Here is a 57671-nt window from a genome sequence, read left to right as displayed (position 1 = left end):
TTTTTACTCAAAGTGGGATCTGGACAATTCCTGCATTTATAGGACTTTTATATCCCTATTTAAAAACAAGAGTATTAAATCTAAAAGCCTATCAGTTTACACTATTATGGACGCTTTCTGCAGTAGTTTTACTTTCAGTCATACCAGAGAAAAAATCGAGATATCTCTTGCCGGTTCTTATTCCGTTGGCACTAAATACAAGTTTTTATATTGATTATTTAGTACGCAAGTTTTCAGAACTTAAAGATGAACGGGAGGTACTGCCTGTGTATTTTAATTTTTCAGTTATAGCATTAGCAGCTTCACTAACTTGTCCCTTTTTAATCTACTTATTTGTAGATGATTTTACAGGCATTTTATGGGTTTACTATTCCCTATTGCAAGTGGGTTGTCTTTTTGTCGCAATTTTTATTATAAAAAATCTCAAAAGAAAGAATATCGAAAATGCATTTTACGCTGTGATATTTTTCACATGTTTAATAATTACTTGCGGATTTCCCTTTGTAAAAGCTACATATACAAATACAGATTATAAGGAATTAGCACCTAAAATTGTAGAGTTAGAACGTCTTAATAAGCCGGTTTTTCTCTATGAAAACAGCTCGCCAGAATTGATTTGGGATCTTGGTAAACGTCTACCTGTGTTAATGAGCCGTGAGGGCATTAATTATCCTAAAGAGAGCTCTTTCTATCTAATTGTTGAACATGAACAAGAGGAGCTTGCTAAAGAAAAAATGGTGGGGTATGACTTTATACTACAAGATTGCTATGATGGTAATATCACTTCAAAAAAAGATCGGAATTATAAAATACGACGCGTAGGTTGTCTTTATCTTGTAAATGCTACAGATTAACTTGTTTGCTTTTTTTGATGGTGAGTTCGTAAATGAAATAACCTATTAACACCACATATTCTACTGCTACCAGCCATAGGTTTTCATTCACAGAATCAATTTTATAAGCCGAATAACTCAGCATCACAACACCACTCCAGACTATAGCATATTTATATTTCGTAAAAACTGACAATAACAATGGTGTGGCGATATACCACGGATGAATGGTTGTTGAAAGCAGAAAATAGATACTTATACCAAATAGAAGAACTGGAAATAAGCGTAAAGTCGAGTTGTTTTTTCTTATGAAAGTTAGAAGAAGAAGAAATGCAATAACATATTTGGGGAGCTCTTGCCCTGCTGTGGCAATTATATTAAATCCTTTAGTCTGAAAGCCTATGTATCTAATGATATAATAAATGCTGGCGTTAAATTCAAACTTTTCAAACCAAAGCGCGATAGTACTTGAGAAATGATTTATTAACTCGGGTGTACTAAAGGGGATGAACGTTAACACAAATGTTGTCAATACAATTACATAAAATATAGACAGTCTTAGAAAGGAAGCTTTCGGTTTACGTATTAAATGACTTAGGCGAGAGTCTATTTTAGTTGAGCTTGGAGTCTTACTAATTAAAACCTGATAAAATAACGGTAGCAATAATAGAGGAACCAATTTCACAGAAATAGAGAGACCTATAAAAATTGATGACCAGAGATATCTTTCACGATGTAACAGATAAAGTGCAACTAGAAAGAAAAAAAGCATCACACCTTCAAAGTGTAAATTTCCGGTAAGTTCAATTAGTATAAATGGATTTAAAAAATACCAGAAAATTTGATGCTTTGGGAGATTCATTAAGACTAGAAGCTTACGTCCTATAAGTAATATCCCCACATCGGCGGCTATTATAAACAGTCTCAAAACGATAACTCCTCCAAGTATTGATTTACCACTTAACAAGCCTGAAAGCCAGAAAAACAGTTGGTTCACGGGAGGATAGTTAGAATAATGTCTTGCACTTAAAGCACCCATCCCATCGAGTAACTCTTTGCTTTGGGCTATAGGTAATGATCCTAACGCTACCCATTGATCTGGTGTATGGAGATAAGGGTTTAATCCTTGAGCGATTAACCGGCCATCCCATAAAAATCTATAGTAGTCTTGCGATAAATTAGGTAATACGATTATAAAAAGTAACCTTAGTACTATACCTATTACAACGAGTGTTTTAAAATTGACTTTTAGTTGTTGAATAAGCTTAAGGCTTAAAAAGAAAAGAGCAGCGTAAAGAAGAATAAGCTTTACAAAATCGTGACGTTGTAAATTATATGCAAATTCCCAGTACATTAATAAAATACCGAATGTCATTAAAACCGGAATCTTGTAATGTTTAAGAGTCTGAAGCATATCGGTTTTTAGTGATCAGTACATTCGGTTTTCAATGTCACAGTATAGAGAACGAAGAACTTTATTATTTAAATTCTTGAAAAAATAGATTTAAAAGCTACGAATCCAAATCCAAAAAACAACATAATGTGAAATGTTATAAGTCCGAAATCTCTCATATAGAATGCGCTTACAATTGCAAAGCCAAAGTATAAAAACAGAACGCTTTCTAAAATCGTATTTAATGAAATTGTTTTCTTTAGATAAATATTAGACTTCCAACTGTCGCTTAACTTATTGACATTAAATTTTGGAGTACGTATAAATTCTGATTTTTTACCAAAATGCCCTTCTAAAACTGCAAGTGAGTTATGTACACTAAAGCCCATTGCGATTGAGAAAAATGCGATAAACATACCTACATAGGAAATGAAGTTTTTGAATCCGCTACCGTGAATTCTTTTGTAGGTTACCCAGTAGCAGATAAAGAATATTACAGTGCTTATAGCAAAAAAAGCGGTCACCTTAAAAATAAAATCAAACTCAGGATTTGTATTTTTTATATACAATACGGGTACACTCAAAATAGCAATGAGTAATACGAGCAAGAACATACTACTATTAAGTAAATGAAAAAAACTATGAAATTTTGTTTTGAATGAGACGGTAGGATCTTTAAGCAATCTACCATAAAGCTTCTGAAAATTTTCGGCTGCGCCTTTGTTCCATCTAAATTGTTGAGAGCGGGCTGCACTTATAGCGATAGGCAATTCTGCAGGTGTCTCTACTTCTTCAAGATATTTAAAATCCCATTTATTAAGTTGGGCACGATAACTAAGATCAAGATCTTCAGTCAAGGTGTCTCCCTGCCAGTTTCCAGCATCTAAAATGCACGTTTTACGCCAAATCCCTGCCGTACCATTAAAATTTATAAAATGATGGCCAAAGTTGCGCCCCACTTGTTCCAGAACAAAATGAAAATCTAGCGCGAATGCCTGAATTTTAGTTAGAATAGAATAATCTCTGTTTAGATGTGCCCAGCGCGTTTGTACTACACCCACTTTAGGATCTTTGAAATACGGAACAGTTTTTTTTAGCCAATCTGATTTCGGAACAAAGTCAGAATCAAAAATTGCAATATAATCTCCTTTAGCAATCGCCAGTCCTTCTTTTAACGCACCGGCTTTAAATCCTACTCGATTTGTACGCGTGATGTGTTTTATAGGTAAGCCCTCTAGTCTTAAGTTATTTATCAGTTTTCGGGTTTCAGTAAGGCTTTCATCTGTAGAATCATCTAATACTTGAATCTCCATTTTATTTGTAGGATAATCCATTTTAGATATATTATCAAGAAGACGTTTTACTACATATAACTCATTATATAGAGGCAGCTGTATAGTGACAAACGGAATTTCATCTGGATTGTCTAAGTCATAAACCGGGGCGTTATCTGTCTTTTTCTTAGCTTTTAAATAATTAAAAAGCAGATTTAATTGAGCTAAACTGTAGAGGAAAATTACAGTAAGGGATAAAGTATAAAGAACTATTATTAATGTCTGCATTATTTAAAACTGTACTTAAAAATCCAACCGAGAATTTTAATTCCGGCAAATATAGCACCTTTGACTGTGCCTGAAACCTTAGAAACACCTATACGATTACGGTACTTCATAGGTACTTCTGTATAGGTGAGTTTATGTCGTAGTGCCTTTAATTGCATTTCAACCGTCCAACCATAGGTTTTATCCTGCATATTAAGAGATAGCAATTTATCATATTTAATAGCCCTAAAGGGACCAAGATCTGTAAATCTTGAGTTGAAAATTAAACGCATTAATGTTGTTGCTAATTTATTACCGAATCGTTGCGGAAAAGTCATACTTCCCGGTTGTCTCAGTGATTTCACTCGTGCACCTACAACAAAATCAATATCATCTTCAAGTATGGGCTTTATGAGTTGCGTTAACTGCTTAGGATAGTCACTATAATCTCCATCAAGAAAAACAACAATATCTGGTTTATCTTCTAATCCTGCGATGTACTGCAACCCTTTTAAGCAAGCATAACCATATCCTGGTGAAGTTTCGGTAAGTGATGTGGCACCTGCTTCTACAGATTTTGCAGCAGTAGCGTCTGTAGAGTTATTACTTACTACTATTATCTCATCTACAAAATGAGGAATATCTCTAACAACTAGTCCTATTGATTGCTCCTCATTATATGCAGGAATTATTACTTTAATAATTTGCTGCATTAGAATTGAGCGTTAGGGTTATCTTTTTTGAAATGAGCAATACTCGTCCATGCACCGGTAAGAATATTATCCTTGTAATGTTGTGCTTTAAATAAGTTTCCGTTTTTATATAACAAGCTGTAGCCTTGCCTAACATCATTTACAAATTGTACTTTTTCTACCACATTTTTTTCTCTTAGGAGTACCCACCAGTCTACTCGCTTACCATTCTGGTAATGACCTTGACTAATTACAGCGTTACTTTGATTATAGAAAAACCAATAACCATTCTTTTTATTAGTCTCATAAGATCCTTTTCCTTTCACATTTCCGTTTTCAAAATAATAAAACCAGTAGTCAGTTTTTTGATTGTTAACAGACCAGCCTTCAGATTTTAAGATACCATTTTCATAATATTCTTTTATATATGTTTTCTGTTCATTACTTCCCATAACCAGAACAAACATCAAAATATAGTTGAAAACAAACATGAGATTAAATTTAAGTAATACGTGCAATTCTTTAAGCCCGTACTCAAGTATACGAGAAAAACCGACTCAAGGTTTTTAACAGAATATTGTGAAAACCAGCCTCAAATCTTCTGCGTATCTCTTATTGTTAACTATAAACGATAAATTATGAATTTAAACTTACGCTTAATTACAGGTCTGCTTTTAATGCTACCTGTTCTAATGATAGCTCAGAGCCCGGTTAGTGGTTTTATGAAAGCTAAAGGAGAAGGAAGCTTTACGCTATCTTTTTCTTCTGAAGAATATGATGAAGTATTCTTAGTACCACAAAAAGTAAATGGGGTTCCTGTATTTAACGAAGTGCAAACCACTAGCTATTCACTTTATGGAGAATATGGTATAACCGATGACCTGGATATAGTGGTAAACTTACCTTATATAAAGGCAGAAGGTGAAGCAACTGCTGAGACACTTGCTAATAATGGACTTACCAATGAAGTTAAGGGCTTTCAGGATTTAAGTGTTTATGGAAAGTACCGAATTACAAATGTGAAAACTCCTAAAGGTTCTATTGATTTAATCGCAGCAGCAGGAGTAGAGCTGCCGGTTGGCGATTATAGTGAAGATCCGGGATTTCAATCTATTATTGCCATTGGTAACAGATCTACAGATATAACAGGGCTAGCAATAGCATCTTATAAAAATGACTCTGGCTTCTTTGCCACAGGTCAAATCGGATATAGTTTACGCAGTAATGATGTGCCTAATTCTTTGCTAAGCGAATTCAAATTAGGGTATGCTGCAGATATGTTTTACTTAGATGCATATGTGGCTAATCAATTATCAGATAAAGATGGGGTAGATATATTTGGTGAAGGTTTCACAGGATTTTTTCCGGCGACCCGAGTTAATTATACGCGTCTAGGTTTTACTGCTTATGTGCCACTTTATAGAGGTATAGGGGTGTCTGGCGGATATAGTACTTACGTAAATGGTCGTAATCTTGGAGATTCTGACGGGTATAACTGGGGACTTACTTACTCATTTTAATCACTAAATTTTTACACTTAAATATTATGAAAAACTTATATAAATATACTGGTATTGCTATTGCGCTTCTAAGTGTGGTACTTACTTCTTCTTGTGAGAGTGAATCTGCCTACGAAGACCAACTAACATCTATTGCAGGTGTAGCTGTGGCAAATCCCGCTTTTAGTACCTTAGAATCTGCTGCAATTAATGCCAATTTAGTAGGTGTTTTAAGTAATGCCAATCCTAATGATCCTTCGGGAGATTATACTGTTTTTGCTCCTACAAATGATGCTTTTGCACGTTTAGGACTTGAAGAAGCTACATTAGGAGTATTAACAACTCCTTTTTTAACCAATGCACTTTTATATCACGTTTCTAACGGAAACTTAGTATCTGGGGGTTTTGAAGCAGGAGGATCATCAAATTCTGCTTTAGGTATTTCCCGCAGATTTGTGATGCGCGGATCTGATGTATATATAAACGGATCAAAAATACTTGCTACAGATGTGCGTGCTCAAAATGGTACAGTTCACGTAATTGATAAAGTTATGATTGCTACTGGAGGCAATGTAGTTGAATCTGCTGTGGCTTTGCAAAGTGCTCAAGTTTTTAAAACACCAGAATTAAGCTATTTAGTTGAAGCCGTATTGTACGCAGAATTAGCTGAAGCTCTAAATAATCCAGATGCTAACTTTACTGTTTTTGCTCCTAATGATCAAGCATTCATAAATTTAGGTGCTGCATTAGGATTAACATTCACACAACCATCAGACGTTAGACAACTCGATAAAGCTCTTGTTACTGAAGTTTTATTGAATCACGTATTTGCTGATGTTTCTTCAGATAAGTTTACTTCAGAATTAAGTGCTGGTTCTTATGATGCGTTGGGTTCTGACTCAATTACTCTAGGAGCTTTTAATAACGGAACACTTACAGTAAGTGGTTCTGGTAATGCAACTCCTGCAAATATGGTTATTCCAGATGTACAAACTACAAATGGTATTGTACATGTGATCGATCAGGTTTTATTGCCTGTTCTATAAAAATAGATTGTTTGTTTGTTGATTTGTAGAAAAGGCGGAAATGTGTATTTCCGCCTTTTCTTTTTGCTTTATACTGAAAAGCTAAAGTTATTTTATTCAACTTAAAAACATACGATTATCTAAACTAGCTAGAACTCATTAGGATTCTGTCTTGTTACTTTTGGTTTAAGTAATCCATTAAGTTAACATCGTTTCCTAGTAATACCTCCCGGCTGTTAATGCGATTGTCTGTTGCGGCATTTTCTAGTTTTAAAACTCCACGTGGACAAACGGCAGAACAAATACCACAACCCACGCAACTTGCACGTACAATATTCTCACCTTTTTGAGCATACGCACGTACATCTATTCCCATCTCACAGTAAGAAGAGCAATTTCCACAAGAAATACATTGTCCACCATTTGTAGTAATTCTAAATTTTGAAAATAGACGTTGCTGTAATCCTAATATTGCAGCCATAGGACAACCAAAACGGCACCAAACACGATTTCCAAAAATCGGGTAGAAACCGGTTCCTATAACACCACTAAAAATAGAACCTATTAAAAAACCGTATGAGGTACGTAAGGTTTCCGCGGGTATTAAAAAGAGGGTGTTTCCGCTGGCGTAATGTATACCTATTAGAGCCAGAACAATTACTAGATAGCCAATAGCACCATATCTAGCATCTTGCTTTAATTCTTCTTTTTTAAATAACCAGATAGCACCAAAAAGAAGTGTAAGGAAAACCGCTACACCTATTAAAAATACATCTTTTGTAAGCCAGTATTTATCGGGATTGTCGCCTAGGTAAGTTGCTATTACAGCAGTGGTCATAATGACTACAAAAACAAGAACACTATGTACTACCCAGCGCTCTATCTTCCAGGCAGATTCACTCTTATCACTTAAATGTCTAAAAGGATCACCAGCAGTTTCTGCCAGACCACCACAACCACAAACCCAAGAGCAATACCACCGCTTACCATATTTATAGGTAAGAATAGGGGTGATGATAAATATGGAAGCAATACCGAAAATCAACAGCGCTAGCCCAATGTCTCCTGCAGATATAAAATCATCTACACGATATTGTTCAAAATTGTAATAGTTAAGTGGCCAGATGTTTTTTAAATCATAATAGGGCAAACTAAATTCATCAGAATTTAATCGAGCCATTAGTTCGGGTATAAGGAAAGCAAAGGCTGTTTGAAAAAACATTACGCTAATTGTACGTAGTCGTTCATAGCGATTGTGGCGGTATTTCCACATAAATTTTATCCCAAATGCAAGAATAGCGATAGTATAGAGAGTACCGTAAACAAACCATTGACTTGCCGGCCCACCACTTAGTACGTTACTCAACGGATCAAAAAGTGCTATTAATCCTGTATTAGCTCCGTCAGCATTTAATCCTAAAAGATCTGCTCTAAAATATAGAAGTATATAAAAGCCTGTTAGACCCAATCCTGCAACCCAGGCTAGAAACCCTCGACTGGAAATAGATTTAAACCAAACTCCATCATTTTTAATTCCTTCTTCCTTATCTGCATAAGCACCATAACTAAAAATGAGAATACCAGCAAAAAGACCACCTAGTGATAAACTTAGCCATAAAGTCTTGTTAGGAAAGTTAACATTAAAGACTGCTAAAAGCAGCACTAAAAGACTGGCTACGCCTAACGCTGTTCCCAGCTTTTGTGTGAGATTTATTGAAGCGGGTGGTTGTCCCGTAAGTGACATATCTCGTTGTATAGTACTCATATATTAGATGTTGAGGTGTAAGTGTTAAGCTCTGGCAGCGTATGCTTTTTTAATATCGCTCTCGTAGTGTCTATAAAATTCAGGATCAAAATTAGCATGACGTAAATTTTCTATAACATAATCTATATCGCGCTGCTCATTTAACCAGCGATCAAAGACTTCGTGTTTCATACGTATTCCAAATGTATTGATGCCTAAAAATGTGTGATCTTCTTTATTGTATGCTACTGTAATACAGGTTTTATCATTATCGTGTTTCCAATGAAAATGCTCTTCATACTCTTTCTTATTTTTATTGCTAAATACCCAACCGTAGGTTTGATATTCTATATCAAAAAATTTAGCGCTATTAAACCAGTTCCCAGGTTGGTATTCAAAAGGTGTTCCGCAGATTGTTTGCGCTACAGTTTCTCCCATCATTCTTCCGGTATACCATACAGCTTCAACCGGCTTGCGTAAACCTATTGCTTCGCGTTGCTGAGCACAATCGCCAATTGCGTATACATTTTTTACACTGGTCTCAAGCAATCTATTTACGAGAATCCCTTTGTCGGTTTCAATATTAGAATTTTCAAGAAAGTCGATTTTAGGTTTTACTCCTGTGGTAATTCCCACTAAATTGCATGGGATTTCTTCTCCTTTTTTAGTTAAGATAGCACGTACATTGCCTTTACCGTCATCTAGAATCTTATCAAGTTCTTCTTGATGTCTTAAATCTATACCGTGAGAAAGTATGTGTCTTGAGATCATTCCTGCTTCTCCATCTGGTAAAACGCCAGACCAGAACGCATGTTCACGCACTAAGACGGTTACTTCGATTTTACGAGTATGCAGCATTTCTGCCATCTCAACACCTATAAGTCCGCCACCTACAATTACAGCTTTAGGACAAATTTCATTATTAGGAGCAGTCTTTTCTAACTGTTCTAGATCTTGCTTAGAGACTAAGCCTTGGACGCCGTTAAGATCCTGACCTTCCCATCCATATTTAGCGGGCACAGACCCTGTTGCTAAAATGAGCTTGTCGTAGTTTATACTAGTACCATCGGCTAAAACGAGTGATTGATTAGCAGTCTCTACTTTTTCGACATATGCATTTATCAGTTCAATTCGATTTTTTGACCAAAACTTATCTTCATAGGGTTTGAGATCTTTCCAGCGCATATGCCCCATATAAACATACATTAGTGCTGTTCGGGAAAAGAAGTAATCACTCTCAGCAGAAATAATGGTTATTTTATGATCAGATTTTTTACGCAGATGTCTGGCAGCAGTTACGCCGGCAATGCCATTACCTACAATAACTATATGCTCCATAAAAGGCTTTATAACTTATGTGGTTGTATTTAAAGATAAGATTTAGAGATGGCAAAACAGTTTATATCACTGGTATTTTAATGATGCCGGTTGTAATTAGAACTTATCTAAATTTCAAGTACTTTTGATATCTATGAAAAAGTCGTTTGCCCTCGTATTTACTAACATTATTTTATTTTTTTTAATAGGTTGTTCTGCCACACCCGTTGCAAAACAAAAAATTAATGGTGTGAGTTTTGTGTCTTCAAAAGATACCTTATTACAAACTCATATAGATCCTGTTTTACGCATACAAGCCAGTCACGCTGCGGTTATGCCTTTTGCATTTGTGAGAGATAAGAACAATCCTGAATTACTATTTAACACAGAGCGGCAATGGTATGGGGAGCGTTACCAAGGTGCAAAGCAATACATAGAATCATTACACGCTAGTAAAATTAAAGTTATGTTGAAGCCGCATATCTGGATATGGAAAGGTGTCTTTACGGGTGATATGCATATGAATACTGAAGAAGAGTGGCTCGTATTTGAGAAAAGTTACGAGGAATATATTTTATTGTATGCACAACTTGCTCAAGATATGGGTGTCGAATTATTTTGTGTGGGTACCGAATTATATAATTTTACTAATGAGCGCCACCAATTCTGGGATCAACTTATAGATAAAGTTCGGAATGTATATACAGGTAAAATCACATATGCTGAAAACTGGGATAAGGTTGACAAAGTACACTTCTGGCAAGAACTTGATTATATAGGTGCAGATGCCTACTTTCCCATTTCAGAACAAAAAACGCCATCTGTAGCCGAAGCTAGAGAAGGATGGCAAGTGCATAAGAAGCTTCTTAAAGATCTTACTGAAAAATATAACCGACCGGTTCTTTTTACCGAATTTGGATATCGAAGTGCAGACTATTCAGGTAAAGAACCTTGGGCAAGTGATAGACACGATGGGGCAATGAACAGTGAGTCGCAGAAAAACTTATATGAAGCCACTTTTGAAGAATTCTGGGATGAGCCGTGGTTTGCCGGAGGCTTTGTATGGAAATGGTTTCACGATCATAAACGGTCTGCTTCCGAAGAAAATAACCGATTTACGCCACAAGGAAAGCCTGCCGAAGAGGTTCTTCTAAAATGGTACTCCAGAATGTAAAACTCTTGCCAATTAAGATTTGTTTAAGGTGCTGAAATTATGAAACTTAATATCTTCATCCTCTAATCAAAAAAAAATAACCATGTCAATATTAACAATCCTTATTACAATTATATTACCTCCACTTGCAGTTGCAATGAATAAAGGAGTAGGTAAAGATTTAATTATAAATATAATTCTAACTCTGTTAGGATGGGTGCCAGGAGTAATTCACGCTTTCTACGTTAATAGTAGAGGTTAATATTTCTCCCAGCTTAAAAAAAGGTCTTTATAAGTGCGCTTATAAAGACCTTTTTTTATACACTATATTTTATAGAAAGCTGAGTATTTATTTTTTTAGATTTTTCTTATAGTAGGCGTGAAGTTCTTCTGCAGAGGCTCCCATCCATTTCTTTACATAGATTGTCCAGAAGTGGTATTGCACAAACCAAACTCCGTATTTTTCATAAAGTCTAGCCGACGAGATTAAAGGATGTTGTATTACAACAAATTCATTGCGTGCATACAATTCGTTAATCAAGATATTATCTTCATAGATAATATAGTTTTCATCGTAACCTCCTATTTCATCAAAAAGTGTTGTAGTTATAAACTGACTTTGGTCACCACCTCGGCACGCTCTCCAGCTAAACCTTGTAAGGTAACTCGCTAATCTCAGCCACCAGTGCTCATTATCAAATTTCATTCTAAAACACCCGGCCAGATTTCCTTTAAGAACTTCATCTTGAATAAGCATATCATAATTTGCAGGAGGAAAAGAGTCTGCATGTAGAAAATAAAGTATATCTCCAGTTGCTACTCCTGCACCAGTATTCATTTGCTTTGCGCGACCTCTGCTAGAATTTACAATATGCACACTTACCAGATTATCTCTCTTAAATTTGTGCGCTAATTCTAGAGTATCATCTTCACTACCACCATCTACAATAACCAGTTCAAGATGCTCTTTTGCAGTTGCTTTTAAAACTAAGTGGTTGAGAAGTTGAGGTAAATTATAAGATTCATTAAGAACCGGAATAATAATGCTTAACATAAAAAATTAATCTATAGCTAATTAGGAGAAGATCGAGGTCAAAGCTAGTTTAATTGAAGGGCTATATGAAACGAAAAATCCCACAATTTGCAGGATTTTTCTATTTCGGGCATTTATTCTGTTATTGCTTATTTAAGCTCCAGTTATAGTCTTTATATGTAACTGGGGTTCCCGCTTTTATTTTAGTTGTACTGTATTTATTTATATAATCTATGATAGTAGGAGTTTCTGTAGTTATAAAATCTTTTTTATACCAATCAAAAATTGAAGATACTTTTGCATTTGTTGCAGAGATATCATTCTTATCAGAGTTTATAAATTCACGAGTAACTTTGTCTAATTGTTCATTAATTTTCCCAGCAGTGTAAGCTTCATTTAATAATTTTGGACACGAGATTGAAGCGCAGTTTATGGCAAAATGTATACGTGCATCATTCATTTTTCTAAGAATTCCATTCTCGATTCCACCTAATGAAAGATTACGACTTCCTACCGGTACACTAGCTTTTGTCCAAGCGCCATCTATGTCTTTAATACTTTTTGTAGGATAATTATTTAAAATTAAATCTACAGTATAAGCATTGTACAAGTTTATGTAATAAGCCAGTAGTTCTTGTACAGACCAGTCATTACCAGGATTGTACCCAGATAATTTTTGTAGATAGGCATCAAGCTTTGATCGATCTTTTTTGAACCCCTCGTAGTTGACTAGTCCGGAGTTGCTAACGTGCGTTTTTAATAAGGCATTCCATTCACTATGATCTACGTTTACTGCAGAATTTGCCGTAGTTGAGGTCAAGTCTGTAGGAACTTCTTTTGTGGGTTGTCCTGCATTGCTTAAGCCAGCTGCAGATAATAAGTTACAGCTTTGTAAACTCAATGCTACTGCAATACATATTAAAAATCTTTTCATAACTAGATACATAATGTTTTGTGTTGTTTGCCTTTATATACGCAAGCTAGCGGGATATAGATTTGAGAAGTCGCACATTAACATATTTCTTAACAGAATTTGGCTCAACTTTATAATACAGGTTCTTATTGAAGACTATTGTTTTGATTTTGTAGTTTTTAGGTTATTTGATAAGCTGTATTACATATGTATTTAATTGTCGTAATTTTGCAGCGCTAAAAGCACTAAGACACAATTATGAGTATCGTAGCTATTGTAGGGAGACCTAATGTGGGAAAATCCACTTTTTTTAATCGATTAATTCAACGTAGAGAAGCTATTGTTGACGCCGTGAGTGGTGTAACCCGTGATCGTCATTATGGGAAAACAGACTGGAATGGTAAAGAATTTTCAGTAATTGATACAGGAGGTTATGTATTAGGAAGTGACGATGTCTTTGAGGCAGAAATAGATAAACAAGTAGAATTAGCGATTGAAGAAGCAGATGTAATTTTATTTCTGGTAGATGTTGAGGCTGGGGTTACGGGTATGGATGAAGATGTTGCTTCACTTTTAAGACGAGTAAATAAACCGGTATTTCTAGTAGTGAATAAAGTAGATAATGCAATGCGTGAGGAAAACGCAGTAGAATTCTACAGCCTTGGATTAGGAAATTATTACACAATTGCCAGTATAAGTGGTAGTGGTACAGGTGATCTTTTAGATGCACTAGTTGAAGCTTTGCCAGAAGAAGAAGCTGCAGAAGAAAGTATTTTACCACGCTTTGCTGTTGTAGGAAGACCTAACGCAGGTAAATCGTCTTTTATAAATGCATTAATAGGAGAGAATAGATATATTGTTACTGACATTGCCGGTACCACTAGAGATTCTATAGATACTCGTTATAATCGTTTTGGATTTGAGTTTAACCTGGTTGATACTGCGGGAATTCGTCGTAAGGCAAAGGTTAAAGAAGATCTTGAATTTTACTCAGTAATGCGCTCGGTGCGCGCAATTGAGCATTGTGATGTATGTCTGGTTGTATTAGATGCAACACGAGGATTTGATGGGCAGGTTCAAAATATTTTCTGGCTTGCAGAGCGCAACAGAAAGGGTATTGTAATCCTTGTTAACAAATGGGATTTAGTAGAGAAAGATCATAAGTCTACTCGTGAGTTTGAAAAAGCAATTATGGAACAAATGGAACCTTTTACAGATGTGCCAATTGTTTTTATCTCGGCATTAACTAAGCAGCGAGTTTACAAGGCTATTGAAACCGCAGTTCAAGTTTATGAAAACCGTAGCAAGCGAATTAAAACAAGCGAACTTAACGATCTAATGCTTCCTTTAATTGAAGCTTATCCTCCACCGGCAAACAAAGGGAAATATATTAAGATTAAGTATTGTATGCAGTTGCCTACACCGCATCCGCAGTTTGCTTTCTTTTGTAACCTTCCGCAGTATGTAAAAGAACCTTATAAACGTTTTATCGAAAACAAACTTCGTGAGAATTTTGACTTCAAAGGGGTTCCTATAGCCGTTTACTTCCGTAAGAAATAATTTATAGTATTAGTTAAAACAAAAAGCCACTTTATTCAAAGTGGCTTTTTATTTTAAACCTTTGCGGGTTTTGTGAGTCTAACCCCCTAACGTAAAATTTACGCATATTACCTATGAAGCAAATTCTACTTCTCACTATAAGCCTTTTTGCATTACAACTTCAAGCCCAAGATTTTTCGATCACAGGTAAAACGATAGATGCCCAGGGAATTTCATTAGAATCTGCGACAGTATATTTAGAAAAATTAAGTGATAGTAGTTTAGTTACTTATGCTATTACCGATAAAGATGGAATATTTAATTTAGAGGGTAGTTCACAAGAAAAGGAAGTTAATTTGTTCATCTCTTATGCAGGATTTAAGCCTTATCGTAAAAAACTTTCTTTAGAACAATCATTAGACCTTGGACCGGTAAAATTAGAAGTTCAGGATAATGTGCTAGATGAGGTGCTGGTAGTTGCTAATCGCGCTCCTGTAACTATAAAAAAGGATACGTTAGAATTTAATGCAGCATCATTTGCAACACGACCAGATGCTAATTTAGAAGAACTACTCAAAAAGCTTCCGGGAGCAGAGGTCGATTCTGATGGAGCAATAACCATTAACGGTAAACCGGTAACACGCATACTTGTAAATGGAAAGGAATTTTTTGGAGATGATCCGAAAATTGCTACAAAAAACCTTCCGAAAGAAATTATTGAGAAGCTGCAAGTGGTTGATACCAAAACAAAATCTGAAGAATTTACCGGTAAAGCCGGAGATCCAGATAATAAGACGATAAACATCACCATTAAAAAAGATAAGAATAAAGGATATTTTGCTAGAGCTACTGCAGGAGCAGGTACAAATGATCGTTATGAGATGAGCGGTATAGGCAATATATTTAGAGATAATGAGCGGGTGACCATTCTCGCGGGTTCAAATAATATAAACAGCTCGGGGTTTGATTTTGATGATGTTTATGGAATGATGGGTAGAAGTGGAGCTCGTGCTGTAGAATCTGGTAATCGTAGCGGTGGAATTACAAAATCTGAAACTGCAGGTATAAATTATAGCAATGAATGGCTAGATAAATATGAGTTTGATGGAGATTATTTCTTCGATAGATCCAATACGGATACACGCACGCGTACAGAACGTGAGAATATTCTGCCAGATACTACTTATTTCTCAAATTCTGAATCTAGCAGCAATGCTTTGAATGATCGGCATCGAGCAAATGCTCGTATAGAGGTCGAATTTGATACATTAACAAGGCTTTCTTTTTCTCCGCGATTTGATACGAGCAAACTTCAATCTACTCGTAACTCAACAGCTAATTCGCTCGATGGCAACCGGGATTTAGTCAATAATACTTTTACCACAGATCAAGAAGATATCTTTAATTTGAGAGTACGTAACAATCTTGACTTTATAAAACGCTTTGGCAACCGGGGTGCTTATTTACGATTAGATTTGTCTCAGGAGTATAATAATCAGGAAAGTGATAATTTATACTTTTCAGAAAGTAACTTTTTTAATGATAATCCGCGTACCGAAACTCAAGATCAATTTATAGATGAAGACGAGAAAGAATATCAATACGGATTAGGCATAGAACAGCGTCTGGTACTGGCGACAGATTTTTATCTTGATTTAAATTACAATTTCTCATCTGCAAAGTCTACTAACTCAAGATACGTTTTTGAAGCAGATACCGCTGGAGAGTATACTGTACGCAACGACAGTTTGAGTAGTAATTTTGAAGTTAAAACATATAGAAATACACCAAGTCTCGGATTAAACTACGACCACGAAGGTTGGCGTATAAATGCAGATGTAGGACTTCTAAATACAATTCTTAAAAATGAGAATTTGTTAAATCCGGTGAGTTTTAATAACACGTATAACAATCTTTACATTCGTACGGGAATACGATATGAATTGCAACGTTCTAAAAGTATTTATGTAGATTATCGTACAAATGCAAATACCCCGTCTATACGTCAACTACAACCTGTTCCAGATCAAACAAATCCTTTAAACATTATTATAGGAAATCCTAGTTTGCGCCCTGCTTACAGCCATAACATAGGTGCAGGATTTAGAAGTTTTAATTTTGGCTCTGGTGGTGGTAGCGGTATTTTTAGTTCGTTATCATTAGATTTTACCGAGAACCAAGTGGTTTCTGTAAGTAGCGTAGGTGATGATTTAAGACGTACAACTACATATGCAAATGTTGATGGAGCTATGTCTGCTTCTGCCCGGGTTTTCTACACAAAGAGTACACGTAAAGAAGAACAAGAGTTTAGATACAGACTTAGTTTAACGGGTAGCCACGATAAAAATGTAGGGTTTACAAATGGGACTTTGTTTGATTCTAAACGATTACGTATAAATCCTGGATTAAGATTAACCTATGCCATTCAGGAATTAATAGATATAAATCCGAGTTATAATTTAACCTATAACAATACGAAGTATTCCATCAATGAAGATCGCAATCAGGAATTTATAAACCATACCGTTGGATTTGAAGCAACTAGTTATTGGCCTAAAAATGTGATTTTTGGTAACGATATCACATACAACTACAATGGGAATGTTTCACCAGGTTTTCAGAATTCTTCTGTATTATGGAATAGTAGTTTGGGATATCAATTTCTGGAAGAAAAAGCGACCCTAAAACTCAAAATTTATGATCTCCTAGATCAAGTTGTAGACACGCAGCGTATAACAGGTGATGATTATGTACAAGATACAAACAGTCTGATTCTTACGCAGTATGCAATGTTAAGCTTTACGTACAAGCTGAGCAATTTTGGAGGAAATAAGGGAGGAGGTAGACCGGGCTCCAACCGTAGAAGAAGATTCTAATCTACTCAGTCTCTGTGTTAAATATATCTTAAAATTAAAAACTAATTTTTTAGTTATATATTATTTACGGTTATTCGTGTATCAATCAACATCAATCAACATCAATCATGAATAATCGTTTATTAATGAGCCTAGTAATAGGCTTTCTTTCCCTAACTGTATGCTCTCAAGAATTTAAAATCACCGGTAATCTTAAGGATGGTATAGAAAAATCACCTCTTGAAGCAGCTACTATTGTACTTGAAACTATTAAAGATAGTACTGTAATAACCTATACCATAAGTGATAGAGATGGTTATTTTGAGTTAAGTGGTCGTACCCAACTACCTAAAGCAAATTTGTTTGTCACCTTTGTAGGTTACGAATCTTTTGAACAAGAGATTAACTTATCAGATAAAAGCGATATCGATTTAGGTACAGTTTACTTAGATTTTATGGTAGAATCTTTAGGGGATGTTGTGGTTAAAGCCCGTACACCTCCTGTAATTATAAAGAAGGACACTTTAGAGTTTAATGCAGCCTCTTTCAAAACAAAGCCCGACGCTACACTAGAGGATTTACTTAAAGAACTTCCTGGTGCCGAAGTAGGTGAGGATGGACAAATACGAATAAATGGCAAGCCCGTAAACCAAATTCTCGTTAACGGAAAACCTTTCTTTAGCGATGATCCTACAATTGCTACACGTAATCTTACCAAAGAAATCATCAATAAAATTCAAGTAGTTGATACTAAAACCGAATCTCAGGAATTTACCGGAGAAGAAGGAGATGCCGAAAACAAAACAATAAATATTACCATTGACGAAGATAAAAATAAAGGAATTTTTGGTCGTGTAGCTGCAGGTGTTGGAACAGATGAACGTTTTGAATACGCGGGACTTCTTAATTATTTTGATAATGATTTGCGTATAAGTGTTTTAGGAGGTGGGAATAATATCAATTCGCCGGGATTTAGTTTTGGTGAAATTCAGAAGATGTTTGGGAATGCGAGCTATATGTCTATGGATGGTAATGGCTCATTTAATATTGACGGAAGAAGTTTTGGATCTGGACAAGGCATTACAAATTCAAGAACAGCCGGCGCCAACGTTGCTAATAACCTAGGGGAAAAAATAGAGATTTCTGGAGACTATTTTTATTCGGGATCAGATAGTTTTGAAGAAACAACGCGATCAAGAGAAAATATACTTCCTCAAAACCGATTTTTCTCTGAGTCTTTTTCAACATCAAACACATCTTCAGACAATCACAGTGCAAATATGCGCTTTCAGGCAAAAATAGATTCTACACTGCTAGTAGAAATATTACCTCGTTTAAACTACCAAAAGGGAACAAATTTTAATTCTGAAAATTCTTCAACCCGTAATGAAAGTGGTGAGCTTGTAAATACTTCAAATTTTGATAATGAGGGGTTGAGGACATCACGCGATTTTAGTACGCGTCTTACAACAACAAAAAAATACGGTTCTGGAGGAGGATTTGTGCGTGTAGATGCCACGGTATCTATTAATGATAATGATAGAGACGATTACATTAATTCAGAAACACAGGTCTTTGGTAATGATGCACAAGAAATCATCAGAAATCAATTTACAGATGGAAATGATAAGGTAAATAATATAAAGGCAAGTGCAACTTGGAGATTACCACTTATTGCTAAAAAATTACATCTAGAAACCCAGTACGAATTTAATATCGAAGATCGATCTAATGAGCAATTGGTATATAGTTTTAATGAGGATACGCAGATTTATGACCAGATTATACTGCCACAGAGTACAGATTTTGAAAGTAGAAATGAAGTGAGTAGACCAGAAATAGGGTTGAGATATAATTCTGAAAAAATGAATGCCGGGCTTGCACTTGCTTATGTAAACCGAACGCTTACAGGTGAAGAAATGTTAAGTGATAGTAATGGTGATCGGGTACGTGATATAGATTTTGAAAACAATTTTGATGCCCTTGAAGCTCGAGCTAATTTACGATATAGCTTTAGCAAGAAAATGAGTTTTTGGTCAAATTACCGTTTGAGTAATACCGCTCCTGAAGTACGCCAGTTATCTCCTTATGTAGATGTATCAGATCCGCTTAATACAATACAAGGTAATCCCAATCTAAACCCTACAAATAGACATTCACTATATATGGGTTTAAATAATTTTGACTGGGCTACAAACACTGGTTATTACAGTTATCTGGGAATGAGCTTTACAAATGATAGAGTAGTGAATCAGACAATGGTAGATGATAATTTTGTGCGGTCTACTACATTTACCAATGTTGATGGTATTTATGACATTTACGGAAGTTTAAGTTATAGTAAAAATTTTGAGCTTGATAGTCTGCGATCTGTTAAAGCAGATATAGGAATAGATGCAAATCTAAACAGGTATGTAAACTTTTTCAACGCAGAGCAGTATGCTAATCTCACAAAAACCTATACTCCTTCTATTAATTTTAGATTTGTATGGAAAGATCTTTTTGAATTTAGACCAGAGTACAGAATCAACTTTACTGAAACCTCATTCAATCGGGATTTTTTTGAAGGGCGTAGTTTTACACAACACAATCTGCGTTTGCGCACAACGACATATCTACCTAAATGGTTGACCTGGGAAAATGATATTCGATATGTGTATAATCCTAATGTGAGCAGCGGATTTCAAAAAGATGCAGTTTTCTGGAATACCTCATTAGGGTATTCATTTATGAATGACAAATCGTTATTGACTTTCAAAGTATATGACCTTCTTGATCAAAATACTAATTCGAGAAGAAATGCAACTCAATCCTATGTTGAAGATGTTCAAAGTACTGTTTTGAGACAATACTTTATGTTAAGCTTCAGCTATAAGTTTAATACACTAGGTAAAAAAGGAGAGGTTAGAGAAAATTCCTGGTGGGATTAAAAATTCAGCAGTGGGTTATAGTTAATTATAACCCACTGCTGAATATTAATTTTTAGTTTGAAAAGGCATTACCAGCCTCCAGATGCTCCTCCACCTCCGAAGCCTCCGCCACCGAAGCCTCCTCCAAAACCGCCTCCGCCACCGAAGCCTCCACCTGATGATCCTCCAAAACCACCACCGCCTAAGCCTCCTCGGCCTAAGCTGCTTAGTATAATCACGTCTAGTAAAGTGCCTGCGCCACTGCGGCGTCCGCCATTTTTACCACCACCGCCACGAGTACGACTTAGGATAAAAATAATTACTATAAATATGATAATTATAGGAAGCAGGCTCACTGGATTTGAGTTGTCTTTTTGGCGAGTACCTTGATATTCTCCCTGAAGCATTTGAAACAGCGTATCTGCAGCTTGATCTAATCCAGCATAAAAATCCCCGGTTCTAAACTGCGGAATCATTACTTGATTAACAACCTGCTCGGCCATTCTATCGGTAATAATTGTCTCTATACCGTAACCAGTATTAATATCTACCTTACGGTCCTGCGTAGCTAGAGTGATTAAAATTCCGTTATCTTTATCTGCCTGACCAATTCCCCATTTTTGTCCCCATTTTGCACCCAGAAGACTTATATCTTCTCCTTTTGTACTTGGGATTACAACAACAACAATTTGTGTAGAAGTGGTATCGCTATATTTTACAAGCTTGTTCTCTAAGGCAGATTTTTGACCAGAACTTAAAAGTCCGGCGTAATCATAAACGCTCGTTTGCTCTGAAGGTTTTTCAGGGATATCAAACTGAGCAAAGCCCTTAAGAGAAAAGCTAAGGATAAAGACAATTAGAAATGCTTGTCTTAAATTAAATACTTTAGATAGATATATCAAGAGGTCGAAATTTGATCAGAAAGTTCGTTAATGTCATCTTCATCCCACGGAAAGAATTCGGCGAGTTGTTTACCCGCAGACTCTATCCCGTTAACAAGGCCATTTTTGAAATGACCTTGTTTAAATGCTGCCTGCATAAGGTCTTTTGTACTCTGCCAAAAATCTGAAGGAACTACATTGTTTATACCACGGTCTCCGCAAATCGCAAATTTTTTGGCATCAACTGCAACATAAATAAGCACTCCATTTTCCGCTTTAGTGTTATCCATCTTTAATTGATGAAAAAGTACTTTAGCACGTTCTAGCGCCTCTCCCTTACAAGTGCGTTCTAAATGAACACGAATCTCACCAGAAGTCTTTAATTCTGCCAGTCGTATTGCTTCTACAATTTCTTGTTCTTCTTCCGCAGTTAAAAATTCTTCTACCAGAGATGCCATTATGCCGCCTCTTTATTGTTGAAATCAAAGTTTACATCGGGAGCATTTTGTGCACCTTCGTCTGCCTTGAAATAACCCATTTCTTCAAAGTTTCCTATAAAGTTGTTTACGATATTATTTGGAAATGTCTTAATGTGTTTATTATAAGGAGCGATAGCTTCATTATATCTGTTACGCTCAACATTGATACGGTTTTCAGTACGTTCTAATTCGTTGATAAGCTCTTTAAAATTTTCATTTGCTTTTAGATCAGGATAACGTTCGACTGTTACTAATAACCTTGATAAAGCAGAGCTCACACCGCTTTGAGCTTGTTGAAATTGTGCTAATTGTTCTGGAGTAATATTAGAAGGATCTATATTAACACCTGTAGCCTGAGAGCGTGCTTCAATAACATCGGTTAAAGTTTTTTGCTCAAATTCTGCATAACCTTTAGCTGTGTTTACAATATTCGGGATAAGATCTGATCGTCGTTGATAAGAGCTTTCTACGTTACCCCATTGTGCCGTAGCATCTTCTTGTAGTGTTACTGCGGTATTGTAAAAACCTTTAAAAAAACTGTAGATAATAATACCCAGTATAACTACTACAATAAGTGCGATAATTCCTTTTTTCATGATTACTTGGTTAGAGTTGATCTTTTAATTCCTGAAGTTGAGCTTTTATATTCTCTAACTTTCTGATGAGATCAAATTTATTTAATGTTTGTTGTTTATTTTCTTTTAAATGTGTTTTTGCTCCTTCTAGTGTGAAGCCTCGTTCTTTTACGAGATGGTAAATAAGCTCAAGATTTTTTATATCTGTAGGCGTGAATTTACGATTACCTTTAGCATTTTTTTTCGGCTTTAATACATCAAATTCTTTTTCCCAAAAGCGTATAAGAGATGTGTTTACATCAAAGGCATCAGCCACTTCGCCAATACTGTAATATAGTTTTTCGGGTAATTGAATGTGCATTAATCCAGAGATTGATTTTCGAGTTGTGCTTTTTGTAAAATTACATCAAACTCTTCTGGTGAAAGGTTTCCGTAGTAAAAATTAATTGGGTTTATACGTTCTCCATCCTTAAAGATCTCGTAATGCACGTGAGGCCCTTCAGATCGCCCTGTGCTTCCTACAAAACCTATTAAATCGCCACGTTTAACTCTAGCGCCTGGTTTAACATTGTATTTGTACAAGTGCGCATATAAACTTTCGTAGCCATAGCCGTGGTTAATACGTATGTGATTGCCATAACCAGTGGCGTTATTGTCTGCTCGGTCAACAACTCCATCACCGGTCGCATAGATCGGCGTACCCCGAGGAGCCGTAAAATCCATACCCCAGTGCATTTTTCGTTCTTTTGTAAAAGGATCAGATCGCAAGCCGTAACCAGAGGCGAGTCTGGTAAGATCTTTATTTGCTACAGGCTGAATTGCAGGTATTGCAGCAAGAAGTTTTTCTTTTTCCTCTGCCAGCACAGCAATCTCGTCTAGAGATTTACTTTGTACCACAAGCTGCTTTGTTAAAATATCGAGACGTTTACTAGACTCAATAATGCGTTTTGAATTGTCGTAACCTTCTAAGTCTTTGTATCTGTTTACACCACCAAAACCAGCTTTACGTTGCTCATCTGGTATGGGGTTTGCTTCAAAATAAAGTCTGTATATGTTGTTGTCGCGCTCTTCAATCTCTCCTAGAACGGTTTGCACCTGATCTAGTTTTTTATTGAGTACGCCGTATTGCATTTTCATATTCTGCAACTCGCGTTGCAAGGCTTTCTCACGAGGTGTTTCTAAATCGGGAATATTTAAATAAATTAGAAGCAATATAAAACCGGCTAGAAATGATGCCACAATAGATAAAAAGACATAACCTAACTTACGACCCTTTTTCTTTTCAATTTTTTTATAAGAAAGGGTATCTCTGTCGTAATAATATTTAACCTTAGACATTAGCTAATTTATTCTATTTTTGCGTTAAAATTTTCGGCTAAAAATCCGCTTATTAAAAGGGGAAACGAACAAATATAAAAAATAGTTTGGCGTTAATTTAAATCTGCCAAACGCTATTAAAATCTGCACATGAAATCCCAAGAAATCCGCGATAAATTTCTAGAATTTTTTAAGTCCAAAAATCATTCCATAGTTGCCTCTGCACCAATGGTCATTAAAAATGATCCTACGTTGATGTTTACCAATGCAGGAATGAACCAATTTAAGGAATTTTTTCTTGGTAATAGCATTCCTAAGAATACCCGTGTTACTGACACTCAAAAATGTTTACGCGTAAGTGGTAAACATAATGATCTGGAAGAAGTAGGAAAAGATACCTACCATCACACTATGTTTGAGATGCTAGGTAATTGGAGTTTTGGAGACTATTTTAAAGAAGAGGCTATTAACTGGGCCTGGGAACTACTAACCGAAGTTTATAAAATAGATAAAGACAAACTATATGTTACCATTTTTGAAGGTGATAGTAGTGAGAATCTTGAACGCGATACCGAAGCATACGACTTGTGGAGTAAGCATCTATCTGAAGAGCGTATTCTAAACGGAAATAAAAAAGACAATTTCTGGGAAATGGGTGATCAAGGCCCATGTGGACCGTGCTCAGAAATTCATATTGATTTACGTAGCGAGGAAGAGAAGGCTAAAGTTTCTGGAGCTTCTCTGGTAAATGCAGATCATCCTCAGGTAGTTGAAGTATGGAATCTGGTATTTATACAATACAACCGAAAAGCTAACGGAAGTTTAGAAAATTTGCCTGCAAGACATATTGACACAGGTATGGGCTTTGAACGCCTATGTATGGCACTTCAGGATAAAAAGTCTAACTACGACACAGATGTATTTACCCCGTTAATACGAGAAATAGAAACTATTACAAATTCTAAATACGCGGTTAAAGAAGAAACGGATATAGCAATACGCGTAATTGCAGATCACGTTAGAGCAGTTGCCTTTTCTATTGCAGATGGTCAATTACCTAGTAATACCGGAGCTGGTTATGTGATTAGACGTATTCTACGTCGAGCTATACGTTATGGTTTTACGTTCTTAAATACTAAAGAACCATTTATATATAAGCTTGTAGCTGTTTTAACTGAAGAAATGGGGAAAGCATTTCCTGAATTAAAGAAACAGGAGAATCTTATTTACAATGTGATTAAAGAAGAAGAGCAAAGTTTCTTGCGTACCTTAGATCAAGGTTTAATTCTTTTAGATTCCATTATTGCAGATACTACCGGTAAAGAAGTATCAGGAACAAAAGCTTTTGAGCTTTACGATACTTATGGTTTCCCGATAGATTTGACAGCACTTATTTTAAGTGAAAAAGGATTCACTCTGGATGAAAAAGAATTTCAGGCAGAATTACAAAAACAAAAAGACCGTTCTCGTGCTGCCGGTAAAATTGAAGCTGGAGACTGGACCGTGTTACAGGATGATGCAGAAGAAGAGTTTGTAGGATATGATACTTTAAAAACTCCGGTTAAAATCACGCGCTATCGTAAAATAAATACAGCAAAGGAGGGAGATCAATATCAGTTAGTATTTAACCTGACTCCTTTTTATCCTGAAGGAGGAGGACAAGTAGGAGATAAAGGTTACTTAGAATCAGCTAATGGTGATGTAGTTTATATAACCGACACTAAGAAAGAAAATAATCTAATAATCCATATTACAAAAAATCTGCCTGAAGATGTTGCTAATACTTTTACGGCAGTTGTAGATCAAAAGCAACGCAACAGATCTGCAGCTAATCATACCGCAACACATTTATTGCATCAGGCATTGCGCTCTATTTTAGGTACACACGTCGAACAAAAAGGATCTATGGTTCATAGTGGTTATTTGCGATTTGATTTTTCTCATTTTGCCAAAGTAACTGCAGACGAACTCAAGCAAATAGAACTTTTTGTAAATGCGCGTATTCAAGAACAATTAGTTTTAGAAGAGCAGCGTGCAATCCCTTATGATCAAGCGATTGCCGAAGGTGCTATAGCGCTTTTTGGAGAAAAATACGGAGATGCAGTGCGTGCTATACGTTTTGGGAAATCAATGGAGTTATGTGGAGGTACGCACGTTGCAAACACGGGAGATATCTGGTATTTTAAAATTAAGTCTGAAGGAGCCGTTGCTGCAGGAATTCGACGTATTGAAGCAATTACCGGAGATGCGGTGATGGGGTATTTTGAAGATCAAGATGAAGAGTTAGAGGCGGTAAGAGACTTACTTAATAATTCTAAAGAGCCTGCTAAAGCTATAGGTAGCTTACAAGAAGAGAACAATGAACTTAAAAGGCAACTTGATGTTTTATTAGCTGAAAAAGCTAAGGGTTTAAAGAACGAACTCAAAACTGAAGTTAAGGAAGTAAACGGTATAAATTTTCTGGCGCGTGAAGTAGATCTTGACGCAAATGGAATCAAGGATGTCTCATTTCAATTAGGTGGTGAAATTGACAATTTATTTATCCTGTTAGCTTCTCGTCAGGGTGGTAAGGCTTTATTAAGTTGTTATATAGATAAAAATCTAGTTAAAGAGAAGAACTTAAACGCGGGTACGATTGTACGTGAACTTGGGAAATTTATTCAAGGAGGTGGAGGCGGGCAGCCATTTTTTGCTACCGCAGGAGGTAAAAATCCTGAAGGAATAGCGGCAGCTTTAGAGGCTGTAAAGGGTTATTTAAGTTAAAAACTATTGAAATTACAGACACTTATACCATTAAAGCAAGTTGAGAATCAGATACATATTGATTCTCAGCTTCTTTTAGTGGGTAGCTGTTTTGTTGAAAATATAGGGAGAAAATTAATCGATTTTAAATTTAAGTCGGTTGTAAACCCATTTGGGATTTTATTTCACCCAGAAGTTATAGCGCGTACATTTGAGTATGCTGTTAATAATAAAAAATTTACAGCTTCAGATGTCTTAAAGGTAGGTGAGACTTATGTTTCATTTGATGCTCATTCTCAATTAAATGATGCTGATCAAAATGGAATTTTAGAAAATTTAAATTCTGCTCTAGAAACATTGATTTCAAGTTGTGTGGCATCGTCACATATCATTATCACACTGGGAACAGCCTGGGGTTATGACTATAAACTAGAAAATAAGATTGTTGCTAATTGCCATAAAATACCACAACGTGAATTTGACAAAAAGTTAGCTTCACTAGGGCAAATAGAAAACGCTCTTATACGAATTATAAATTCGATTTATAAGTTAAATACCGATGCACATATAATTTTTACAGTCTCTCCGGTACGCCATATAAAGGATGGTTTTATTGAAAATCAACGCAGCAAAGCCCACCTTATCACAGCAATTCATAATATACTTGATTCCCATACAGACGTGGGTTATTTTCCATCTTATGAATTAATGATGGATGAATTAAGAGACTATAGATTTTACGATAGAGATCTTATTCACCCTAATGATCTAGCTGTAGATTATATATGGGAACGGTTTTCTACTAGTTATTTTTCTTCGGGAACTCAGGCAGTGTTAAAACGTATAGAAGAGATACAACGAGGATTATCACATAGAGCTTTTAATCCTGAATCTAAAAATCATCAAGATTTCCTGAAGAACTTACAGAATAAGATTGATAATTTACAAGACAGCTTTCCATATATACGATTTTAAAATATTTTGAATTAAGTATAATAATATTATGCTGCTTTAAAAGTCTAATTACTTGGGTATTTGATTAAATTTAGAGATCCGTTTTCAAAACATATAATTAAGTATGACATTAAGTTCTGCCAAAAAAATGAATCTTCAGCATAAAGATTTTTATTCAATAAACGACAAGATTTATGTCGCTACAGATTGCATAATTTTTGGTTTTGATGATGGTGATCTTAAGCTACTTATTTTTAAACGTAAACAGGAACCAAACGCAGGCATCTGGTCGTTAATAGGTAGTTTCGTTAAGCTAGATGAAGATGTTAATAATGCTGCCAGACGTGTATTAGAAGAAATTACAGGGCTGAGTGAGCTTTATTTAGAACAATCAAAAACGTACGGCAATGCAGATCGTGATCCGGGTTATCGTTGTTTATCCGTTGCGCATTATGCACTTATACGCATAGGTGATTATGATAAAAAACTAGTAGAAGAGCATGGTGCTTACTGGTATACGTTAAAAGATCTACCTACATTAGCATTAGATCATAATAAAATGGTCTCTGATGCTTTAGCTATTCTGAGACGCAAAGCGCGTTATGAACCTATAGGTTTTGAGCTTTTGCCAGAAAAATTTACAATACCTCAAATGCAAAAACTGTATGAGGCAATTTACCAGCGAGAATTAGATCCCCGTAATTTTAGAAAAAAGCTTCTTTCTCATAAGGTGCTGATTAAGCTTGAGGAAAAGGATAAATCAGGATCTAAGCGCGGTGCTTTTTTATATCGGTTTGATTCAGAAAAATATGAGCAACTCAAAGAAAGTGGTTACAACTTTGAGATCTAAAAAAAAAAGACATGGCTATGTGTTTTTAGATCCTACTATGTAGCGATAGGGGATTTATAAGTTTTTAAGGGGATTCGGTTTTGACTAAAGAACCAATAAATCTAAAGTTTAAACTTTCACAAAACCCAGGCGTAAGTTTTTTATTAATTTAATTGTAGCTATTTTTAATCAAAATTTACTTCACAAGTAGCACAATTTATGCGCAGAATTCTCATTGTTATTATACTTATCGTTTTAGGTATTTTTACATATCTCTACTTTAAAGATAAAAGTGATCAACGGGTCGAACTAGCGCAGGCTACTGAATTGATCGAGAAAGAGATAAAGAATGTAGGTAAGCTGGTAGTAACCGAAGGCTCATTTGCTCAAGTATTTACGTATAAAGATTCTAAGAAAATGTATCTTGATCTTTTGACGGCAAATAAAAAGGCATTAGTTGTTGTGAACGCAAAAGTTACAATTGCTTATGATTTAAGAGCTTTGGAAACAGATGTAGATGTTTCTAACAAAACGATTACAATAACCCATATTCCAAAAGCTGAGATTAATATTAATCCAGATATTGAATATTATGACGTAAGTCAGGATTACTTAAATCAATTTGACGCGTCAGATTATAACACGATTAAAAAGCGAGTAACGGCTAGTGTGAAAAAGAAAGTTGAGGCTTCAGATCTTAGAAAAAATGCGGAAAACCGACTTATAGCTGAACTTTCTAATATATATGTGGCGGTAAATACTCTCGGATGGACCTTGAAATACGATACCACAGAAATTAATGATTCTCAGGAATTGAGGAATATTTTAAAATAATTTTCCTTTAAAGATTAGACTAATGAAAAACATTTCTTCCACAGTTCAAGCTATTAATGTATTGCCAGGATCTATGGCTGTATATGATAGAAAGCTAAATTTGTTAGCTTCATCTAAAGAATGGCAGAGTGGTGTGCAATTTGAATTAGCACAAGTAAACAGTTCAAAATCAGATTTGTTAGATAGGTTTGACGCCAGTCTTAAAGAAGCGTTTAATTTTGATACTTCCTATTTTGTAGAGGATCTTCCTGCTAAGAAAATTCGTTATAAGTATAAATTTAGCAAGTTTGAAAATGAAGTAGAGCCGCTGGTTTTAGCACAACGTATTTTATATACTAAGCCAGAGGAATATCGTAAAGAAGAACTTTTAAAGCAAACTAATAATGTTGCATTTATAGGTTTTTGGGAGCTTAATTTAAGCACAAAATCTATTTACTGGTCTGAGGTTACTCGTAAAATTCACGAGATACCAGATGATTTTGAGATAGAATTAGAAACAGGGATAAACTTCTATAAAGAAGGAGCAGATCGTGAGTTAGTCACTCAAGTAATTGATAGAGCCATAGAATATGGGGAGCCGTGGGATGAAGACTTTACGTTAATCACCTATTCTGGTCGAGAAATATATGTAAATGCAAAATGCCAGGCAGAATTTGAAAATGGGAAATGCGTTAGATTACTAGGTACTTTTCAGGATATAACAGATCGCGTTTTAAAAAATGAGCAATTACGTATTAGCGAAGAGCAATTTAGACTTGCATTTGAAAATACTCCTATAGCATTTTTGATTATTGATATTGAAAATTTTAAAATATTAGAAGTTAATGCTGCTGCAGAACAAGTATTTGGATACAGTAGGAATAAGTTTATAAAAAAGAAGATTACAGATTTGTATGAGCCTGAAGAGTTTCAGAAAAATTATTTGCTCATCAAAAACTTACTGCATCAAAATTCAAGAAAGTTTGAAAATGAACAAAAGTTTGTAGGCAAAGATGGAAATTCAATTTTAGCCAAGACCTATTTCTCATTAAACTGTGATTCTAAGGGAATTCCTAAAAAAATAATTGCCCAGATTCAAGATATTACAGAACTTAAGAAGAAAAATGATGAGATAAATCGTTTTGTAGAGGTTACAACAAATCAAAACACGCGGCTTATAAACTTTGCACATATTGTTTCTCATAATCTAAGATCTCACTCGAGCAATATTGGGATGTTAATCGACTTCCTTAAAAATGAGAAACAAGAAGAGGAACGCGAGATGCAGTTTGAAATGCTTGTGCAGGCATCATCTATGCTTACTGAAACTATAACGCATTTAAATGATGTAGTTTCTGTAGATATAAACTTTCAGGAAAAAGAACAGGTTAATCTGTTTAAGTTTATTGAGAATGGAATACGCTCGGTACGTGGTTTAATGGTTGAGGTGAATTTTCAAATCGTTAATAGAGTTGCAGAAGATTTTAACGTGTATGCAGTTCCGGCTTATATGGAAAGTATTATTCTTAATCTTATAACTAATGCTATAAAGTATAGAGATCCCAAGCGTAGATCCTGGTTGCAAATATCTGCAGAGCGTATAAATGGTTATGTTATCATCACCGCTAGTGATAATGGTTTAGGAATAAATCTTGAACGTTACGGCGATCGCATTTTTGGGCTATATAAAACGTTTCATCAACATTCAGATGCTAGAGGATTAGGATTGTATATGACTAAATCTCAAGTCGAAGTAATGGGAGGTGCTATTACTGTTCAAAGTAAAGTAGGAGAAGGAACTACATTCACAATTAAATTACATGAAGAAAATTAAACTTGCTTGCATCGTAGATGACGATCCCATCTTTGTTTTCGGAATCAAAAAAATGATGAAACTCACAGAGTTTTGTGAGAATTTCCTAGTATTTGCTAATGGTCAGGAAGCCTTAGATTCTTTGACAGCAATTATAAATAAAGGAGGAGATATACCGCAGCTTATACTTCTTGACTTAAATATGCCTGTTATGGATGGATGGGAGTTTCTAGAAGAATTTACGAAGACAAATCCGCCTAAAGAAATTACAATCTACATCCTTACCTCATCAATAGACCCAAGGGATCTTAAGAGAGCTAAGCAGTTTAATAGAGTTTCTAACTATGTAATTAAGCCTATTACCATAGAAAATTTAGAGTCTATTAAAAACTCTTTAACCTAACTGAAACTGGTTAACTAGCTGCATACCATCATCTATTAAATGTTTAATTGCAGGTCTTTTTGTAGATATAGTAGTAAGATATTCAGCAATATCGCGCTCTAATTTTTTCATTTCATCCATTACGGCAATTTCATAAAGCTCTATGGAAAGTAACCAGTCGGTAGGATGGTGTTTTCTCAAAATATCAAATACAGCTTCCGGCGAAAATTTTGTGTCTTTTCCTTCTCTGTAATTGCGTACAGCCAGATATAGATCTTCTAATTCTTTACGTGCATCAGATTTTTTGGGTTTTAGAGTCGTACTGCTTACTTTATGATTTACCAGATTAAAAGAGTTGAAGTCTGCAGGGCCCGAAAATGCAGAAACAATGCGTTTACCCACTCCCAAGTGATAAATACCCCATTCTGGTTTAAAAAGTATGGTGTCGTTATGAGAAACTGTACAGTCTTTAAAACTGATAAGGATAATTTTACCATTAAGATTACGCGTTCCTGTAATTATTTCACCACTAACAATAATGTCTCCTTCAAATTTTAAAGTTATTTTTTCGCCTTCAAAAATTTTGTAGGCTTGTAAATCTTTAGGACTCATGTCTTCGATGGCAAGGTTTATACCATCTAGTTTTCCTAAAGCAGATCCATAACCGTGCGGGTGATTTGAAACTCCGTGACCTATTAATTCTTTTTCATGGTAAGCTAAAGCACTTTCCCCTTTAGTTTGAATGTAAGCGACCTTATTTTTATGAGATATCATACTTTCAAACACGCCTGAAATTTGCAGTCCGGTGCTAAGCTCAATAGTTCCTAAATTTTTACTTGCTATGAGTTTTTCGATACCTTCAGGACCACCTACACGAAGTGCCATTGTGTTTGCAAATTCTTCTAATACTTCACTTAAATAGGCAAAGTTAGGAGTAACGTAAAGTTGTGGTTGTGGTTTTGTGATATCAAATTCTTGATATGCAGCTTCGGGACTATATGCAATTTTCTTTACAGCATCAGTCATACACCAAGCGCTTTCTCCTATAGAAGATAACAAGCCTGCACCATAAATCTTAGGATCTTCTATAGTGCCTATCAAACCATACTCAACTGTCCACCAGTGTAAATTACGTATTAGAGCCATTTCACTAGGAACGCCCATATTTTTTTGTAAATAGTCAACTTCTTTTTCTGTTGCTTCAATTTCTGCAGCAGATGTGTCTTCCGATTCTTTCAAGATTGAAAGTTTACGCACCGCTTCATATAGTTGATAATCTTTTGCAGATGAGATTGCCTTGCAGCCTATTTCCCCAAAGCGTCTTAAATACTCTGCATATTCAGGGTTTGCGATTATAGGGGCGTGGCCGGCACCCTCGTGAATAATATCTGGTGCAGGTGTATATTCTATATGTTCTAATTGTCTTATATCTGAAGCGATGACCAAAACTTTATAAGCCTGAAACTCCATAAATGCAGCGGGAGGGATAAATCCATCAACAGCAACAGCAGCCCATCCTATTTCTTTTAGAATTCGATTCATACCGTACATATTAGGTATGTGATCTATAGAGATGCCCGTTTTATTTAAACCATCTACATAAGATTTATGTGCGACGGTGGCTAGATAATCAAAGTTTTTGCGCATAACATAGCGCCATACAGCTTGATTTATGGGAGTATATTCCTCATAGTTCTGAGGCTTTATGAATTGCTTTAAATGAGCAGGAAGACGCTCTATAAGTGGATTAGTTTCTATATTTTTATCTAATGCTGAATTCATAAAATCAAATTTACAAAGGTTGTCACCAAATTGACAATGTCAAATTTCTGACATTCTTAGTTTAGAAGTTTAAATTTGAGGAATATTTAATAATTATCATCATTTAGTAAAAATATTTATGCAAAGTTCTTTTGTTAGACTTGAAATTGAGAATGCTGTAGGTACAATAACCTTTTTCACACCCGATCATAATGCACTTCCTAGTGTGATTTTAAATGAGCTGGAAGAAAAGATTACTGATGCAAAAAATAATGATCAAGTAAAGGTACTTATTTTAAGAAGTGGAGGAGATCGAACATTTTGCGCGGGAGCAAGCTTTAAAGAGCTTATCGCAATTACTACTAAAGAGGAAGGGAAATCATTTTTTATGGGATTTGCACGAGTAATTCTGGCCATGCGTGCTTGCTTAAAACCTATAATTGTTAGAGTTCAAGGAAAGGCTGTAGGCGGTGGTGTAGGTATTGCTGCAGCTGCAGATTATTGCATTGCAACAAAATTTGCAGCGATAAAATTAAGTGAGCTATCAATAGGTATCGGACCTTTTGTAATTGAACCGGCAGTCACACGGAAATTGGGTGTTTCTGCAAGTTCAGAGATGACTTGGAATGCTGCTAAATTTTATGATGCTCAATGGGCAAAAGAAAAAGGTCTTTATTCTGAAGTTTATGATAGCCTTGAGGAAACGGATCTAGCAATCGATTCACTAGCACAAAATTTAGCCTCTTATAATCCTATTGCATTAAAAGAAGCTAAACAGGTATTTTGGAGAGACACAGATAATTGGCCAGCATTATTACCAGAACGCGCAGAAATTAGCGGGAGCCTCGTGCTATCTGAATTTACCAAAGAAAAACTAAAAGCATACGCATAAAAAAAGCCCTCAACTGAGGGCTTTTTTTATCTTCTTAATTAGAAGCCATTTGTTTAGGAGGATACTCTTGCATTATTTCTCCCACAATTTCATTTATTCTCTCTTGTTTCTTATCAACGCTTTTAGCTAGATAGCCAGTTCCTTGACCCTGCCATACAAGTTCTTTTTTTGAAGCATCTATGAGATCTATGTATAGAGTTCCTTCAGTAGAGCGAGAAACAGTGTTTCCAAATCCGGCACCGTAAGGTCCCCAAGCTCCCCATCCCCAACCGAAGTTGTTGTAAACGTCTACTCGCTGCTGAGCGGTAGTAAAAATACTAACTAACATAGTAGGATTATCAGATTTTACAAATCCCTTTGCTAGCATATTATCTTCGATAGCACGTAAAATTCTTTTTTTATCAAGATCAGAAATTTCAGCTTTATCGATTCCCGGTTTAAAAAATGCAAATGACTTGTACTCATTAAAATTTGCATTTTGATCATAATCTGATGATACACGCACAGAGCTACACGCTGAGAATACGGTAACTACAGCGATTAGCATTAAGAGTTTAAAATTTTTCATACGGCTTTTATTTATGTTATATAATATTGTTCTTATGTAGAAATCATCAAGAATTATACCATACAACTATTCTTTTGTTTTATCATATCCATAAGGGCAATGTCTGCATCCACTCTTGCAGCAGTACCCTCTCTTAAGGTGATATTGCTCTGTAAAACATCTATAACCCTCTGGGGTTAGGTAATAATCACCTTCTTCAACTGGAATTGGTTTTTTAAATTGAGTCACACTTAAAGGTATAAAAGATCATTTAGATTTGTTTAAATAAAGACTTAAATCTATTTTCGAATTCTAAGATTACAATTATACATTTTAAATGGCTATTATAATTTACGCACCCAGATTGTTTAAGAAGTTTATAGGTTGCGCTTTCTGGCCATTTATTCTCGTTAAAAGTGCAAGTCTAAAAAAGGATATTGTATTTATAAATCATGAACGCATCCATTTAAGACAGCAAATCGAATTACTTATAATTCCCTTTTACATCTGGTATGGTATTGAATTCTTGATTCATTTTTTGCGTTTTAAAACTCGATATGACGCTTATCGCGCAATCAGCTTCGAAAAGGAAGCATACGCCAAAGAACAAGATTTTGAATATTTAAAAAATCGAAAATTTTGGAGTTTTGTGAAGTATTTAAAATTAGTTTACTAAAGTTACGGTCATAGTCGCACGCTGCGCATCATTGTAATTATTAGAATTCTGAAAATTTTGCGTATCGACTCCGAAAACTCCTCGTCCTATGTTAGCTCTAGTCCATTCTTTACCCTGTACATTAAAGTTATAAGTTTCCCCTGCAGTTAAATCAACATTTACGATAATTGATGCATTTGCTCCAAATAATGAATATGTAGTTGGTGTGCCGCTTTGAGCATTTGTTTGATTTGGATAGATGCTTTTACCTGGCGCAATTATAATTTTTTCAGAAATACTTACATTATTAATTAAAAGGCGTATTGAAGCTTCTGCAAATCCGTCTTGCGTGGCTATAGTGTAGAATTCACCAGTATTAATAGAACCATTAGAATTCCTTAAGGGTAATCTGTATGTAGAATTAATAATTGTACCTGATGCATAATAACCATTAACTATTATTTGATATGTTCCTGTTCGTACTGGAGTAAATGATTGTGCTAATCCAGTAAGATTAACATAGTTTCCTAATGTATTACTAGCTATTACTTCGGAAGTCTGAACATATTGTCTGGAGTATTTATAATCATTCAATCTTTTCCATTCAGTTCCTGACCAATAATATAGGCCGGGTTGTACACGTGTAGCGCCACTACTTGAAGTAGCTGTATTGTAAACAAAAAGCCCAGTAGCTGGGTTTGAAATAGGTGTTGCACTATTTGTGGTGGATTGTAGAGCAACTCTATTTGGCAAAAAGCCTCGAGATGATGAGCTTAACTCTAGTGAAGCACTAACGTTTGGAGTATTGGTATTAACGCCCACATTGTCATTTCCTCCATCAATAAAGAGCGTGTTAGGATTATTGTCAGTTTCAATCCTAAAATCAAGATCTAAGCCTTTTTCATTAAATATGGTAGGTCCATTTGCAGCTATACGATGGTTGTATGTGTTATTTTCAAACAGATCTAATACTCCATCATCAGCAGTAGAGTATAGCGATGCGGTAACATCGTTAAGATTTGCATCACCTTCATATACATTTAAACTTTTGCTAATTGAGGTGGTTTGATTATCATTAAAAATTGCAGATGGGGTAAGATCTTCAGGAGAATTTTCATTACCCCCGGCAGCTATCACTAAACCTCTACTATTAGGTGATTCCATATAGATACTTGCATCATAGGCATTTCCGCTATTTCTAAATGCTAATCCGGTCTCAGTTGCATTATTTGTACGTTTTATGGTAATAGCATTTCGACCTACATTACTATCAAATTGTAAGGTCTTATCTTCTTGAGAAACAATACGATCTCCTGCTAACGTGCCATCTACAGTATAGATATTATCGCCTGTCGCAGCGGGAGTTGTAAGGGCAACCCATTTTGTACCATCCCAATAATAAAAACCTTCAGTTACAGCATTAGCTCCTGTTGTTACTGCTTGATTAAAAACTAATAAGCCTTTAGTAGCAGACGGTGTAATTGTAGTGTTATCCGTTATTCCTGTAAGACTTACTCGCGGAATTAAAAGGCCTTTATCTGATGCTTCTATATCAAGAAGTGATCCGTTTGCAGGTGTTGTAGTACCAATACCTACTTGTGCGTGTGAAGCTAATGAAAAGCACAACACGATAATTAAAAAGGAAAACTTTAGGGGAAGTAATTTTATTCGCATATAAAATTATTAGGGGCTATTAAATGTTATGGATATTCTTGTGGAGTATGCAAAAATATGTTTTTTATCGATATATAGTTGCTTTTTACCTGTATTTTAACTATTTAAGCATAATTAAAATGAGTGTAATATTTTACTTGAGTGAGTAATTATCGATTAAGTGCCTTGTAAAATAGATGTTTGTATTTCTAAGCTTTTGTGGCATAGTGTCACTTAGGATTAAAAATGTCATTATTTTTGTATGATAGAACCTATTATGGCCAATCCTGAGTTGCTTTTTTCTTCGGAAAATCAAATATCTATACAGCAAATAGATGATCCTATGTTTCAATCTAATAATGTTTTTGTTTCTATTTTGCGAGAAGATCTTTTGCATAAAGAAGTTTCTGGAAATAAATTTAGAAAACTTAAATACAATTTAATTGAGGCAACAAAACAGCATAAAAATACACTTTTAACCTATGGTGGTGCCTTCTCTAATCATATTGCAGCAACCGCAAAGGCCGGTCAAATTTGTGGTTATAATACTATAGGAATAATTCGTGGAGAAGAGCTAGGTATTGATTTAAATAAAACCCTTCAGCAAAATGCTACGTTACGTTTAGCTTATGATTGTGGGATGAGGTTTTATTTTGTTTCTAGATCTGATTATCGTGAGAAGAATTCGGCATCTTTTCGCGAAAGCCTAAAACAGAAATTTGGAGATTTTTATGAGATCCCAGAAGGAGGAACAAACCATCTTGCTGTAAAGGGGTGTGCAGAGATTTTAAATGAAAACACTGCAGAATACGATTACATTATGTGTCCCGTAGGAACCGGTGGAACAATCGCTGGTATAATTAATGGAAGTTTACCTCATCAAAAAGTTATAGGCTTTCCGGCTCTTAAAGGCGATTTCTTAGATAATGAAATTAAAAAATATACCCAGAAGCAAAATTGGGAATTGATTAAAGATTACAATTTTGGAGGCTATGCAAAGTTTAATTCAGAATTAATATCTTTTATAAATAACTTTAAAGTTAATCACAAGATTCAGCTAGATCCTATATATACAGGTAAAATGATGTATGGCTTAATTGATCTGATTTCTAATTCTTATTTTTCTAAAAATACCCGTATTTTAGCGGTCCATACTGGAGGTTTACAGGGAATTGCTGGTATTAACAACCGACTCCAAAAGGCCGGAAAACCTACTATTAAATAATACTATGATTAGAAAAATAACTGCAATCCTCATTATGAGTATTTTGCTAATAGGATGCGGCGGAAGCAAAAGAGCAGCAGCTAAAAAAAAATTAGCAACTCGGCCTGCAAAAACCTATGAAAACACTAATAAAACAGATAAAAGAGATACTCCTGCTGAGACTTCAGTTGAAACTAAAAAAGCATATGAGTACTCCTCTTTTTCTAGTGTTGAAGAGTATATAAATCATTTTGTACCTATTGCAAAAGAAGAAATGCGTCTTTATAAAATACCAGCAAGTATAACAATGGCTCAGGCAGTCTTAGAATCTGGTGCTGGTAATGGGAATTTAACAAAGAAAGCAAATAATCATTTCGGAATTAAATGTCATAATTGGACGGGTGAAGTGGTATATCACGATGATGATGAGGCCGGAGAATGTTTCAGAAAATATAGAGATCCTAAATTTTCATTTAGAGATCACTCGTTATTTCTTACCGGAAGATCGCGTTATGCAGATTTATTTGATCTGGAGCCAGATGATTATAAAGGTTGGGCAAAGGGATTACGCAAAGCAGGTTATGCTACAGATCCTAAATACCCTCAAAAACTTATAGCAATAATTGAGCGTTACGCTATGTATAATTATGATGCTGAAATATTAGGTACAAAAGTTAGAGATTTTAAGCCTGAGCCATCAGATAAAGTAGTTCTACATCGAGTTGTTAAAGGGGAAACACTTTATAGTATTTCGCGTTTATATAACTTAACGGTAGAAGAACTGAAAAAGAATAATGGATTAAGAGATAATACGATAAATGTAGGGCAGCAACTCAATGTAACCCCACAGTATAACGGATTTTAATGATGAATTATAAAAGAAGCAGTGCTTTATTTGTTGAAGCACAAAAGGTAATACCCGGAGGAGTAAATTCGCCCGTACGTGCATTTAAAGCAGTGGGCGGTGACCCTATTTTTGTTAAAGAAGCTAAGGGAGCTTATCTTTATGATGAAGACGGAAACAGATTAATAGATTATATCAATTCTTGGGGACCTATGATTCTAGGTCACGCTTATCAACCTGTTGTAGATGCTGTAGTAGCTAAAGCACAAAAGGGAACTTCATTTGGTATGCCCACAGAAATTGAAACCAAAATTGCTGAGTTAGCGGTAAAAATGGTTCCTGATATTGACAAAATTAGATTTGTAAATAGTGGTACCGAGGCTTGTATGAGCGCTGTACGTTTAGCACGAGGGTTTACAGGTCGTGATAAGATTATAAAATTTGCCGGATGCTATCACGGTCATTCAGATTCTTTTTTAATTCAAGCGGGTAGTGGAGCTGTTACTTTTGGATCTCCTAATAGTCCGGGAGTTACTCAAGGTACCGCAAAAGATACGTTGCTTGCTGAGTATAACAATCTTGAACATGTAAAGGAGATTTTTGAAAATAACAAAAATGAAATTGCGACCTTAATTATAGAACCGGTAGCTGGTAATATGGGTTGTATTCCTCCTGTACCGGGTTTTCTGGAAGGCTTACGGAAGTTGTGTACTGAACACGGAGCATTATTAATCTTTGATGAAGTAATGACCGGTTTTAGATTAGCTGCCGGTGGTGTACAGGAATTATCAGGCGTGCGAGCAGATATAGTAACTTTTGGGAAAGTTATAGGCGGTGGTTTGCCGGTAGGAGCCTTTGCCGCACGTGAGGAAATTATGAATTACTTAGCCCCTGTAGGTCCGGTTTATCAAGCAGGTACTTTAAGTGGTAACCCATTAGCAATGGCAGCAGGTCTTGCAATGCTGGAAGCTCTAGATGCCGATAAAGAAATATTTACAAGACTTTCAGAAAAAACTGAATACTTGCACAAGGGTATTAAAGAAGCCCTTGATGCGCATAACATTGCACATACTATAAACCGACTCGGATCTATGATTTCGGTACATTTTGCGGCAGATCCTGTAATAGATTTTAAATCTGCATCAAATGGAGCAAATGATACCTTTAAAAAATTCTTTCATGGATTATTAGATGAAGGCATTTATATAGCGCCAAGTGCTTATGAAACCTGGTTTATAACTGATGCTTTGACTTATCAAGATCTTGATGATACGATTACAGCTGTTGCTAAGGTGGCACCGCAATTAATCGATTAGTAATTTTAAAAAAAAATCCTGAGACTAAAGTCTCAGGATTTTTTTTAAATCTAGTTTTTGCGATTATCTGCGATCCCCTTCAGAACCTTTTCTGTCTTTAGATTTGTTGCCGCGTCTTCCATCGCGATTAGCCATACGATCGTGTCTTTTAGCTTTCATCTTGCGATACTGGTCAAACTGCTCTTCATTTAGAATGTTTTTCATCTTCTCTTGTTGAGCTATTTGTTTGTCTAGCATAGCGCTATAGTTAGCTTTACGCTCTTTTTTCATAGCCTCACGTTGAGATTCAGTTGGTTTTTCACCATTTTTTTTGCTTTCTCGAGAAGCTCTCATTGCCTTGCGCTCTTTTGCGTTGGCTAATTCTATATTGTAAACTTCTTTTTGTTGTTTTTCATCAAGAACCAATGCCAGAGTCATTCTTTTAGTTTGAATATCTGCTATTTCTTCTGGAGTAGCATCCATCATTTTCTTACCTCTTTCTTGACGATCACCGTTTTGTGCCAAAGCCGTTACTGAAACGAATAAAGCTACTATTGCAATTAATTTTTTCATATCTATTATTTTTTAATGTTATATATCTAAGACACGAATAGATTAAAAAGGTTTAAAGGACGGTGTGAAAAATAATATTTTAACGATCAGAATTGAGGAAAGATTGCTATAAATTCTGGTAAGTAAATAAACAAAAAAAACCTTTCAGTAGTTTCTGAAAGGCTTTTTCTAAAGGTATTTTTTATTATTCAATAAGAGATACGACCAGAGTTTCTCCTTCTTTTTCAACTTTGGCAACTTTTAATTTGGTAAGGCCTTTAATACCCTTATCCCATTTTTTATTACTTAAATCACTAGCAGTTTTAAGCGCTTCTAGTGGGATATTTTTTTCTTTTTTCAGAATAGTAAAAATTGCTTTTTCTTCTTCTGAAAGCTCAACAGGTTTGCGTTCTGGTTTCATCTGCGGAAAGAATAATACCTCTTGAATCGATGAATTATTAGTCATTAGCATTACTAACCTGTCTATACCAATACCTATTCCTGCTGTAGGGGGCATCCCATATTCAAGAGCTCGTAAGAAGTCCTGATCAATAAACATAGCCTCATCGTCTCCTTTCTCACTTAAAGCAAGTTGATCTTCAAAACGTGCACGTTGCTCGATAGGATCATTAAGCTCAGAATAGCAATTTGCAACCTCCTTACCATTTATCATTAATTCAAAGCGTTCTGTAAGATCTGGATTGTCACGATGCTGTTTGGTCAACGGACTCATCTCTTTAGGATAATCTGTAATAAATGTAGGTTGAATATATAAATGCTCACATTTTTCTCCAAAAATCTCATCAATGAGTTTTCCTACGCCCATGGTGTCATCTACTTCAAGACCTAATTTGCGGGCTATATCGCGTAATTCAACTTCATTTTTTCCATTTAAATCATATCCTGTATGTTCTTTAATGGCTTCAAGAATAGGAACTCGTGGGTAGGGAGCTTTAAATTCAATATCATTTTTACCTACGGTGAGCTTACTCTTGCCAGTTGCACTTACAGCAACCTTCTCAAGTAATTCTTCAGTCATATTCATCATCCAGTTGTAGTCTTTGTAAGCTACATAAAGTTCCATAACTGTAAACTCCGGATTGTGCGTGCGGTCCATTCCCTCATTTCTAAAATCTTTAGAGAATTCGTACACTCCATCAAAACCACCTACAATAAGACGCTTAAGATATAACTCATTTGCAATACGTAGATATAACGGTATATCTAGTGCATTGTGGTGAGTCATAAAAGGACGGGCAGAAGCTCCTCCAGGAATTGGTTGAAGTATAGGTGTTTCTACTTCAAGGTATTCTTTAGCATTAAAAAATTCACGTATGGTGTTTGTGATTTTTGTACGTGCAATAAATGTTTCTTTTACTTTACGATTAACGATTAAATCTACATAACGTCTGCGATAGCGTTGTTCTGGATCTGTAAAAGCGTCATGAGTTTTACCTTCTGCATCGGTACGAGGCTGAGGAAGAGGTCTAAGAGATTTACTTAGAATTTTAAACTCTTTTACCATTATAGTTTTTTCACCTACTTGAGTTGTAAATGTTTCACCGGTGAGGCCTATGATATCCCCTATGTCGAGTAATTTTTTATAAATATCGTTATATAACGTTTTGTCTTCTCCGGTGCAAATTTCATCTCGGTTAAAATAAACTTGTATACGACCAGAAGCATCCTGAAGTTCTGCAAATGAGGCTTTACCTTGAATACGACGTGTCATTAAACGACCGGCTAATGTAACCGTTTTTCCGTTTTCAAAATTGGCTTTTAAATCCTGTGAATTATGAGTTGTGATAAACTCGTCTGCGGGATAGGGATCTATGTTTAATTTACGTAGTTCCGCAAGTTTCTCGCGTCTAATAATCTCCTGTTCTGAAAGTTGCATAAGCTGTCTTTAATCCACCTAGTGGAATTTAATTGGATGAGGATTTACCTCAAAATACACGTGTCGTTTAAATAATTACAAATCTTAATTATAAAGACTTATTTATTAAGGCGCAAATATAACAACTCGCTTGCGACAAATCAATAACTGTAACAAAAGCTTCTTAGTTGTGTCAAATAGTTCATCAATCATCAAAAATCAAAATAATGAGTTTTTTAAGAGCGCTTGTGGCTATTTTTTTACCTCCGTTAGCTGTTTTAGATAAAGGCTGCGGTTCTGTACTAATCGTAGGATTGCTAACTATTTGTGGATGGATTCCTGGAATAATTGCAGCTTTAATTATTGTAAACAGAAAATAATTTACGCCTTGTTTGTAATTGTATCTTTGCACTATGAATAAAGAAATAATACTGGAAGACTTAGGTAGTCGGGATTATAAAGAGGTTTGGGATTATCAAGAGAAGCTATTTAAAAAGATTTTAGATCTTAAAATAAGGAATAGACGGGAAGAGCTTGAGTTAAGAACACCTAACTATTTGTTATTTGTGGAGCATCCTCATGTGTATACATTGGGTAAGAGTGGCGATATGAGTAATTTGTTGATTTCAGAAGATCAATTAAAGGCTAAGGAGGCTACATTCTACAAAATTAATAGAGGAGGAGATATCACCTACCATGGTCCTGGTCAGATTGTGGGTTATCCTATTTTGGACTTAGAAAATTTTTTTACTGATATTCATAAGTACCTGCGCCTGTTAGAGGAAACAATTATATTAACATTGCAGGATTATAATATTAAATCTGAAAGATCTCCGGGAGAAACAGGGGTCTGGCTTGATGTGGGAACCCCCTTTGCGCGCAAAATATGTGCAATGGGAGTACGAGCAAGTAGATGGGTTACAATGCATGGATTTGCATTTAATGTAAATTCAAATCTGGGATATTTTGATAATATTGTGCCTTGTGGAATTAAAGAGAAAGCCGTAACCTCATTAAATGTAGAGCTAGGTCAGGCAAAAGTTGATGAAAATGAAGTTAAACAAAAAATTCTAACGCATTTTTCAAATCTTTTTATGGCTGAAATTATTAAATCTGATGTTTAAAGATCTAACTGGGTAAGAATGTTTACACCAGATACGTGTCCTTTTAAATTATAATCTATTTGTTTTACAAAGCCTATACCCTCAGAATAGTACTGTTTTACATAACCTGCATTTAAATTTTCTGGCTTTAAACTTGTTTTGGACTCTATTATAATGCAATCAAATGTACCTGCTGGAGTTGTAATGGTCTCTTTGCCGGTAACGCATCTATCTGTTAAAGTGTAATGTAATTTTTGAGTAATGGGAGTTGCAATAACTTTAATAGTAAATTGAAGATCGCTAAGAGTATCGCCAACTTTAATATTTAGGGGCATTTTGAATAGTACCTGTGAGATATCTAGCTCTAGGTTGCTATATTCATCATATAAAAATGCTGGTATAATATTGCGATGATGAAAAACAAGGGAGTTTTGTTTACAAGCTATTTTATATTCCGCATTTCCAATAGGCTCTTCTGGGTTTTTTGAATCTGTATTGAAGGATGATAGAATCACCTTTTTTTCATCTTCAGTTTCTATAATATTTTCTACATCATAATGCGTAATAGCAACCAGATTATCTGTAGCTCCATAAGCACGCATTTCAAATTGCGTATTAGTATCCAACAGGTGTAAATCTGAACACAATTCTTGTGAATTGCAATAACTACTGAAAAAGAAGATGCAACTAAAAAGATGGAAAATTGTCTTCATATATCGTAGTTTATATATTAACTATTCAATTAGACAATTCAGTATAAATTGATATGAAGTCTAACTAAATGGCTGCATTATATAGCGAGTTAGGCATTAGTAAAAATTTGATAATTAAAATTATAAAAATTAGTGTGGGCTTTTGCAGGGGTAAATACCCTTTAACAAATAATTATCTTACTTTAATTAATTTGATAGATAATAATACTATTAGATTCCCCTTTAGTCACTAGTCCTAGTTTTTGAGAATTTAAATTTCCTAAATCACTTTTTGAAGTACCATAAACAGGAAAGTTAGGAACTGTATTCCCGTTTTGATCAAATAGATAAACTTTGTTTGTTTGTAAATCTGTAAGAACAGTATAGTATTTCTTATTATACATAAAGGATTTCAAGCCTTTATAAATTCCTAATTCGAGTTCTTTTTCTTTGCCATTTATGATGAGCCTGGTGTCATTTAAAGTAGCATCAAACGAATTAATGTTTGTATGTAGAAATCCAGAGGTTAGTTTCTTCTTATTTCTTGATATTTTTCCAGATTCAGAAATGGTAACTAAAGATCCGTCTGCTTCATAAAAGGAGAAATTACCTTGATGTAAAGAGATAGCTAGGCCCGAAAATTTAAACTTTTCAGAAATATCAATTCGGGAATGACCTCTTCTATCGAGTATATCTAAATGTCCATTTTCAAGTTGCATGATAATGTAATCCTTTGACCCAGATCGAAGGTGCTGGGGTTTTGAATTTAGATTTGCAGAAGCTTTTGTGTAATCAAAACCTTTTACGATTGAAGCATTACTATCATACATTTTCAATTCGTTGTCTTGTGTAATTACGAAGCGATAATTACGATTGCCATCATAATCAAATATTGCCAATGGCTGAGAAATTGTAGTTTCTAATTGAAATCCAAATGGTTTTACAATATCACCATCGCTTGCTAATATATAAAAGTGATTAGGTGTGACAAATGCATATTGTAATCTTCCATTTTTATAAAGATCCACCTGTTGAATGTCTCCTAAAATAGGGCCTTCTAATTCTTTTTTCCATTCTATTTTTCCGCTAGCATCAATATGATACAAAGTATTAGAAACATCTTGAACTAAAATATTTTTACCTTTTGTTCTATAATTTTCTAATAACTGCGGACTATCTAAAAGATCCTGATCGAGTTTAATACTAGCTACTTGAGTAACTTGAGAAACTTCAGTTGTATTAGAGAACTTATTAATTACGCCATTTACATATGTAAAATTATCTGCTTGAATAAATTGAATAGCACTGTTGGGATAATCATCAAGATTAACATCTGTTAATATGTTAGATTCCGTTTTGCCTAATTTTGTAGATAGATATTTTCTCTGTGCATCATTATTAGCATATAAGAATAGTGTAGATTGATCACTTAACTTATTTACTAGTTGCTTGTAAGCGGGAGTTCTACTAATCACAGCGCCATTTTGTTTGTTTGCAATAACATCCTCAAGCTCACTAATTGTTTTAGCAAATACAAAATAGGAATCTACTTTGCAATAGACATATACTGCCGGGGGATTTAATAGTTCTAAGAACGGACTCCCAAAAACCAAAGAATCTGAAATTGAATAGATAGGAACTTCTCTGTGCACTGAGTTTTTTGTGGAAACAGGTGCCAATGCATCTTCCGAATTTTTAGTATCTGAACTATGAGCAATAATAATTGCATCGGTGTCTGTATAAGAAATAGCGACTTCGTCTAAAGTCGTGAAAAATTCCTCTATTGGAAATGTAAATTCCTTCAAAGAACTATTTCTTTTAGTAGCCAGATTAGCCTTGTATTGGTTCCAATCAGAAAGATGCAAGCTTGTAAATGCTCTACTTGAAATAGGTATTACATTCCCAGCTCTAAATTCGCCTGATTCTAGATTTTTTAAAAGGTTTAGTGTATGATCTTGTTGATCATCTGCGGTTATAACACCACTAAACTGGTTTTCTTTAGTATTTAAGTTTAAATCAATAGCTGCCCACTCAAATGGAATTTCTCTTGTTCTAAACTTATATAAAGGAAATAAATCTTTAAATATCCGTTTAAAATAGGTGCCTTTGATGTAGAGGTTAGGTTGCTGCGCATCACTAGTTTTAATCATTTTTTGCAGAGACGCATCGATAGGGTCCCTGCCGGTATTGCCTTGTAAGATGGTATTCTCTAAAATTAACTTAGAGGTACTAGCGATTAGGATATTATTTGTTGTTATGAAAAAAACCTCGATACCTTCATCCTTAAATGAACTGATGACTGTTCCTTCATAATCGGTCTTAATCAAATTTTCACGGAATAAAGAGTCTTGAGGAATTAGGTTTTCAGAGACTTCAGTAAATAAAGCTATGTCATAATCATTTTCTCCTAGAGCAACAAAGGAGATGTAACTTTCCTGTTTAGGATTGAAACGTGAAAGTATTTTAGCGTAGTTGCTAAGAGTATGGCTAAAACCAGTAGGCTTTATCCTATTAGAAAATTCATTTGCTTTTAAGCTATTTTTTAAGCTCTCCCATTTAGGAACGCGCAAAATAGCAGCAGATTTTTGAGGTATTAAATGTAGAAGATCAGTGTCTGCTTCGGGTTGTTGAGCGCAATTAACCATTAAAAGATGTAGGGCAACGACCAAAATGATTTTCTTCATAAACTATAGTACTTTAATAATGACGTAAAGATATGAAGTCTAGAGAAGCAATTCTTATAACAAAACCTCAGAATTCTATTTTATCTCGCTAGGTAAAAGTTTAAACGTTTTACGGTGATATATGGTAGGGCCATGTTTACTTATAGCTGCTCGATGGGCTTTTGTAGGATACCCTTTATTTTCTAGCCAATTATAATTAGGATGAACCTCATGAAGTCCTTGCATATAGCGATCTCTTTCTGTTTTTGCTAATATAGATGCAGCAGCGATAGACATATACTTACTGTCTCCTTTAATATAGCATTTATGGGTATAACCTGTATATTCTTTAAATCTATTACCATCCACTATTATGTGTTGTGGAGTTTTTTTTAATTGAGAAATTGCTATGTGCATTGCCTCAAAGCTTGCATTAAGAATATTGATTTCATCAATTCTCTCCGGAAAAACGTGTGCTATACTATAAGAAACAGCTTGCTCTTCAATTATTAATCTCAGTAGTTCACGCTTGGTATGTGAAAGCAGCTTAGAATCTGTTAATAATTCATTTTTGAAATTTGATGGTAGAATTACGGCTGCGGCTGTTACCGGTCCTGCTAAACATCCCCTACCAGCTTCGTCAGTTCCACATTCTAAAAATTTTGTTTGAGAGAAAAGTTTTAAAGGCATTTGTAAAAGGAAATATTAGAAGCTATTATATTAAATATTAGGCTGATAACGAGGAGATTGAGTTTTATTGTATTGTAATTTATTTTTAAAGTATTAGTATTAAAAATACAGTTTGATCAATAAAACTGTAATAATAATTCAAATAAGGCTCCAAAATTATGTATTGTTTATGTTAATTTAAGGATTGTTTAACGGTTTTTGTTGCAATTCTAACAAAGTTTTAGGATGTTTGTGAAGGCAAATTCAAATAAATAAATTTATGAAATCAAAAATTACATGGTGCTTTGCGCTTTGTTTACTGTTTATCACACAGTTAACGTTCGCTCAGCAAAAAACAGTTACAGGGACGATCACTGATCCAGACGGAGTGGCATTACCAGGAGTAAATGTTCTCGTTGAGGGGACTAATACAGGAACACAAACCGATTTTGATGGGAATTATTCAATCACCGCTAATCAAGGTGATAAATTAGTTTTTTCTTATATAGGTTTTCAAAAACAGACAATATCCATAGGAGCGTCTAGTACTATTAATATTTCTCTTCAAGCTGGCGAGGCTTTAGATGAAGTTGTAGTTGTAGGGTATGGTACATCTACAAGAGAGGCTTTCGCAGGTACTGCAACAACAATTAAGGCTGAAAACATAGAGTTAAAAAACTATGCCAACGTTACACAATCATTAGCAGGTGAAGCCGCAGGTGTTTCTGTTATTAATACATCAGGTCAGCCAGGTACAACTTCTACAGTTCGTATTCGTGGTTTTGGCTCGGTAAATGGTAACAGGGATCCTTTATATGTAGTTGATGGTGTTCCTTTTTCTGGTAGCTTAAATGCTATAAACCCATCAGATATCAAGTCTACAACTATCCTTAAAGATGCTTCTGCAACTGCTATTTACGGCTCAAGAGGAGCAAACGGGGTTGTTTTAATTACTACAAAACAGGGTAATAGCTCAGAGAATTTTATTGAAGTAGACGTAAAGACTGGTATAAATACTCAAATATTACCTAGATATGATGTTATTAGATCACCTGAAGAATCTATAGGTCTAGTGTGGGAGGCAAAAGTTAACCGTGAACGTTTAAATGGAAATGCAGACCCAATTGGTACGGTGAATAATACTTTATTTACAACCATTTTAGCTCCTGGATATAATATGTGGAATGTTGCAAATGGAGCAGAATTAATTGATCCTGCTACCGGTCAAGTAAGACAAGGGGTAACACGAAAATATAATCCTGAAAGCTTTGAAGATCTTTCATTTGATTCGGCTTACAGAACAGAAGCTAACTTGAGAATGGGTGGTGGTGATGAAAAGTCGAAATATTTTATTTCTGCTGGTTTCTTAGACGATAATGGGTATGCGATTAAAACAAATTACAAGCGTTATACCACTAGGATGAATATAAATTCTGACATTAAAGAATGGTTAAATATTGGTGCAAATTTAGGTTACACTTATTCTGAGCGTCTAGCTAATGGTCAGACCGACGGTGCTGAGAACTTATTTGAATTTGCGGATAAAATAAATCCTTTTTATCCTGTTTTTTTAAGAGATGATAACGGTGAGTTAGTTCCAGATCCAATTTATGGAGGCTTTCAATATGATTACGGTGGGAATTCTGGTTTTAGAAACAGGCCAAACGCTAATAATTTGAACCCAATTGCTTCTGCTAAATATGATTATAATGGTACTGAGCGTCATGAGGTAGTAGCAAGTTTTAATGCTGTTATTGATGTGGCCGAAGGTTTAACTTTTGAGACAACATTTGGGGCTCAATACGCTAATAACGTTTTTAGATCAATGGGTAATCAATTTTATGGAGTTTCAACTGCAAATGCAGGTGATCTTTATAGAGAAACAGATGAGACATTAACAATTAACTTCTTACAATTAGCACGATACAAGAAAGATTTTGGGAGCCATAGTTTTGAGCTCTTAGCAGCGCATGAAAGTAATGATTTTGAAACTTCTGAAAATACAGCGTTCAAATCTAAAGCTATAATTCCTGGCGGACTCGAACTAGACAATTATATTATAAATCTTCAACAACCGACCGGTGTTAAGTTTGCAAGAACTTTAGAATCTTATTTTGGTCAATTAAACTATGATTTTGATAATAAATATTATCTAACAGCCTCAGTAAGACGAGATGGCTCTTCAAGGTTCGCAAATGATAAATGGGGAACATTTGGATCTGTTGGTGCTGCTTGGGTACTTTCAAATGAGGCATTTTTAGCTGATAGTAATCTATTTGAATTCTTAAAACTTAAGGGCTCATATGGTGTTACGGGTGATGAAAGTGGTGTTGATTTTTACACAGGTATAAATACATTTGGTGTTACTAACGTAAACAACGATTTTGCGGTTGCTCCAGAATTGTTTGCAAATCCTGAGCTTACCTGGGAAACTGCAAATCAATATCAAGTAGGTGTTGAGTTTGGTTTAGGTTCTTACATTGACGCTACAGTTGATTATTTTGTAAAGGACACTGATAATCTTATTTTTTCAAGGAGAATTTCACCTTCTTCAGGAGTTGCTACAATAACGGTTAATGATGGCGTTTTAAGAAATAGTGGTATAGAATTCGACGTTACAGGCCATATTTTAAAAACTTCAAATGTTTTTGTGGATTTGTCTGTAAATGGAGCGATTTATAATAATGAAATAAGAACAATGCCGATTGATCCTGAAACGGGTGCGCCTTCAGTTCTTAATATTGTGGGTGCTTATGGTTATTCTGAAGGTTCTTCAATTTATGATTTTTACATTAGAGAGTATGCGGGTGTAGATCCTGAAGATGGTTATCCTATGTGGAATCAATATTTTGATGATGCAAATTCAAATGGAACTTTAGATGCGGGCGAAAATACTATACCATCTTTAACTCCCTACCTTGATGAGAATCCAAATGCTAATGTTGCGAGTCAAACGACTAAAACTTATGCAAATTCTACTCAAAAATATGTTGATAAATCCGGAATTCCAGATATTCAAGGAGCATTTAGATTAAGTACAGGTTTTTATAACTTTAGTTTATCAGCTCAGTTTACATATTCTGTTGGTGGTTGGGGTTACGACAGCCAATATGCCGAGTTAATGCACGATAATAATGGGGGAATAACAGCTCAAAATCGTCACACAGATGTGCGTAATAGATGGCGTCAACCAGGTGATATCACCGACGTTCCTTTAATTGCAGATCGAGTTATTCCTAATGTGAACTCGCAATCGACTAGATTTTTAACTAAAACAGATTTTATTGCACTAAACAATGTTGTTCTAGGATATAATTTTCCAAAAAACACTTTAGATAGATTAGGTCTAGCAGGTTTAAATTTATACGCCTCTGGTGATAATCTTTATTTTAAAGGTGCTAGAGATGGTTTTAACCCTACTACATCTGAAAGTGGTAACTCAGGTAGAGGATTATACGCGCCACTTACAACATTTACCTTTGGATTAAGAGCTAAATTTTAAAAAAAAAAGAATATGAAAATTTATTTTAAACAAATTTTAGGGCTCGTCTCTATTGCCGTTTTAACAGTCGGTTGTAGTGAAGAATTTCTCGTAGAAGAGCCAACAGGAAGTATAATTAATGCAGATCAATTAGCAGATGCGGTATTGTTGAACCCATCAGTGGGAGCAGGTACTGTAACTGGGATTTATTCAACAATGTTCACTACTGGAACTGGGGGTACGACCTCTCAGCAGGATTTTGGACAAAAAGGATATGATGTATATGCAGATATGCTATGTAGTGATATGGCTTTATCAACTAGCACCTACGGATGGTATCGTGCTAGAGTTACAGAATACCAAGCTCCATTAGATTTTACACAATTGGAAAATTATCAGGTTTGGCGTTACTACTATCGTATAATTAACCAGTCAAACTTAGTTATTGCTAGTTTAGGCGGTAATGATATAGTGCCAGAAAGTGATGATAATAAATTCACGCTAGGTCAAGCTTTAGCTATGAGAGCGCATTCTTATTTTTATCTAACTCAGTTTATGATAAACGATGTCGAAGCTTCTTGGAATTCTGAGACACTACCCATCTATACAGAGCCTGGTTTTGTAGGTAATCCTAAATCAACCACTCAAGCGGTTTATGAGCTTATGGAGAATGACTTAACAAAAGCAATTACATTATTAGAAGGTTATTCTCGCCCTTCTAAAACGCAGGTAGATATATCTATAGCACAAACTATTTTGGGTTACGTACTTGGGTCAACTAGAACTAGATGGGCTGATGCTGCAACAGTAACAAATGCAGCTCTATCTAATACTAGTGCATCTTTATTAATTGGTATTGATGATCCAAACACAACAAATGACGAAACTCAAGTTGTTAATGGTGTTAAAGGAGGTTTTAATGATGTGAATTCAAGATCTTGGATGTGGGGTGTAGATCTTAATGCAGATATAGGTTTGGGCTTAGTTTCTTGGTGGGGTCAAATAGATTTATACTCCTATAGTTATGCAGCAGTAGGGGATAACAAAGCTATGGATGCAGATTTGTATGAAAGTATGGCTTCAGATGATATTCGTAGAGGTCAATTCTTAAATTCACCAACATCTTCAAGATATTTACAGCCATATTTAAAATTTTATGACTCTGATAAAGTTGTTTTTGGTACATCTCAAATTGTTAAAGCAGATTATGTTTATATGAGATATGAAGAATTATTGCTTTTAAATATTGAAGCTTTGGCAAAATCGGGTCAAGAAGGTTTAGCTAAAACTAAATTAACAACATTCTTAGAGAATAGAGTTGGTGATGTTTCTTATGTTGCAGCACTTAGTGGTCAAGCGCTTTATGATGAGATTTATAAGCAAACAAGATTAGAACTTTGGGGTGAAGGTAAGAGCTATTTAGCAATGAAGCGCAATAAGGCTACAATTGTTAGAGCAAGTAATCACTTATCTTTCGTTGGTGTGTCTATTCCTTTTGATGATGAAAAGTTGACTTTTGAAATTCCACAACAAGAATTACAGGATAATAATAATATAACTAGTCAAAACTAGTATTTATATAGTTGATACTAAAATCTAAAAACCACCCTGCTCGGGTGGTTTTTTTATGTCATAATTTTCCCTATAGCTTTACATTTAAAAACTATATTTTTGACCTAAACATTTTTAATGCGTAATAGCTTACTTTTTATTATACTTCTTATCTCCTGTAGTTCAATTTTTGCTCAAGGTGATGAGCCAGCAACTTTAGGTTCAGAGAACGATCTTCAGAATGGTTCAGTAAGACCAAAAGCTAAAACTAAGCAAGAACGCCCGCCTATAGATTTATATAAAATGTTTACAGTAGATAATGATACAACTATCGTTGATACATCATTAACTATTCAGAAATTCTATAAATACAACTACCTCAGAAAAGATAATTTTGCCTTATTGCCTTTTTCAAATGAAGGTCAAACTTATAATACGCTTATTTATGATTTTTCATCTCAACTTATAAGGCCGCAATTTGGTGCTAGGGCAAGACATTTCAATTATTTAGAAGTTGATGATATGCTTTATTACGAAGTGCCTACGCCACTTTCAGAAATTTATTATAAAAGTGTGTTTGAGCAAGGTCAGAATTTAGATGCTTTTTTTACAATGAATACTTCTCGTAAGTTTAATTTTTCAATTGCTTACAAAGGCTTGCGAAGTCTTGGGAAGTATCAGCATATTTTAACAAGTACTGGTAATTTTAGGTTCACGACAAACTATCAATCAAAAAATGATAGATATATTTTAAAGGCTCATTATGTTGCTCAAGATTTGCTAAATGAAGAAAATGGCGGATTAACAGATCAGGCTTTATCAAATTTTATAGGGAATGATAGTCAGTTTGACGATAGATCTATTTTAAGTGTCAATTTTGAAGATGCTGAAAGTATTTTAGATGGTCAGCGTATTTATATTAATCAGAAATACGATTTGATAAAACAAATAGATAGTATTTCAAATAATAGAATTGAAATTGGCCATATACTTAATTATGATGATAAATACTATGAATATCGTCAAGATTCACCTTCTGCGCTGTTTGGCGACTCCTTTGTAACTTCAGACATACAAGATAAGGTAGATGGTACAGACCTAAATAATAAACTCTGGCTAAGATATTCAAACAATTTATTGGGTAGTCTTTCATTTCAGATTAATCATACTAATTATAAGTATGGTTATAAGTCGGTATTGATTCAAGAAGACAATCGAATACCTAATATATTATCTGGCAATCTTATTGCTGCGGGTGCAGGTTATTCAAAAAAATATAGGGGCTTTCAACTAGTAGGGGAGCTGCAAACAAATATTTCAGGTGATTTTGATGGTTATGATTTTAAAGCTGAGGCGAGTTACAATATAAATTCAGATGCTAAATTTTCTGGGGGAATTCATTTAAATTCTGCACCGGCAAATTTCAATCACTTACTTTATCAAAGTAGTTATGAAAACTACAATTGGTATAATGCAGAAGTTTATGATAATGTAAAAACCAGTTCTATAAATCTTGATTTAATATCTGAAAAGTGGCTAAACGTCTCAACAAGTTTTGTGAATATCAATGATTACGCATATTTCGCTTTAGATCCAACGTCATCATTGGTAAACTCTTTTCAGACAAATGATAATATTACCTATCTAAAGATTAAAGCCAATAAAGAATTTAGATTTGGAAAGTTCGGACTCAACAATACTATTGCTTATCAAAATGTAAGTTCAGGAGACTCTTATCTAAATGTGCCAGATTTAAAAACAAGAAATACGCTTTACTATACAGATAATTGGTTTCAAAATGCGCTGTTTATTCAGACTGGACTTAATTTTAATTATTTCACTGAATATAATATGAATAGTTATGATCCTGTGCTAGCAGAGTTTTATGTTCAAAATGATCAGAAAATTGGTGGTTTTCCCTTGATAGATTTATTCTTCAATATGAAAGTGCGTCAAACACGTATTTTCTTTATTGCTGAACATATAAATTCACTTGCATCGGAAAATAATTACTTCAGTGCCCCGGGCTACCCATACCGCGACTTCACCTTTCGATTTGGTTTAGTCTGGAATTTCTTCTTGTAGTAGAATGCTACTCGTTTATGAGTTGATGTATATATAGGAGTAAGATTAATATAACTTCTCCTATTGAAGATACCTGCAGAGATCCAGCTGCAGATTATAAAAAGTGAAATAGATGTCGTTGATCGAGTGGAATCAGAAAATTTGGAACTTCTGATGCTTTGTAAGCCCTGCAAGAATTCCCCTGGTACTATATGGGAGTGCCTTTTAAGAATCTTTTAAAATTATTTTAAGTTTTAACGTATTGGTTTATAGGCGTTCTATAAAAATATTAAAATTAGTTTAAGAAAGTGCTTGCGGGGTTAAATAATGGTTCTATATTTGCGCCTCCAAAATCGGGTATAAGAATCGGTTTTACGTTCGTTGAAGAGAGTTATAAAAATAAAGCAAATAAAAAGCTTGCTGAATTAAAAAAGGGTGTTATCTTTGCCCTCCGGTTTTCGGGTATGGAAATTGGGTTTAGTTCTTGAGTTATTTATTAGAAATTAGCTTAAAAAAAATATAATTTTTAGTTTGTTTGGTAAATAAAAAAGGTTGTATATTTGCAGCCGCTTTCAGAGCAAGCGACGCACATTGAAAAAGGGTGATTTGGCAATAAAAATTAAGGTTCGATTCCTTAGCATCTACCGAAGAAGTTCTCTTATATATTAAGAGAAAGTTCCTTGACATATTGAATTGACAACGCGTATTATTTAGAGATAGATAATATTTGAATTAAAGACTAGAATAACCATTTTGAGCACCTACTTTTAGGAGTAGGTAATTAAATTTCCTTATATCGTGGATATTATAAAAAACACTACGATGAAGAGTTTGATCCTGGCTCAGGATGAACGCTAGCGGCAGGCCTAACACATGCAAGTCGAACGGTAACAGTTCCTTCGGGAAGCTGACGAGTGGCGCACGGGTGCGTAACGCGTATGCAATCTGCCTTGTACTGGAGTATAGCCCAGGGAAACTTGGATTAATCCTCCATAGTCTATATGATTGGCATCATTTATATAGTAAAGGTTACGGTACAAGATGAGCATGCGTCCTATTAGCTAGTAGGTGTGGTAACGGCACACCTAGGCTTCGATAGGTAGGGGTCCTGAGAGGGAGATCCCCCACACTGGTACTGAGACACGGACCAGACTCCTACGGGAGGCAGCAGTGAGGAATATTGGACAATGGGCGAAAGCCTGATCCAGCCATGCCGCGTGCAGGAAGACGGCCCTATGGGTTGTAAACTGCTTTTATACGGGAAGAATAAGGCCTACGTGTAGGCTGATGACGGTACCGTAAGAATAAGCACCGGCTAACTCCGTGCCAGCAGCCGCGGTAATACGGAGGGTGCAAGCGTTATCCGGAATCATTGGGTTTAAAGGGTCCGTAGGTGGACTAATAAGTCAGTGGTGAAAGTCTGCAGCTCAACTGTAGAATTGCCATTGATACTGTTAGTCTTGAATTGTTATGAAGTAGCTAGAATATGTAGTGTAGCGGTGAAATGCATAGATATTACATAGAATACCAATTGCGAAGGCAGGCTACTAATAATTGATTGACACTGATGGACGAAAGCGTGGGGAGCGAACAGGATTAGATACCCTGGTAGTCCACGCCGTAAACGATGGTTACTAGCTGTCCGGCTCGATTGAGAGCTGGGTGGCCAAGCGAAAGTGATAAGTAACCCACCTGGGGAGTACGTTCGCAAGAATGAAACTCAAAGGAATTGACGGGGGCCCGCACAAGCGGTGGAGCATGTGGTTTAATTCGATGATACGCGAGGAACCTTACCAGGGCTTAAATGTAGTCTGACAGATTTGGAAACAGATTTTTCTTCGGACAGATTACAAGGTGCTGCATGGTTGTCGTCAGCTCGTGCCGTGAGGTGTCAGGTTAAGTCCTATAACGAGCGCAACCCCTGTTGTTAGTTGCCATCGAGTAATGTCGGGAACTCTAACAAGACTGCCAGTGCAAACTGTGAGGAAGGTGGGGATGACGTCAAATCATCACGGCCCTTACGTCCTGGGCCACACACGTGCTACAATGGTAGGTACAGAGAGCAGCCACGTCGCAAGGCGGAGCGAATCTATAAAACCTATCACAGTTCGGATCGGGGTCTGCAACTCGACCCCGTGAAGCTGGAATCGCTAGTAATCGCATATCAGCCATGATGCGGTGAATACGTTCCCGGGCCTTGTACACACCGCCCGTCAAGCCATGGAAGCTGGGGGTACCTGAAGTCCGTCACCGCAAGGAGCGGCCTAGGGTAAAACCGGTAACTGGGGCTAAGTCGTAACAAGGTAGCCGTACCGGAAGGTGCGGCTGGAACACCTCCTTTCTAGAGCTTCTCTACCCAATGGGTAGAAAAGACGCGACTATAAGGAAAGAAAAGTTCGAATACTTATTTTAGTTTTTAATGTTGTTGATTCAAGATATTTTTCGATTGATGGCTCACTTTAATTAGTGAGTCATTCGATTGATAAATAAAGGACAGTCTCATAGCTCAGCTGGTTAGAGCGCTACACTGATAATGTAGAGGTCGGCAGTTCGAGTCTGCCTGAGACTACTGTGTGCTAAGGCACATACTATGTTTTAGGTTAAAGCTTGAGACATTTAGTTCATAAAAAAGATATTGAAGGAAATTTTAGAGGTTGAGTAGCCGTTATAAGTACTGTTAACTAATAACTGTTAACTAGCTTTTAAATAATGGGGGATTAGCTCAGCTGGCTAGAGCGCCTGCCTTGCACGCAGGAGGTCATCGGTTCGACTCCGATATTCTCCACCAGGCAATGCCTGAAGATATGAGATATTATCTTCAGAGCTTGCGGTGAGTAGCATAGATGATTTAATTGTCTATCGCGACTCGCGATCGTTCATTGACATATTGGGAAATAATAAGAATACGAGAGAAACAAATTTTTAGTTAGCTAGTAAT

Annotated in this window: 46 protein-coding genes, 2 tRNA genes and 1 rRNA gene (1 of these 49 running past the window's edge); 27 read left to right on the top strand and 22 right to left on the bottom strand. The window is 35.4% G+C overall.

Features of this window, described 5'->3' with window-relative positions; all coding sequences use genetic code 11:
• A protein-coding gene (locus ABVM53_RS04420) for an ArnT family glycosyltransferase (protein WP_405329888.1) crosses the window boundary here: on the top strand, positions 1-854 show its 3' portion. The gene continues 787 nt to the left of window position 1, outside the view; the window shows 854 of its 1641 coding nt (coding positions 788-1641); its start codon lies off the left edge, out of view; its stop codon occupies positions 852-854.
• Here the strand turns inward: ABVM53_RS04420 and ABVM53_RS04415 are convergent.
• From ABVM53_RS04415 to ABVM53_RS04400, 4 genes are all read right to left on the bottom strand, one after another.
• Positions 844-2247 (bottom strand): mannosyltransferase, encoded by a 1404-nt coding sequence (locus ABVM53_RS04415; RefSeq protein ID WP_405329885.1) that lies wholly within the window; start codon positions 2245-2247, stop codon positions 844-846. The genes ABVM53_RS04420 and ABVM53_RS04415 overlap by 11 nt on opposite strands.
• A gap of 68 nt (positions 2248-2315) precedes the next feature.
• Positions 2316-3788: a cellulose synthase family protein gene (locus ABVM53_RS04410; RefSeq protein ID WP_405329882.1), complete on the bottom strand. Its 1473-nt coding sequence runs from the start codon at positions 3786-3788 to the stop codon at positions 2316-2318.
• A complete protein-coding gene (locus tag ABVM53_RS04405) occupies positions 3788-4480 on the bottom strand; it encodes a glycosyltransferase family 2 protein (protein ID WP_128758258.1) in 693 nt (230 codons plus the stop codon). The genes ABVM53_RS04410 and ABVM53_RS04405 overlap by 1 nt, the downstream gene beginning before the upstream one ends.
• Complete coding sequence (locus ABVM53_RS04400; RefSeq protein ID WP_405329879.1) at positions 4480-4950, bottom strand: toxin-antitoxin system YwqK family antitoxin; 471 nt, start codon at positions 4948-4950, stop codon at positions 4480-4482. The genes ABVM53_RS04405 and ABVM53_RS04400 overlap by 1 nt, the downstream gene beginning before the upstream one ends.
• A gap of 147 nt (positions 4951-5097) precedes the next feature.
• On the opposite strand from ABVM53_RS04400, the gene ABVM53_RS04395 reads away from it, so the two are divergent.
• Together ABVM53_RS04395 and ABVM53_RS04390 are read left to right on the top strand one after the other, a co-directional pair.
• Entirely contained in the window at positions 5098-5979 is an 882-nt protein-coding gene (locus ABVM53_RS04395) for a hypothetical protein (protein ID WP_405329876.1), read from the top strand.
• 26 nt (positions 5980-6005) lie between these two features.
• Positions 6006-7004, top strand: coding sequence for a fasciclin domain-containing protein (locus ABVM53_RS04390; RefSeq protein WP_405329874.1), 999 nt, complete (start codon positions 6006-6008; stop codon positions 7002-7004).
• A gap of 154 nt (positions 7005-7158) precedes the next feature.
• Here the strand turns inward: ABVM53_RS04390 and ABVM53_RS04385 are convergent, their stop codons facing one another.
• Together ABVM53_RS04385 and ABVM53_RS04380 are read right to left on the bottom strand one after the other, a co-directional pair.
• Positions 7159-8748 (bottom strand): 4Fe-4S binding protein, encoded by a 1590-nt coding sequence (locus ABVM53_RS04385; protein WP_405329871.1) that lies wholly within the window; start codon positions 8746-8748, stop codon positions 7159-7161.
• Positions 8749-8772: 24 nt separating this feature from the next.
• Positions 8773-10065, bottom strand: coding sequence for an NAD(P)/FAD-dependent oxidoreductase (locus tag ABVM53_RS04380; protein WP_405329869.1), 1293 nt, complete (start codon positions 10063-10065; stop codon positions 8773-8775).
• 133 nt (positions 10066-10198) lie between these two features.
• Between ABVM53_RS04380 and ABVM53_RS04375 the strand changes: the two genes are divergently transcribed.
• Entirely contained in the window at positions 10199-11218 is a 1020-nt protein-coding gene (locus tag ABVM53_RS04375) for a glycoside hydrolase family 113 (protein ID WP_405329866.1), read from the top strand.
• Positions 11219-11300: 82 nt separating this feature from the next.
• Complete coding sequence (locus tag ABVM53_RS04370) at positions 11301-11459, top strand: YqaE/Pmp3 family membrane protein (RefSeq protein ID WP_128758266.1); 159 nt, start codon at positions 11301-11303, stop codon at positions 11457-11459.
• Positions 11460-11546: 87 nt separating this feature from the next.
• On the opposite strand, the gene ABVM53_RS04365 is transcribed toward ABVM53_RS04370, so the two are convergent.
• Together ABVM53_RS04365 and ABVM53_RS04360 are read right to left on the bottom strand one after the other, a co-directional pair.
• Positions 11547-12251, bottom strand: coding sequence for a TIGR04283 family arsenosugar biosynthesis glycosyltransferase (locus ABVM53_RS04365; protein WP_405329863.1), 705 nt, complete (start codon positions 12249-12251; stop codon positions 11547-11549).
• Between the two features lie 121 nt (positions 12252-12372).
• Positions 12373-13164, bottom strand: a complete 792-nt coding sequence (locus ABVM53_RS04360) for a DUF547 domain-containing protein (protein WP_405329861.1) — start codon at positions 13162-13164, stop codon at positions 12373-12375.
• A 234-nt stretch (positions 13165-13398) separates the two neighbouring features.
• On the opposite strand from ABVM53_RS04360, the gene der reads away from it, so the two are divergent.
• From der to ABVM53_RS04345, 3 genes are all read left to right on the top strand, one after another.
• Complete coding sequence (der, locus tag ABVM53_RS04355) at positions 13399-14703, top strand: ribosome biogenesis GTPase Der (RefSeq protein WP_128758269.1); 1305 nt, start codon at positions 13399-13401, stop codon at positions 14701-14703.
• Positions 14704-14816: 113 nt separating this feature from the next.
• Complete coding sequence (locus ABVM53_RS04350) at positions 14817-17558, top strand: outer membrane beta-barrel protein (RefSeq protein WP_405329858.1); 2742 nt, start codon at positions 14817-14819, stop codon at positions 17556-17558.
• Positions 17559-17683: 125 nt separating this feature from the next.
• Positions 17684-20467, top strand: coding sequence for an outer membrane beta-barrel protein (locus tag ABVM53_RS04345; protein WP_405329855.1), 2784 nt, complete (start codon positions 17684-17686; stop codon positions 20465-20467).
• A 68-nt stretch (positions 20468-20535) separates the two neighbouring features.
• Here the strand turns inward: ABVM53_RS04345 and ABVM53_RS04340 are convergent, their stop codons facing one another.
• Genes ABVM53_RS04340 through ABVM53_RS04320 form a run of 5 tightly spaced genes read right to left on the bottom strand, consistent with a single transcriptional unit; the run spans position 20536 to position 23719 of the window.
• On the bottom strand, positions 20536-21348 hold the full coding sequence (locus ABVM53_RS04340) for a TPM domain-containing protein (RefSeq protein WP_405329852.1): 813 nt from the start codon (positions 21346-21348) through the stop codon (positions 20536-20538).
• Complete coding sequence (locus ABVM53_RS04335; RefSeq protein ID WP_128758272.1) at positions 21345-21785, bottom strand: TPM domain-containing protein; 441 nt, start codon at positions 21783-21785, stop codon at positions 21345-21347. The genes ABVM53_RS04340 and ABVM53_RS04335 overlap by 4 nt, the downstream gene beginning before the upstream one ends.
• The gene (locus tag ABVM53_RS04330) at positions 21785-22402 is read right to left on the bottom strand and encodes a LemA family protein (RefSeq protein WP_128758273.1); all 618 of its coding nucleotides are present in this window, start codon (positions 22400-22402) and stop codon (positions 21785-21787) included. Before ABVM53_RS04330 ends, ABVM53_RS04335 begins: the two co-directional genes overlap by 1 nt.
• Before the next feature lie 10 nt (positions 22403-22412).
• Complete coding sequence (locus tag ABVM53_RS04325) at positions 22413-22742, bottom strand: MerR family transcriptional regulator (protein WP_028376493.1); 330 nt, start codon at positions 22740-22742, stop codon at positions 22413-22415.
• Positions 22742-23719, bottom strand: a complete 978-nt coding sequence (locus tag ABVM53_RS04320) for a M23 family metallopeptidase (protein WP_371457546.1) — start codon at positions 23717-23719, stop codon at positions 22742-22744. The genes ABVM53_RS04325 and ABVM53_RS04320 overlap by 1 nt, the downstream gene beginning before the upstream one ends.
• A gap of 129 nt (positions 23720-23848) precedes the next feature.
• Here ABVM53_RS04320 and alaS point away from each other — a divergent pair, with 129 nt between their 5' ends.
• The 6 genes from alaS to ABVM53_RS04290 all read left to right on the top strand — a co-directional run bounded on the left by alaS (position 23849) and on the right by ABVM53_RS04290 (position 31252).
• A complete protein-coding gene (alaS, locus tag ABVM53_RS04315) occupies positions 23849-26461 on the top strand; it encodes an alanine--tRNA ligase (protein WP_405329847.1) in 2613 nt (870 codons plus the stop codon).
• 6 nt (positions 26462-26467) lie between these two features.
• Entirely contained in the window at positions 26468-27415 is a 948-nt protein-coding gene (locus ABVM53_RS04310; protein ID WP_405329844.1) for a GSCFA domain-containing protein, read from the top strand.
• 103 nt (positions 27416-27518) lie between these two features.
• On the top strand, positions 27519-28244 hold the full coding sequence (locus ABVM53_RS04305) for an NUDIX hydrolase (RefSeq protein ID WP_405329841.1): 726 nt from the start codon (positions 27519-27521) through the stop codon (positions 28242-28244).
• A gap of 198 nt (positions 28245-28442) precedes the next feature.
• Positions 28443-29057, top strand: a complete 615-nt coding sequence (locus ABVM53_RS04300) for a DUF4230 domain-containing protein (RefSeq protein WP_371457542.1) — start codon at positions 28443-28445, stop codon at positions 29055-29057.
• Between the two features lie 22 nt (positions 29058-29079).
• A complete protein-coding gene (locus tag ABVM53_RS04295; protein WP_405329838.1) occupies positions 29080-30870 on the top strand; it encodes a PAS domain S-box protein in 1791 nt (596 codons plus the stop codon).
• A complete protein-coding gene (locus tag ABVM53_RS04290; RefSeq protein ID WP_405329835.1) occupies positions 30857-31252 on the top strand; it encodes a response regulator in 396 nt (131 codons plus the stop codon). Before ABVM53_RS04295 ends, ABVM53_RS04290 begins: the two co-directional genes overlap by 14 nt.
• Here ABVM53_RS04290 and ABVM53_RS04285 read toward each other — a convergent pair.
• Entirely contained in the window at positions 31244-33013 is a 1770-nt protein-coding gene (locus ABVM53_RS04285; protein WP_405329832.1) for an aromatic amino acid hydroxylase, read from the bottom strand. The genes ABVM53_RS04290 and ABVM53_RS04285 overlap by 9 nt on opposite strands.
• A gap of 118 nt (positions 33014-33131) precedes the next feature.
• Here ABVM53_RS04285 and ABVM53_RS04280 point away from each other — a divergent pair, with 118 nt between their 5' ends.
• The gene (locus tag ABVM53_RS04280) at positions 33132-33884 is read left to right on the top strand and encodes an enoyl-CoA hydratase/isomerase family protein (RefSeq protein WP_405329829.1); all 753 of its coding nucleotides are present in this window, start codon (positions 33132-33134) and stop codon (positions 33882-33884) included.
• Between the two features lie 34 nt (positions 33885-33918).
• Here the strand turns inward: ABVM53_RS04280 and ABVM53_RS04275 are convergent, their stop codons facing one another.
• Together ABVM53_RS04275 and ABVM53_RS04270 are read right to left on the bottom strand one after the other, a co-directional pair.
• Positions 33919-34452 (bottom strand): DUF4136 domain-containing protein, encoded by a 534-nt coding sequence (locus ABVM53_RS04275; protein WP_405329827.1) that lies wholly within the window; start codon positions 34450-34452, stop codon positions 33919-33921.
• 66 nt (positions 34453-34518) lie between these two features.
• Positions 34519-34680: a DUF5522 domain-containing protein gene (locus ABVM53_RS04270; protein ID WP_164916334.1), complete on the bottom strand. Its 162-nt coding sequence runs from the start codon at positions 34678-34680 to the stop codon at positions 34519-34521.
• Between the two features lie 88 nt (positions 34681-34768).
• Here ABVM53_RS04270 and ABVM53_RS04265 point away from each other — a divergent pair, with 88 nt between their 5' ends.
• Positions 34769-35107, top strand: a complete 339-nt coding sequence (locus ABVM53_RS04265) for a hypothetical protein (protein ID WP_405329823.1) — start codon at positions 34769-34771, stop codon at positions 35105-35107.
• On the opposite strand, the gene ABVM53_RS04260 is transcribed toward ABVM53_RS04265, so the two are convergent.
• Positions 35096-36760: a hypothetical protein gene (locus ABVM53_RS04260; protein WP_405329820.1), complete on the bottom strand. Its 1665-nt coding sequence runs from the start codon at positions 36758-36760 to the stop codon at positions 35096-35098. The two genes, ABVM53_RS04265 and ABVM53_RS04260, sit on opposite strands and share 12 nt — an antisense overlap.
• A 241-nt stretch (positions 36761-37001) precedes the next feature.
• Between ABVM53_RS04260 and ABVM53_RS04255 the strand changes: the two genes are divergently transcribed.
• Genes ABVM53_RS04255 through hemL form a run of 3 tightly spaced genes read left to right on the top strand, consistent with a single transcriptional unit; the run spans position 37002 to position 40103 of the window.
• Positions 37002-37964, top strand: coding sequence for a 1-aminocyclopropane-1-carboxylate deaminase/D-cysteine desulfhydrase (locus ABVM53_RS04255; protein ID WP_405329819.1), 963 nt, complete (start codon positions 37002-37004; stop codon positions 37962-37964).
• A gap of 4 nt (positions 37965-37968) precedes the next feature.
• A complete protein-coding gene (locus ABVM53_RS04250) occupies positions 37969-38808 on the top strand; it encodes a glucosaminidase domain-containing protein (RefSeq protein WP_405329816.1) in 840 nt (279 codons plus the stop codon).
• Between the two features lie 2 nt (positions 38809-38810).
• On the top strand, positions 38811-40103 hold the full coding sequence (gene hemL, locus ABVM53_RS04245) for a glutamate-1-semialdehyde 2,1-aminomutase (RefSeq protein ID WP_405330845.1): 1293 nt from the start codon (positions 38811-38813) through the stop codon (positions 40101-40103).
• A 63-nt stretch (positions 40104-40166) separates the two neighbouring features.
• Here the strand turns inward: hemL and ABVM53_RS04240 are convergent, their stop codons facing one another.
• Positions 40167-40655: a DUF4890 domain-containing protein gene (locus ABVM53_RS04240; RefSeq protein WP_405329813.1), complete on the bottom strand. Its 489-nt coding sequence runs from the start codon at positions 40653-40655 to the stop codon at positions 40167-40169.
• A 184-nt stretch (positions 40656-40839) separates the two neighbouring features.
• Positions 40840-42531 carry a lysine--tRNA ligase gene (lysS, locus tag ABVM53_RS04235; protein ID WP_405329810.1) on the bottom strand — a complete coding sequence of 564 codons (1692 nt, stop codon included), beginning with the start codon at positions 42529-42531 and terminating at the stop codon, positions 40840-40842.
• A gap of 206 nt (positions 42532-42737) precedes the next feature.
• On the opposite strand from lysS, the gene ABVM53_RS04230 reads away from it, so the two are divergent.
• Both ABVM53_RS04230 and lipB read left to right on the top strand, forming a co-directional pair.
• The gene (locus tag ABVM53_RS04230; protein ID WP_128758289.1) at positions 42738-42890 is read left to right on the top strand and encodes a YqaE/Pmp3 family membrane protein; all 153 of its coding nucleotides are present in this window, start codon (positions 42738-42740) and stop codon (positions 42888-42890) included.
• A 33-nt stretch (positions 42891-42923) separates the two neighbouring features.
• Positions 42924-43634, top strand: a complete 711-nt coding sequence (lipB, locus tag ABVM53_RS04225; RefSeq protein ID WP_405329806.1) for a lipoyl(octanoyl) transferase LipB — start codon at positions 42924-42926, stop codon at positions 43632-43634.
• Here the strand turns inward: lipB and ABVM53_RS04220 are convergent.
• From ABVM53_RS04220 to ABVM53_RS04210, 3 genes are all read right to left on the bottom strand, one after another.
• Complete coding sequence (locus tag ABVM53_RS04220) at positions 43631-44326, bottom strand: hypothetical protein (RefSeq protein WP_405329803.1); 696 nt, start codon at positions 44324-44326, stop codon at positions 43631-43633. The genes lipB and ABVM53_RS04220 overlap by 4 nt on opposite strands.
• A gap of 182 nt (positions 44327-44508) precedes the next feature.
• The gene (locus ABVM53_RS04215; protein WP_405329800.1) at positions 44509-46989 is read right to left on the bottom strand and encodes a hypothetical protein; all 2481 of its coding nucleotides are present in this window, start codon (positions 46987-46989) and stop codon (positions 44509-44511) included.
• Positions 46990-47064: 75 nt separating this feature from the next.
• Positions 47065-47658: a ribonuclease HII gene (locus ABVM53_RS04210; protein ID WP_405329798.1), complete on the bottom strand. Its 594-nt coding sequence runs from the start codon at positions 47656-47658 to the stop codon at positions 47065-47067.
• Between the two features lie 259 nt (positions 47659-47917).
• On the opposite strand from ABVM53_RS04210, the gene ABVM53_RS04205 reads away from it, so the two are divergent.
• The 6 genes from ABVM53_RS04205 to ABVM53_RS04180 all read left to right on the top strand — a co-directional run bounded on the left by ABVM53_RS04205 (position 47918) and on the right by ABVM53_RS04180 (position 57521).
• Complete coding sequence (locus ABVM53_RS04205) at positions 47918-51139, top strand: SusC/RagA family TonB-linked outer membrane protein (RefSeq protein WP_405329795.1); 3222 nt, start codon at positions 47918-47920, stop codon at positions 51137-51139.
• 12 nt (positions 51140-51151) lie between these two features.
• Positions 51152-52690 (top strand): RagB/SusD family nutrient uptake outer membrane protein, encoded by a 1539-nt coding sequence (locus ABVM53_RS04200; protein ID WP_405329792.1) that lies wholly within the window; start codon positions 51152-51154, stop codon positions 52688-52690.
• 117 nt (positions 52691-52807) lie between these two features.
• Positions 52808-54754, top strand: a complete 1947-nt coding sequence (locus ABVM53_RS04195; RefSeq protein ID WP_405329789.1) for a putative porin — start codon at positions 52808-52810, stop codon at positions 54752-54754.
• A gap of 798 nt (positions 54755-55552) precedes the next feature.
• Positions 55553-57074 (top strand): 16S ribosomal RNA (locus ABVM53_RS04190).
• A gap of 154 nt (positions 57075-57228) precedes the next feature.
• Positions 57229-57302: transfer RNA gene (locus ABVM53_RS04185), tRNA-Ile, on the top strand.
• Positions 57303-57444: 142 nt separating this feature from the next.
• Positions 57445-57521: transfer RNA gene (locus ABVM53_RS04180), tRNA-Ala, on the top strand.
• Positions 57522-57671 lie beyond the last annotated feature (150 nt).

Source organism: Leeuwenhoekiella sp. LLG6367-2.1, from assembly GCF_045055775.1.
Taxonomy (GTDB): domain Bacteria; phylum Bacteroidota; class Bacteroidia; order Flavobacteriales; family Flavobacteriaceae; genus Leeuwenhoekiella; species Leeuwenhoekiella aequorea.
The sequence above is the reverse complement of the archived record's forward strand: the minus strand, read 5'-3'. Positions and strand labels throughout refer to the sequence as shown.

Bases quoted from the DNA above. Each gene is read 5' to 3' on its own strand.
- ABVM53_RS04415 (WP_405329885.1), bottom strand. From the start codon at position 2,247: ATGCTTCAGACTCTTAAACATTACAAGATTCCGGTTTTAATGACATTC.
- ABVM53_RS04410 (WP_405329882.1), bottom strand. From the start codon at position 3,788: ATGCAGACATTAATAATAGTTCTTTATACTTTATCCCTTACTGTAATT.
- ABVM53_RS04405 (WP_128758258.1), bottom strand. From the start codon at position 4,480: ATGCAGCAAATTATTAAAGTAATAATTCCTGCATATAATGAGGAGCAA.
- ABVM53_RS04400 (WP_405329879.1), bottom strand. From the start codon at position 4,950: ATGTTTGTTTTCAACTATATTTTGATGTTTGTTCTGGTTATGGGAAGT.
- ABVM53_RS04395 (WP_405329876.1), top strand. From the start codon at position 5,098: ATGAATTTAAACTTACGCTTAATTACAGGTCTGCTTTTAATGCTACCT.
- ABVM53_RS04390 (WP_405329874.1), top strand. From the start codon at position 6,006: ATGAAAAACTTATATAAATATACTGGTATTGCTATTGCGCTTCTAAGT.
- ABVM53_RS04385 (WP_405329871.1), bottom strand. From the start codon at position 8,748: ATGAGTACTATACAACGAGATATGTCACTTACGGGACAACCACCCGCT.
- ABVM53_RS04380 (WP_405329869.1), bottom strand. From the start codon at position 10,065: ATGGAGCATATAGTTATTGTAGGTAATGGCATTGCCGGCGTAACTGCT.
- ABVM53_RS04375 (WP_405329866.1), top strand. From the start codon at position 10,199: ATGAAAAAGTCGTTTGCCCTCGTATTTACTAACATTATTTTATTTTTT.
- ABVM53_RS04370 (WP_128758266.1), top strand. From the start codon at position 11,301: ATGTCAATATTAACAATCCTTATTACAATTATATTACCTCCACTTGCA.
- ABVM53_RS04365 (WP_405329863.1), bottom strand. From the start codon at position 12,251: ATGTTAAGCATTATTATTCCGGTTCTTAATGAATCTTATAATTTACCT.
- ABVM53_RS04360 (WP_405329861.1), bottom strand. From the start codon at position 13,164: ATGAAAAGATTTTTAATATGTATTGCAGTAGCATTGAGTTTACAAAGC.
- ABVM53_RS04350 (WP_405329858.1), top strand. From the start codon at position 14,817: ATGAAGCAAATTCTACTTCTCACTATAAGCCTTTTTGCATTACAACTT.
- ABVM53_RS04345 (WP_405329855.1), top strand. From the start codon at position 17,684: ATGAGCCTAGTAATAGGCTTTCTTTCCCTAACTGTATGCTCTCAAGAA.
- ABVM53_RS04335 (WP_128758272.1), bottom strand. From the start codon at position 21,785: ATGGCATCTCTGGTAGAAGAATTTTTAACTGCGGAAGAAGAACAAGAA.
- ABVM53_RS04330 (WP_128758273.1), bottom strand. From the start codon at position 22,402: ATGAAAAAAGGAATTATCGCACTTATTGTAGTAGTTATACTGGGTATT.
- ABVM53_RS04325 (WP_028376493.1), bottom strand. From the start codon at position 22,742: ATGCACATTCAATTACCCGAAAAACTATATTACAGTATTGGCGAAGTG.
- ABVM53_RS04320 (WP_371457546.1), bottom strand. From the start codon at position 23,719: ATGTCTAAGGTTAAATATTATTACGACAGAGATACCCTTTCTTATAAA.
- alaS (WP_405329847.1), top strand. From the start codon at position 23,849: ATGAAATCCCAAGAAATCCGCGATAAATTTCTAGAATTTTTTAAGTCC.
- ABVM53_RS04305 (WP_405329841.1), top strand. From the start codon at position 27,519: ATGACATTAAGTTCTGCCAAAAAAATGAATCTTCAGCATAAAGATTTT.
- ABVM53_RS04300 (WP_371457542.1), top strand. From the start codon at position 28,443: ATGCGCAGAATTCTCATTGTTATTATACTTATCGTTTTAGGTATTTTT.
- ABVM53_RS04295 (WP_405329838.1), top strand. From the start codon at position 29,080: ATGAAAAACATTTCTTCCACAGTTCAAGCTATTAATGTATTGCCAGGA.
- ABVM53_RS04290 (WP_405329835.1), top strand. From the start codon at position 30,857: ATGAAGAAAATTAAACTTGCTTGCATCGTAGATGACGATCCCATCTTT.
- ABVM53_RS04285 (WP_405329832.1), bottom strand. From the start codon at position 33,013: ATGAATTCAGCATTAGATAAAAATATAGAAACTAATCCACTTATAGAG.
- ABVM53_RS04280 (WP_405329829.1), top strand. From the start codon at position 33,132: ATGCAAAGTTCTTTTGTTAGACTTGAAATTGAGAATGCTGTAGGTACA.
- ABVM53_RS04275 (WP_405329827.1), bottom strand. From the start codon at position 34,452: ATGAAAAATTTTAAACTCTTAATGCTAATCGCTGTAGTTACCGTATTC.
- ABVM53_RS04265 (WP_405329823.1), top strand. From the start codon at position 34,769: ATGGCTATTATAATTTACGCACCCAGATTGTTTAAGAAGTTTATAGGT.
- ABVM53_RS04260 (WP_405329820.1), bottom strand. From the start codon at position 36,760: ATGCGAATAAAATTACTTCCCCTAAAGTTTTCCTTTTTAATTATCGTG.
- ABVM53_RS04255 (WP_405329819.1), top strand. From the start codon at position 37,002: ATGATAGAACCTATTATGGCCAATCCTGAGTTGCTTTTTTCTTCGGAA.
- ABVM53_RS04250 (WP_405329816.1), top strand. From the start codon at position 37,969: ATGATTAGAAAAATAACTGCAATCCTCATTATGAGTATTTTGCTAATA.
- hemL (WP_405330845.1), top strand. From the start codon at position 38,811: ATGAATTATAAAAGAAGCAGTGCTTTATTTGTTGAAGCACAAAAGGTA.
- ABVM53_RS04240 (WP_405329813.1), bottom strand. From the start codon at position 40,655: ATGAAAAAATTAATTGCAATAGTAGCTTTATTCGTTTCAGTAACGGCT.
- lysS (WP_405329810.1), bottom strand. From the start codon at position 42,531: ATGCAACTTTCAGAACAGGAGATTATTAGACGCGAGAAACTTGCGGAA.
- ABVM53_RS04230 (WP_128758289.1), top strand. From the start codon at position 42,738: ATGAGTTTTTTAAGAGCGCTTGTGGCTATTTTTTTACCTCCGTTAGCT.
- lipB (WP_405329806.1), top strand. From the start codon at position 42,924: ATGAATAAAGAAATAATACTGGAAGACTTAGGTAGTCGGGATTATAAA.
- ABVM53_RS04220 (WP_405329803.1), bottom strand. From the start codon at position 44,326: ATGAAGACAATTTTCCATCTTTTTAGTTGCATCTTCTTTTTCAGTAGT.
- ABVM53_RS04215 (WP_405329800.1), bottom strand. From the start codon at position 46,989: ATGAAGAAAATCATTTTGGTCGTTGCCCTACATCTTTTAATGGTTAAT.
- ABVM53_RS04210 (WP_405329798.1), bottom strand. From the start codon at position 47,658: ATGCCTTTAAAACTTTTCTCTCAAACAAAATTTTTAGAATGTGGAACT.
- ABVM53_RS04205 (WP_405329795.1), top strand. From the start codon at position 47,918: ATGAAATCAAAAATTACATGGTGCTTTGCGCTTTGTTTACTGTTTATC.
- ABVM53_RS04200 (WP_405329792.1), top strand. From the start codon at position 51,152: ATGAAAATTTATTTTAAACAAATTTTAGGGCTCGTCTCTATTGCCGTT.
- ABVM53_RS04195 (WP_405329789.1), top strand. From the start codon at position 52,808: ATGCGTAATAGCTTACTTTTTATTATACTTCTTATCTCCTGTAGTTCA.